Source organism: Aquirufa sp. (assembly GCF_964796385.1).
The window spans coordinates 1-42,996 of record NZ_CBAUBA010000023.1 but is presented as its reverse complement, the minus strand read 5'-3'; the positions used below and the strand labels follow the sequence as shown (position 1 = coordinate 42,996).

Genomic DNA, 42,996 nt, shown 5'->3' with positions numbered 1-42,996 from the left:
AAATTTATTAAAATAGTCATTATGCGCATTTTAACAGGGATTCAGTCCTCAGGTAAACCACATTTAGGAAATATTTTGGGCGCCATTCTGCCTGCCATAGAACTTTCTGAAAAACCGGGCAACGAATCTTTTTTGTTTATCGCTGATTTACATACCCTGACAAGTTTACGTGATGGGGAACAAATTCGATCTAATACATTGTCCATTGCGGCAGCGTGGTTGGCTTTCGGTTTTGACACCGATAAAAATTACTTCTACCGTCAATCCAAATTAGCAGCCTATCATACGGAATTAATGTGGTATTTAAACTGCATTACACCATTTCCCATGCTTGCAAACGCGCATAGCTTTAAAGATAAATCTGCCCAAATGGCGCAAGTGAATGCCGGACTTTTCACCTATCCTGTTTTGCAAGCTGCCGACATCTTATTATATGATGCCGAACTTATTCCTGTAGGAAAGGATCAACGCCAGCATATTGAAATGACGCGCGACATCGCGGGAACATTTAATCGCATGGCACAAAAAGACATCTTTGTGATTCCTGAGGCAGCTATTAATGAATCCGTCATGACAATCCCAGGGTTAGACGGCAACAAAATGAGTAAATCCCTAAATAACTACATTGATATTTTTTTACCAGAAAAAGACCTTTTAAAACAAATCAAAAAAATCGAATCCGATTCAACTCCTTTGGAAGATCCTAAAGATCCAGCTACAGACATTACGTTTAAACTGTATAGCTTATTGGCCTCACCCGAAAAAACAATTGAAATGCATGCCAACTACATCCAAGGAGGATATGGATTTGGTCATGCGAAACAAGCTTTGCACGAAATGATGTTGCGTTATTTCAAAGATGCACGTGAGAAATTTGACTTTTATATCAACAATCCAGATGTGATTGAGGAAAAACTAGCCGAAGGGGAACGTAAAGTTGAACCTATAGCTAAACAAACCTTGGGACGAGCTCGGGAACACTTTAAATTTTAAACGATGTTTCCAGCATGGGATCAAAACTTATTTAAGTTAATCAATGAATGGCATAGCAATTCAGTGGATCCAATTATGCAATTTTTGTCCGACAAATATGTCTGGATTCCACTTTATGCTTTTCTTATTTGGAAATTGTTTCAGCATAATCGGAAATCAATTAAGGCTGGCGTTTTTTATTTAGTGCTAACAATTGTTTGGGCTGACCAAATTTCTTCCTTCATTTTAAAACCACTCGTTAAACGGCTTCGACCTAGTCATGTACCGGAATTCCAATCATGGATTCATATGCCGAACGGACCAGGCGGACTTTATGGATTTTGTTCGTCTCATGCTGCAAATGCATTTGCAGTCGCCGTGGGATTCTATTTACTGACTCGAAACAAACCTTTAGGCATAGCATTGCTAATTTGGGCCAGCCTCATAGCGTATAGTCGGATCTATTTAGGTGTCCATTATCCGTTAGATGTAATCACAGGTGCAGTAATAGGCACAATCGGAGCGGTCATTCTGAAACAATTCATTTACGATAAACTAGTTAAAAACTGATACGTATTGACACCATCAGCAAAATCATCTAAAGCGGGGTTTTGCGCTTGGCCAAATGGGATGTAGTCTGAGCCTACGACGCACTGAATCTTTTCAACATTAATTGCCAACCAATCAGTAAGCTCTATTTCGCTAGTATACCGGTACACATGTAAAACGCCAACAGGGGAGACCAGGCCATCGTTTTCAGTAACTATCAGATTACCTAAATCAAAATGTGGAATTTGATTCAGCAAATATAATGTTTTGTGATACTGGTAATTATTGGAATACTTCGTATGGTCTAAAACCCAATCTTCTAATGTCAAAACATCAAACAATGGGACTAAATCAATTGAATCGGGAACAGCTAGTGTAGAAACATTCCGACAACCTAATCCATAATACATAAATATATCAGTAGCCAATTGCTTAAAATCATCAGCACTTTCATTTCCCGTAAGTACAGCTACCGAACTTCTATTTTTACGAATAAGATGAGGGATTTTGGCAAAATAATTAACAAAATATCCAGAAGAAAAATCAGATCCAGTGGCTATAACCGCATCAACGCCCGACATACGCTCTTGAATCTCCACTTTATGATCAGATTCAAATGAATTAATTAATTCAATATACATTGTCATTAAAGAACGATCTTGGGAGCTTAATTTAACGATGACCAGGTGCCCACTCGCTAGGGTCATGAGAAGATCATGCATACCAACGGCCGGCAGATTTCCAGGCAATATCAAACCCACTTTTTTCGGATTATCTTGTACAGGAACTCCATATTGTTCGAAAAAATCCTCCCAACGCGATGCTTCTAAAAATTGTTCCGTTATTGCCTCCATGGCATTACGAATAAGCAAATCCGAAAACCAAGCATTTTCATTTTTAGCTTTTTCTATAAATAATTCTATTTTTTCCTGATTAGATGAGGTAGAAAAGTATGATTTAAGAAATGAAACTAGCTTGACAAAACGTTCTTTCTTCATATTAGGAGGGCCATTTAATTAAATATGGATACACAAAGTTCATAAAAAACATGAATAGTAATTATAAAATTTTTACTATTCAAAATTACTTACGTAAATTGCGTAAAATTTTTAATACTTGTTATGGCAATTATCATTACTGACGAATGTATTAACTGTGGGGCGTGCGAACCAGAATGCCCAAATACAGCCATTTATGAAGGAGGAGTAGAGTGGACGTGGGCTGGAGGTACTTCATTAACTGAAGTTGAACTAGAAGATGGTTCATCCATGGATGCCAAATCACCTGTTGACCCTATATCAGAAGAGTTCTACTACATTGTACCAGATAAGTGCACGGAATGTACTGGTTTCCATGAGGAGCCACAATGTGCTGCAGTTTGTCCAGTGGATTGTTGCGTTCCAGATCCGGATCATGTTGAGGATAAAGAGACTTTAGAACAAAAGAAAGCTTGGTTACACGCCGAAGCATAACTAAAAATATTCATTTAGAAAAAGCCCATCATTCGATGGGTTTTTTTTTGCCCCATATCAAAATAATCTAGGCGATATATAATTTTTCAAATATTCAAATTAGTAGTTTATATTTTACTTATTTTTCTATATTTTTTGTAAATTCATTAAAATCAAGTTTAATATTTAACCTAATTTTTACCTTTTTATGTTTTTTTTACAATTATTAGTTAAATTTTGTTCGAATTTATTTGGATAATACAATTTATTGTCAAACCTTTGAATTGTAGTCAAGCATTTATAAACACTTAAACAATCCCATTCATGAAAAAATCTATCCTAACAGCACTATTTGCGGCAACAGCATTTTGTGGATTTTCCCAAGAAAAAGAAGCTGAAGCACCAAAATTTTCTTTCTCAGGTTATATCGATTCATATTACATGTTGAATTTCAATAACCCAACTTCACGAAGCAACTTAGGATCCTCTGGATACGAGCGTGCATTCGATCAGAAATCAAACCAATTCTCGCTTGGTCTTGTTCAAACCAAATTTGGTTATGCGACTAAAAACGCGGATGTCGTAGTTGACTTAACATTCGGACCTAATGCTGATTTAGGGCAATATGGAAACCTAGTTGGTCCATTAGGAAAAGGAAGTACAGCTTTGGCAATAAAGCAAGCCTATTTCAATTGGAAAGCGTCGGATAAATTAACCTTTACGATGGGGCAATTTGGAACACATATAGGATACGAAGTAATTGATGCTCCAGTTAACTATAATTATTCTCTTTCTAATTTATTCAACAACGGCCCTTTTTATCACATTGGTGCAAAAGCAAATTATTCATTCAGCGACAAATTTTCTGCCATGGTTGGATTGGTCAACAATGTGGATAATTTAAATGACAACAATGCATCCAAAGGATTCATTTATCAAGTATTTACATCTCCAGCTGCTGGTTGGAACGTCTATGTAAATGGCATTTCGTCAAATGAATCTGCTCCCCTAGCTAGCGGTAAAGATGATTCTGGTAGTTACAATTTATTGGATTTAACTACTTCATATCAAATTACACCCAAATATTTAGTTGGCCTAAACGCAGCTTACGGATCTCAAACTGGTGATTTCCAGGGAGGCGGAAACGTAGGAGATAGCAAAACATGGGGTGGTGTAGCGTTGTATTCCAACTACGCCATTACAGAAACTTTTAGCTTAGGAGGTCGCTATGAGGTATTTGACAATACAAGTGGGGCGCGTTCATTGCGTGCGGCAGACGGATCAGGGACTGATGTTAATTCATTCACATTAACAGGAACATTTACAGCTTCAGATGGACATTTATTAATTAAGCCATAGTTACGCTCAGATTCATATAAATCAGAGCAATTTATTGATGGTGATGGCAAAGGTCAAAAATCTCAAACAACATTGGGAATACACTTTATCTACAAGTTTTAATTTTTAAGTAATTTTTATTCATAACTCAAAACGTACCAACATGACAACTCAAAAACCAAATTGGATACCGCTACTTGTTTTAGTCGCCGTAGCCGTGCTTGCGCTTTTCACAACTTCGGTTCCTGGAGTTATACCTACAGAGGGATTAGATACAGGAGATACTGCTTGGATGATTGTTGCATCAGGCTTAGTATTACTAATGACACCCGGATTAGCTTACTTCTATGGTGGAATGGTAAACCACAAAAACGTTATCTCCACAATGTTACAATCGTTTATCGCCATGGGAGTTATATCCGTAATTTGGGTGGTATTTGGATTTAGCTTAGCATTTGGTGATTCACTAGGTGGCTGGATTGGCGACCCTAGAACATTTTTTATGTTCAATAATGTATTTGATCACAAATTGTCTTTAGGCTCAACTGACCAATTAAAATTCACAATTCCATTTGCATTATTTGCCTTTTTCCAAATGAAATTTGCGGTTATCACTCCAGCCCTTATTTCGGGTGCTCTAGCGGAGCGAATTAATTTCCGTGCTTTTGTGTTGTTCATGATTTTGTTCTGTGTTGTAGTTTATGCTCCTTTAGCGCATTGGACATGGCATCCAGATGGTTTCTTATTCAATTTAGGCGTCCTTGATTTCGCTGGAGGAACAGTTGTTCATATGTCGGCCGGCTGGGCTGCACTAGCGGGAGCTTTATACTTACGTCGCCGCAAGTCACACATCGAATCTAACATTTTGCCTCCAGCTAATATTCCTTACGTCTTATTGGGAACTGGTCTTTTATGGTTTGGCTGGTTTGGATTCAATGCAGGTTCTGCTGTTGGTGCTAACGGTTTAGCTGTAACAGCTTTTGCAACGACACACGTTGCAGCTGCTGCGGCCGGTTTATCTTGGATATTATTTGATGTATCACGTGGCAAGAAAGTATCTGCCCTAGGATTTTGTATCGGCGCGGTAGTTGGCCTTGTTGCCATTACACCTGCTGCAGGTTTTGTAACAGTTCCAGTTGCGATATTTATTGGTGTTGTTGCTGCTATTATTTCAAACATTGCTGCACATTGGAGAGCGAGTTCAAATTTGGATGACACATTAGATGTATTCCCTTGCCATGGCATAGGTGGTATGGTCGGCATGTTAATGACAGGTATTTTCGCAACATCTGCTGTTAACGCTGCTGTGGCTGAAAATGGCCTATTTTATGGTGAGACTACCTTATTCTTTAAACACTTATTGGCTTTAGCGATTGTTTCGGCGTTCGCATTTGGCTTGTCTTATATCTTATTGATTATAACGGATAAAATTATTCCACTACGTGTCAATGAAGAAGAAGAAAGATTAGGATTGGATATTTCGCAACACGATGAGTCGTTAGCCGAATAATCCAAACACGACAGAGCCGCAAGTAATGGTTCTTGTGGTTTTGTTTCAATTAAAAAGCCGGAGACTTTTAGTTTCTGGCTTTTTTGTTTTGAGAGGTGAGAGGTAAGAGGTGAGAGGTAAGAGGTAAGAGGTGAGAGGTACGAGGTAAGAGGTGAGAGGTAAGAGGTGAGAGGTACGAGGTAAGAGGAAACTGACGACTAGCGACTAGCGACTATTAATACTTCGCCTTGAACATGACCAGTTTCCAAAATGGATTTATATCGGACTGGTTGGATTGTATTAATTTGCAATGGATCATAAGGTACAGCGACACGAACATAATTCTCTGAAAACCCCTCCATCAAACCATTTTCGCTTGATTCCTCAAACAAAACAGAGCCTGTTAGCCTTAATTGACTCATATAAAAAACGTGACGTTTTTTCTCAGAAAGTATGTGTAACATTTTTGATCGTTCTGCCTTTTGCATCCCGTCTACCTTAGGCTGAATATCCACTGCATAGGTATTGGCACGCTCAGAGTATGGGAAAACATGTAAATACGAAATATCTAAGGAATTAAGAAATTCATAGGTTTCTAAAAATAATTTAGGCGTTTCTCCGGGATGGCCTACAATTACATCGACGCCAATACAGGCGTTTGGCATAACAGATCGAATTTGAGTAACACGGTCAATATATAACTCACGTTGATACCTTCGCTTCATTAAACGCAATATTGAATTTGAACCAGATTGCAATGGAATATGAAAATGTGGCACAAACCGAGTAGAAGAAGCTAAAAATTGAATCAGCTCGGACGTCAATAAATTAGGTTCAATACTTGAAATTCGAAATCGCTCAATGGAGGATTCTGCATCGATGGCACGTACCAAATCAAAAAATGTTTCCACGCGTTTGCCCTGTTGTATCCCAAAGTCGCCAATGTTCACTCCAGTTAACACAATTTCTTTTACGCCATTTGCTGCTACCTCCTCAATTAGCGTCAAAACTTTTGCAATGCTATCAGAGCGCGACTGTCCCCGCGCTAAAGGAATGGTACAATATGAACACGGATAATCACAGCCATCTTGAACTTTTAAAAATGTTCTCGTACGGTCATTAACGCTGTAGGAAGCATGATAATCCAAATCGTATCGAATCTCTGTGGCAATTAATTTTGGCAGATCTTTATCTTGTCGACTCAAATAAGGCGGGAGCAAGGTGGGCATTTGAAACTTTTCGTTGGCACCAAGCACAAGGTCAACTCCAGGAATCGAAGCAATTTCCTCTGGTTTTAATTGGGCATAACAACCTATAATAACGACCGTTGATGCTGGATTAATTTTTTTTGCCTCACGAACTACTTTTTTACATTTTTTGTCGGCCTGCTCCGTTACACTGCACGTATTGATTACAAATAAATCAGGAGAATCCTGAAAATCGGCGCGCATAAACCCCAAAGGCTCTAATGAACGGGCAATTGAACTTGATTCAGCAAAATTCAATTTACATCCTAATGTATAAAAGGCTACTTTCCGCATAACAAAAAATTAGGATGCAAAGGTAAAACAAAAATGGCGGGAATCCCCGCCATTTTTGATCATAAAAGTATATAAATGCAAGATAAAAAAATCTTAAACTTTTGCTGTTTTAACTGTCTTAATAATACGGGCAGCTACTTTATACGGATCAGCAGCTGAATTTGGACGACGATCCTCTAACCAGCCTTTCCATCCTTTTTCGACAACAGCAATAGGAATACGGATAGATGCTCCTCGGTCAGAAATCCCATAAGAGAAATCATGAATTGATGCAGTTTCGTGTTTTCCTGTTAAGCGCATGTGATTATCTGCGCCATAAACCTCAATATGTTCTTTCACGAATGGAGCAAATGCTTGACAAATCGTATCATATGTGCCTTTATTTCCAGCTGTACGTAAAGCGGTATTTGAGAAGTTAGCATGCATACCAGATCCATTCCAATCTAATTCCCCCCAAGGCTTGCAATGCCAATTAATCGCAACACCATATTTCTCTCCCAAACGCTCCAATATATAACGACCTAACCAAATTTCATCTCCAGCTTGTTTGGCACCTTTAGCAAACATCTGAAACTCCCATTGGCCTGCGGCAACTTCCGCATTAATTCCTTCAATATTTAAACCTGCGTCTATGCATAAATCCAAATGTTCTTCAATAATCTCACGACCATAAGCGTTTTTAGCACCTACAGAACAGTAATATGGCCCTTGAGGCTCAGGATATCCATTGGCTGGAAAACCTAATGGCTTATTCGTTTCTGGATCCCACAGGAAATATTCTTGCTCAAACCCAAACCAAAAATCATTATCATCATCTTCAATCGTAGCACGACCATTCGAAACGTGAGGTGTACCATCAGCGTTTAACACTTCACACATAACCAAAAATCCATCGCGACGCGATGGGTCAGGACAAACATACACTGGCTTTAACAAACAATCAGAAGAACCCCCTTCAGCTTGTTGGGTGGATGAACCGTCGAAAGACCACATATCTAGATCTTCCAATTTACCGCTAAAATTATTTTCAATTTTAGTCTTAGAACGTAAACTTTGAGTCGGTTGATAACCATCCAACCAAATGTACTCTAATTTTGATTTAGCCATGATTTTATACTTAAAATGATAATAAAAATACTTTTATAGGAATTATTGATACAAATTTATACCACTATTTGAAAAAAACAACAGAAAATTTGCCAAATACTAAAAAAACATAACCAACATTCTGAATATCTGCAAAAATTGAAATAAATACCTACGTAAATACAATTTTTAAATAACTCGCCTAATCATTTAAATTATCCGGACATTTTGGTTATTTTTAACTTTCAAATTTTCACGAACAAAAATGGCTATAACTCGATTTAAAGCACTTGAATTAGCTCAAATGCGGGCAGGAATCCCTGTTAAATTACCAACAGACAAAGTAAGCGATTACTATGGAAGTATGACATTCAGTGATGAGGTTATGCGCTCCTTATTATCTCCAGAAGCCTATTTGAAAATCAATACGGCCATTCAAACAGGATCGAAAATTGATCGTGATGCGGCCGATGAAGTTGCCGCAGCGATGAAATCTTGGGCAATTTCAAAAGGAGCAACGCATTACACGCACTGGTTTCAACCTCTTACAGGGACGACAGCAGAAAAGCATGACTCATTTTTTGATATCGATTTAAGCAACGGAAAGGCTGTAGAGAAATTTAAAGGTTCAGCGTTAGTCCAACAAGAACCGGATGCATCTTCGTTCCCCAATGGAGGTATTCGATCTACTTTTGAAGCGCGTGGATATACAGGTTGGGATCCTTCTTCACCTGCTTTCATTATGGAAAATGCAGCTGGATCTGCTACTTTATGTATTCCATCTGTTTTCGTATCCTACACAGGTGAAGCATTAGATTACAAAACACCACTTTTAAAGTCAATTGAATTGATTGATAAAGCATCGACAGCCGTTGTCAAGGAGTTTTTCAATCGTGATGTTAGTAAAGTCATTCCAACCTTAGGCGCTGAACAAGAATACTTTTTAGTAGATGAAGCATTATTCAATGCAAGACCCGATTTAGTCATGTCAGGTAGAACTGTATTTGGACATGCACCTGCGAAGGGACAGCAATTAGAAGATCACTATTTTGGCTCTATTCCAAATCGGGCAAATGCATTTATGGTCGACTTCGAAATCGAAGCACTGAAACTGGGCATGCCAGTCCGCACACGTCACAACGAAGTAGCACCAGCTCAATTTGAAGTGGCCCCTACATTTGAAGAGGCGAATTTGGCATGCGATCACAATGCCTTGCTTATGGACTTAATGAATAAAGTAGGTTCAAAACACAAATTGAAAGTTTTATTTCATGAAAAACCATTCGCAGGAATCAATGGATCTGGAAAACATAACAATTGGGCATTAGCAACTGATACCGGTGTTAACTTATTAGCCCCGTCTTCCAAGCCCAAAGAAAACTTGCGCTTTTTAACATTTTTTGTTAATACATTAAAAGCAGTTCACGATCGTGCAGATTTATTAAGGGCATCTATTGCATCTGCGGGTAATGAACACCGACTAGGCGCAAATGAAGCTCCTCCGGCCATCGTTTCCGTATTTTTAGGTTCTACAATGAGCCAAGTTTTAGATGATTTGGAAAACATGAGTGATATCGATGATATCACACTTGAAAAAGGTGATAATGTATACCTTAAATTGGGGATCAATAAAATCCCATCATTAATTTTAGATAATACGGATCGCAATAGAACCTCTCCATTTGCATTTACTGGAAATAAATTTGAATTCCGTGCGGTAGGTTCATCTGCTAATTCAGCTGCTCCAATGACTGTTTTAAATACAATCGTAGCAGATCAATTAATCAAATTCCGTAAGGAAGTTGAATTAATTTTAGAAAAAGGAATTAAAAAGGAACTTGCCATTATGGAAGTCTTAAAGCGGTATGTCAAAGATTCCAAAAAAATTCGCTTTGAAGGAAATGGCTATTCTGACGAATGGGTGGTTGAAGCTGAAAAACGCGGCTTATCAAACCTAAAAACGACACCTGAAGCCTTGGCTGTATATGCGCGTCCAGAATCCATTGAACTATTCACTAAACATGGTATCTATTCCAAAGAGGAAATGCATGCACGCCATGAAATAGAACTAGAAAATTACGTAAAGAAGATTCAAATCGAATCGCGCGTAATCGGCGATATGGCGATTAATCACATTGTTTCTACTTCCTTAAAGTATCAAACCCAATTGGTCGAAAATGTAAAAGGACAGAAAGAAATAGGTATCGATCCGCAATATTATGCGCCAACAATCGAAATGATTAAAAAAATATCCGAATACACGTCATCGATCGTTCGATTACAAGGCGAAATGACTGAAGCGCGTAAAGAGGCAAACAATGTTGAGGATTTAGAGGAAAGAGCAACCATCTATGGAACTAAAGTAAAAGGTTACTTTGAGGAAATCCGGTACTCTGTTGACAAACTCGAACTAATCGTAGACGACGATGAATGGCCTTTACCTAAATACCGTGAACTTTTATTAATTAAATAAATATGCCAAATACACCTAATCCAGGCTTTACTATTGAGGAAATCCAAAATTTAAAAAGTCTGTGTGCTCAGGAAAATCGCTCATTTGTCTATATTGATGATGAAAATTTACCGATTGGCAATGACAATGAAATGGTCCACATTCAGTTTTTGGGTCATTATAACAAGCAGGAAGTAATTTATGATGCGATGCTCTGCACCTTGCAATTGCACTATTCGAGTGCCATTTATGAGGCCGCTGAAAAAGAGGTAATGCATCATTTTCCTCTGTATGTACCTATAGAAAATAGAGATGAATCATACGTTGAAAATGAGGCTTTCGAAGAGGAAGTTGAAGTTATGATTCTCGAGATAATCGATGAACTTGAAGAGAACGATGAGGTCAAAGTAAGCGAATATATTGAAATCGATGAAAATTTTGATTTTGGTATAGGCTTAGATGTCGCTCTTTATGTACCAGCATTTGAAATTGATGTGATTGAAAAATTTATTTCTGATTTCAATGGAGGTACATTATCACTCGATCCATCCCGATTCTCATTCCGTTCAGAAGACCCTGAACTATAAATGAGTAAGTATATTTTTTATGCGCCCAACCCGACAAGCGAGAATCGACTCAGTGAAGAAGAGTCTTTTCATGCTAGTCGGGTTTTGCGTTTAAAATCAGGTGACCCGATTTATCTTTTAGATGGAAAAGGAGCCAAATATGCAGCTATATTAACTACTGTTGATCCTAAAAATACATCATTTGGACAGCTATCTCTTGTAGAAAAACAAGAAAAAATACCATATCAAATTCATATTTATGTAGCGCCAACCAAGCAAATGGAGCGTATGGAATGGATGGTAGAAAAATGCTGTGAATTTGGCATTCATGGCATTCATTTTTTTACCTCGCGCAATTCAGAGCGTAAAGAAATTAAACTAAATCGTTTAGAGAAAATCGCAGTTGCAGCATTAAAGCAATCAAAAAATTTATTTCTTCCAGAAATAACTCCAATATTGCCATTAAACTCATATTTAGAGACCTTAAAAGATTCACCGCTTACACAAATACTATTTGCGCACATCTCAGATCCTCCAGTTAAGACATTATCAAAACAGTTGAGGCTAAATCAGAGTTATCACATTTTAATTGGACCTGAGGGAGACTTCAGTCCTGATGAATCAGGAGAATTAATTTTACGACATTACTTACCTTTTAGTTTAGGTAAATCAATTTTGCGAACAGAAACAGCCTGCTTGGCTGCTACCTTAGGAGTTCACATTGCGCATGATTAAATATTAATCTGATAAAAATCAGAAAAATAAATAGCCTTTAAAACGTTTAAAGGAAAAATGGTGTTTAAATTTGTTATATAAAAATTAAAATTCTTTATGCAATTAGTACTTCCCGCATTTATCATTCATTGGTATATCTCGTTATTTAGTCAGACCTTTTTCCTACACCGTTATTCAGCGCACAAAATGTTCTTGATGAACAAATTTTGGGAAAAGTTCTTTTACTTTTTGACCTATCTTTCACAAGGTTCTTCATTCTTAAGTCCACGGGCTTATGCAATTCTTCACCGCATGCACCATGCTTTTTCTGACACGAAAAAAGATCCGCATTCGCCTATGTTTTCAAGTAACGTCTTTACAATGATGTGGAAAACGAAAGATATTTACAATGCAGTTCTAAACAGAAAGCAAACAGTTGAAGATCGTTTCGAACATGATTATCCAGTTTCTAAAACAATCGAGAAAATTGGCGATTCATGGTATTCTCGTGTTGGCTGGGGAGTTGCTTATGCTTCTCTTTACATTATCGCATTTGTTTATTTTGATATGCATTGGGCATTCTTCTTTTTATTGCCCGTGCATTTCTTAATGGGACCTGTTCACGGTGCCATTGTCAACTGGTCTGGTCACAAATATGGATATCAAAATTATGATAATCACGACCATTCAAAAAATTCATTGGTTTTCGATGTAATCATGATGGGTGAATTATTTCAAAATAATCACCACAAACTACCTAATCGTGTCAACTTCGCCACGAAATGGTTCGAATTTGATCCGACTTATCCAATGATCAAACTATTAACTTGGCTTCGTATCATACGTCCCAATGTTAAGGATCCAAACGCAAAGTTTTAATAACAAAAAAGGCCGTCTATCGATGGCCTTTTTTGTTATAGCTTAAATTGTGGCTCAAACTGTTCTAGATAGTCAGAAACACGTTTAAGGAATCCGCCACCAAGCGTGCCATCCACGACACGATGATCATACGAATGAGAAATAAACATCTTTTGCCTTATCGCAATTTGATCCTCGCCAGTCGGTCCAGTAATTACTGCAGGTTTCTTTTCAATAATGCCAAAAGCAAGTATCCCTACTTGCGGCTGAACAATAATGGGAGTACCCATTAAATTTCCAAAACCACCGATATTTGAAATTGTATAGGTTCCTCCTTCTAAATCAGCGGGTGTTAGTTTATTCTTGCGGGCGCGTGCCGACAAATCATTCACTTTTTGCGTAAGTTCAATTAAAGATAACTGATCAGCATTGTGTATAACAGGTACAATTAAATTACCATTTGGCAAGGCAACCGCCATTCCAATATTAATTTGACGATGCTGAACGATGTAATTACCTTCTACAGAAATATTAATTCCCGGAAAATCCTTAATCGCTTTTGCTGTGGCCATAAATAGGAGAGGCGTATAGGTAATGGGCTCCTTAAATTTATCAAGAAACTTATTTTTAATTTCTTCACGCCAAAGCACAATATTTGTTATGTCGGCCTCTAAAAACGAGGTGACATGCGGAGAAATTCGCTTTGAATCGGACATGCGTTCCGAAATCATTTTACGCATTCGATCCATTTCAATTACTTCATCGCCCGGTAAACGCAAACCTGCACCTTGACTTAAAGTACCTGATGAAATTACACGTTTAGAATTTCGAACAGCGATGTAATTTAATACATCTTTTTTAGTCACCCGTCCATCCATTCCAGACCCACGAATTCCACTCAATTCGCGTTGGGATACACTTTCTTGTTGGCATATCTGCTTAATCAAAGGAGAGACCCATGGATTTGACTTCACCTCAGCACCATCAAAATTACCTAAACTGAGGTCTAACAAAACATTTAATTCTGGTTCAGGATGAAAAACTTCATCGCTTGAAAATCCTTTTGATTCCACGGCTAAAACTTCACTCGCATCTATGACACAAATTGCTTTCCCAATGATTGCTATCTGACCCTCTTGAATTAAAATCTGTTTTAAAACTCCGGCGACAGGAGAAGGGACTTCCGTATCAATTTTATCTGTGGCAACTTCCAAGATAAATTCATCAGCTTCCACAAAATCACCAGGTTGTTTCAACCAAGTTAAAACAGTTGCCTCCATGATACTTTCGCCCATCTTAGGCATGATTATTTCTGTTAGCGCCATATCTATTCAGCCAAATCGTTTAGTAAAAATCTTCTCAATAAATTAATTGCGGTTAGAGACGTCAAATGTATATTTTGAACACGAGTTCCTCCTAAAGTTAATTTACGTGCCAAAACGCCATTTGGGTGGGCTAAAGCTATCCAAATAGTCCCCACTGGCTTATCTGGCGTACCACCTTCTGGTCCTGCAATACCGGATGTCGCTAGTGCATACGTGCATCCTGTCATTTGACGAACACCGGCTGCCATAGCAATAACACACGAATCACTTACCGCACCATCCTCATCTAGAATTTTAGAGGAAACACCCAGCTGATTCATTTTAACCTCATTTGCATAGGCGAGTACACCCCCTAAAAAATAGGCTGAGCTTCCTGCATGTTGCGTGAACTGATGTGCTAAATATCCGCCCGTGCAGCTTTCTGCTAGGGCTAATGTTGATTTTTGTTTAATCAAAAGTTTGCCAACAACATCGGCTAGCTCATCCTTTTCGTAACCAAAAACATATGATTTAATTAAGGGCATAACCTTTTCAAACTCATGCGAAATTTGGTCATGCAAACTTTTAGCTGAATCTCCGAAACTAGTTAAGCGAAGTTTCACAATACCCAAAGAAGGTAGATAAGCTAATTTAATATGACTAGGTAATTGTAATTCCCAATCTTGAATTAAATCAGATAAATATGATTCACCTATGCCTACTGTTTTCACCAACTGATGAACAATTACGGGTAATTGAAAATGTTTAACCAATCTGGGAAGCACTTCCGTCTCCATAATCGACTTCATCTCAAAAGGCACACCCGGCATGGATATCCAAATGGTATCTAATTCATTAAACCACATAGCAGGTGCTGTTCCTTGCTTATTGGGTATAAATGTGCACTTAGTTGGCAATAATGCTTGGTCACGATTTAAATCACTTAATTCACGACCACGCTTCGCAAAAAAATCTGTTACATCTTGCAATGCTTCATCATGGTAAGCTAACGAACATCCAAAAAAATCGGCAAGTATCTTTTTCGTCAAATCATCTTTAGTTGGCCCAAGACCACCCGTAATAAAAACAACATCAGCTCGCTTTTGAGCTTCATTAAAAATTTGAACAATTTCATCAATTTGATCGCCTACGGATGATTTCCGAACGGTTTTAATCCCAAGTTTATCTAGCTCCAGACTAATCCATTGGGTATTCGTATCAAGGATTTGACCATATAGAATCTCGTCGCCAATGGTAATAATTTCTGCTCGAACCATTAAGTTTTCTTACTTTTGTACGAAAATACGATTTATTTGGTTTGGAATTACATCAAACAAACGAAAAACAAACGCCTGAAATGAAACAATCTGAAATCCATTTTAATATACAACTAGACGAAAATAATATACCTGAACAAATATCATGGTCGGCAACCGACAATCCAAACGAGGGTATCGAGGAAACAAAAGCAATATTGGTTGCGACATGGGATCCGTATCACAAAGGGACATTAACTTTACCCTTATGGACTAAAGATATGGAGACACTTGATATGAAACGGTTTTTTATTGAAATCATGGGGACAGTCGGCGATGCAGCATTACAAGCTACAGGGGATACTGAATTTGCATTTGAGGTTGAGCAAGTTTGCAAAAAACTATCTCAAAATTTGAAAAAAGAAATCACGGCTGCATCGAAAGGCCAATAATCTATTTATATGCATCTGCTAAAATCACTCTTCCTTTGTATTATTTTCGCCACCAGTATACACGCGCAAAAAGGAATAAACTTTATTAAATCGGCCAACTTACAAGCGGCGATCAATGTAGCTAAGCAACAAAATAAGTTGCTTTTTGTAGAGGTATATGAGCCCACTTGCCATGTTTGTAATTCATTTAAAGGGACATTTGCTCAGCCACAAGTAGGTGCTTTGTATAATGCCAACTTCGTTAATTTTCAATTAGACGTACGTAAGCCTGAAAATCTAAAAGCATTACAGCAATTAAAAATCAACATTAACGCGACCCCTACATTTTTGTTCTTTGATCCCAAAAGCATGAAATTACTTCAAGCAAAAGCATTTGGCGAAAAGGAAAACACCATCATTAATGTGAACAGTATTGCTCAAAAAGCAGCTAATCCTGCTGAGCAAGCCACAAATTTTGCAAGTAAATACAAAGCGGGAGAACGAAGTTTTGCCTTCCTATTAAACTATGCACAAGTTGCGCGTTTGACTGCAGATACAAGCACGAACATCAAGATGGTCAATGAGTTAATTAAAGTAATGCCCACCAACCAATATGTGAGTCAAAGCGCGATAAACATCATCCAAATGGTCATGATGAATAATAACAATGCGCTTTTTGACTATTATGTCAGTCATTTAGCGCAATACAACCGGATAGCTGATCCATCATTGGTCAACTTGATTTATGAGAATATATTTCAGATTGTGATGACCAGTTCGCAAGTCAATAAGCTTTCAGCTGTAGAAATTGCGAAATTGAAAGATCAAATGTCAAAGACGGGAATCGATAAAGGTTCTATTGTGCGGCGAACATGGATGGCCGAAAGTATTCTATTATTCAAGCAAAAGAAGGCAATGGCCGCAATCAAAGTTATCGATCAATTAATCGATGCAATACCAAGTGCACCTGGTCCGAAAGAATACCAATATTTATGTGATTTTGTCAAATCAAAAACGAAAGACAAAGCGGCCCTTAAATACGCGCAGGCAAATTGGTGTAAATTTGGGTTACGTTAATTAACGTAAAAAAGCACGGTAAAGCATCACAAGGATACAAAACAAAAACATGACGATCGATATTTTGTTGATCGTATGCATCGTGCGAATGTTAAAGTTGGTGGGGGCGCCCGGTTTTGGTTTCTGAAAAACCCGAATGAATTAGGTGAAAATTTCGCCAACCTTAAATAGTTCCTTTAATCTGCTCATAATTAATTCGTTATCTGTGGATCTCTCCAATTACCATCATCTTTGATCAACTGAATCAATTCATCTACGGCAGCATCTGCTTGAACTGATTTTTTAACAACCTCTTGACCTCTATATAGAGCGATTTTGTCTTTCCCAATACCCACATAGCCATAATCAGCATCCGCCATTTCGCCTGGACCGTTGACAATACAACCCATAATACCAATTTTAATACCTTTCAAATGATCTGTTACCTGTCTAATGCGCGCAGTTGTCTCTTGAAGATCGAATAGCGTTCGGCCACATGATGGACAAGAAATATATTCTGTCTTAGAAATACGCATCCGACTGGCCTGCAAAACTCCAAAAGCGGTCGCATTCAATAATTCATATTTATCTGTAACATAAGGCATAGAAAGCATAATTCCATCACCTAATCCATCGATAAACAAACCACCCGCATCCGTGGGCGCAAATAATTGCAATTGATTTGAGTCCACATTCGAATAGGCTAATTGAATCACCACGGGAATCTGAATATTCTTTTGAACTAATTCGAAAAATGTCCGGCGCAAATCAGCCATTTGGTGTGGATTCTTACTACTTAAAATCAAAACAGCACGTTCTTTAGGTAGGCGATTTACTAACGATAAATCAGAACAGTCTAACGAAATAAAATTTAATTCCGGGTGCTTAGGAATATCTGATTCGAATGATTCAATACTAAACAAGGGGAAAACATGTACATCGCCTTTCCAATGCGCCGCATTAACAATTTGTTTTAATCCATTCGGTAACATAAAATCGATACCAATATCCCCGGTAAAAATATAATCAGCACCTAGGTCATTCATAGCCCATTTATCTGGCTCTGGTAAATAAAAATGTCCCAAAGCTTTTAAATCGTTCATACTAATCTGAGCAATCTGTGAAAAATCGGCAATCACACGTGGTACTTGATGGCCGCCAAAATTGCATACTTCACTCGTAATTCTTCGTTCGTGTGCAAACGGATTTATAGGCGAATCTATACCTGGTAAATTGGTCTGGAAGGAAGGAATCGGTGTACTAATAGATGCCCGTGATTGATATCGACGCGCAAGTTCCTGCGCAACAGGAATTTCAAATTCAGGATCCTCCGTTAATGAAACACGAATCGTGTCACCTAATCCATCCTCTAATAAGGTACCAATCCCAACAGCCGATTTAATACGGCCATCTTCCCCTTCACCAGCTTCTGTCACACCCAAATGCAATGGATAAGCCTTGAACTGACCATCAACTAATTTCTTACTTAACAGACGATACGCTTCCACCATGACTTGCGTGTTGGAGGATTTCATCGAAAGAACAACATTGAAATAATTTTCATCCTCACAAATGCGTAAGAACTCCAAAGCAGACTCGACCATACCTAATGGGGTATCACCGTACCGACTTAATATACGGTCTGATAAGGAACCATGATTTGTACCGATCCGCATAGCAGTGCCATATTCCTTGCAAATATTAACCAATGGCAAAAACTTATCCCGTATACGTTCTAATTCTGATTGATAGGAAGCATCTGTATACTCAATGGTCTCAAAGCGCTTTTTATCGGCATAATTACCTGGATTAATCCGAACTTTCTCAACAATACGCGCAGCTAACTCAGCAGCATTTGGTGTAAAATGGATATCCGCAACTAGAGGTGTATGGTATCCACGAGCACGTAAACCTTTCCGAATATTTTCTAAATTTTGAGCTTCTTTGACAGAAGGTGCTGTGATACGAACTAATTCACAACCTGCATCGATCATCCGAATGGATTGTTCGATAGAACCCTGCGTATCCATCGTATCCACAGTCGTCATGGATTGGATTCGAATCGGAAAATCCGATCCTAAATATAAATCTCCAATCTGAACAGGTATGGTTTCTCTGCGTTGATAAGAAACGAGCGAACGTGCGTACTGATTGCCATCGGCAATTAAATGAGCATTGGGAGATTGAAATATTCGAGACATAAAACAAAATTACAAAGTAAAGCCCCAGCTATCAATGGAAAGATGGGGCGTTTCTACATTATCTTTCTACTTACCAAGAACTCTTTTTATGACCAATTGTTGCATAATAAAGTATAAATAAATAGCAGGGAACCATAATTACATAAGCCAATTGCGTATCGCCTAGATTGTCGGCAATCGAACCATACACCAAAGGAATCAAGGCACCCCCAGAAATCATCATGATAATTAGGGCTGAACCAATTTTGGTAAACTTACCCAATCCTTGAATGGCTAAAGGCCATAAAGCGGGCCACATTAATGCATTCGCTAAGCCTAATAATGCGATGCATAAAACAGATAAATATCCATCTAATGCTACAGCGCCTACGGAGAAAACAATTCCTAAAATTGCTGAATAGTTTAATGCCTTGGATTGACTAAGGTATTTAGGGATAAAAAATATACCTACGATGTAACCAGCCAACATACCATATAGGGTATAGCTGGTAAAAGATTTAGCAATATCCATGCTGAAACCTTTAGAAACGCCATAATTGATAATCGTATCCCCAGCCATTACCTCGACACCTACATACAAAAAGAATGCAATGAGACCCAAAACTAAATTGGGATATTCCCAAACACTGGATTTGGTAGCGCTCTTTTCTTCTTCAGTTTCTTCCGCTTCGACTTCAGGTAGCGTAGAAAAACGCACCCATAAGGCCAAGACAACCAAAATAGCCGTCATGATACCATAAGGCATAATAACGGTTTCAAGTTTAGCCGCTCCCGCAGCAGATGATAAAAGCAATCCACCAAAAATAACTTGGCTTAAAATCCCAGCTACTTTATTACAAATTCCCATAACAGAAATTCGCTGAGCCGCACTCTCAGAAGGACCTAAAATAGTCACATAAGGATTTGAAGCAGTCTGCAATAAGGCCAAACCCGTTCCGATAACGAACAGCCCCAGTAAAAATAAACTGTAATTCTCGGCTTTGGCAGCAGGTATAAATAACAAAGTTCCAGCGGCCATGGCTAATAAACCAAATGACATTCCATTTTTAAATCCAGTTTTGGCCAAAACCCACGAGGAAGGAATAGCCATAACAAAATAGGAGATAAAGAAGGCTGAGGTAACTAACAATGATTGAAAGTTATTCAGTTGGAACGCATCCTTAAAAAATGCAATAAGTACTGAATTCACCCAAGTAACGAATCCGAATACAAAAAAGAGTATTCCGATCATGATTAAAGGGCCATTGGATTGTTTAGCGTTAGTCATAGGTTTAGTATTGTTCGTTTAAGGCAAAGATAGGTTTATTGGTTTTCCATTTTCCACGCGTAAAATCTGGAATTTGGATAGGAGCGGAGCCCTTCGCGATAGACTCCTCTGAAAGTGGTGAAATGGCCGACCAAGCTGCCGCATCATATACGTCGATAGGTGGTGCCACTTTATTTTTAATGGATTCAATAAATGCGCGAAGCACAAAATAATCGATACCACCATGGCCCGCATTTTCAGCATCTGCTGCATGTGCCTTCCAAAGAGGATGATCGTATTTTTCTTGATACGGCTTAAAATCTTCCCAACGATGTTGTTTCGGAGAAACTCCCTCCAGGTAAATAGACTTGTTATCTTCTGTCCAAATCCCTTTTGTTCCTTGAACTCGGAATCCTAAAGAATAAGGTCGTGGTAAATTTGTATCGTGCGTAATCAAAATGGTTTCCCCATTATGACATTTTATCATCGTCTGAACAACATCGCCGCATTTGAAATTAACTTTCGCGTTTGGGTGATCCTTACCTCCTTTATCTTCAATATATTGATGTAAACCCATCGCAGGCGAAGCCATAGAGGTTAAATAGGCAAATTGATTTCCTCGATTAATATTCAATATCTCTGCCACCGGACCTAATCCATGCGTAGGATAGAGGTCGCCGTTTCGATCAATCGAATGCTGCGTGCGCCATTTGGCTTCAGAAAAACCTTTGGCACCAAATTCTACTCCACCACCATACGCTTGCTTTCCATCATTAAATTTGACTTCACGTAGATCATGCTGATATCCACATTGTACATGAGCAAGCGAGCCAAACATCCCTTGACGGACCATATTGAGCGTAGCCATCACATCACGTCGGTAACATACGTTTTCCAAAATCATACAATGTGATCCAGTCTTTTCAAACATATTGACCAAATCCCAAGACTCTTGTAAAGTTACGGTAGCGGATACTTCCACTCCCGCATATTTACCTTGTTTCATAACCTCGAGTGCCATGGGAACGTGCCATTCCCAAGGTGTAGCAATAACAACACCATCGATATCTGTACGTTTAGCTAAATTTTCAAAATCATGATCACCTTTTTGATACTCAGCAGCAGGCTTGCGACCTTTATCGGTAATCAATTTCTGAGCCTGTAAAATTGCATTAGGGTCAATATCACAAATGGCCACGATTTCAACATCGTCACGATAAAGCGCCATTCCGAGGTGATCACGGCCTCGAAGGCCAACTCCGATAAAACCTAAACGCACTTTTGTTTGTTGTATTGATTGCGATTTGGCCAAGTGTGGTAAAAAAGCAGCGCCTGACGAATAGACGAGCGATTTAGCGATAAATTTTCTTCGCTTCATAATTTGTCTTACTAGGTTTAAAAAAGCTGAAATTGAAATTTAATCAAATTACTCTTGTAAATTTACACGTTATATAAAAAAATGAACGACGCACCCAAAGTAAGTATCTTCCGAAAAGAACATTTCAATGCCGCACATAGGTTGCACAATGCCGCTTGGAGTGACGAAAAAAACAAGCAAGTTTTTGGTTTGTGCAATAATGCCAATTACCACGGACATAATTATGAATTAATTATTCAAGTTACGGGAACAATTAATCCGGATACTGGTTATGTAATTGATACAAAAGTTTTATCGGATTTGGTGCAACGCGAAGTTTGTAAGAAATTCGATCACCATAACTTAAATTTAGATGTACCTGAGTTTGCAAATTTAAATCCAACGGCCGAAAATATAGCTATTGTAATTTTTGGTAAACTTAGACCACACATCGACTCAACACTAGAATTGAAAATAAAATTATATGAAACAGAAAGAAATTTCGTTGAATTCCCTGCTAATTGATACAGACCGTTTCTTGTTAAATGACGAAGAAATTGGAGATAATCACGTAGCCACCTCGATCGAAACACCGATGAGGGAGGATGCTTTTAATCTTTCTGATGCAGAAAAAATCGAGAAAATAGAATCACATTTTCGCGAAATCATGTTGACCTTAGGCTTAGATCTTACTGATGACTCTTTACGTGGCACTCCCAAAAGAGTTGCAAAAATGTACATTAAAGAGATTTTCAGTGGATTAAATCCCGCAAATGAGCCTAAAATAGCGCTCTTTGAAAATAAATTCGGATATAATGAGATGTTGATTGAGAAAAACATCAGTTTTTACTCGAATTGCGAGCATCATTTTGTACCCATCGTAGGTAGAACACATATTGCCTATATCTCGTCTGGCCAAGTAATTGGTTTATCAAAACTTAATCGTATTGTTCAGTATTTTGCCAAACGCCCACAGGTTCAGGAACGCTTAACCATGCAAATCGCCAAATACTTACAAAAAGTTTTAGAAACAGATCATGTCGCTGTATTTATTGATGCTAAACACTTGTGTGTTTCCTCGCGTGGGGTAAAAGATGATGCTACATCTACGATTACTTCATTCTACGGCGGTAAATTCCAAGAAGAAAATACAAAAAGAGAATTTTTAGACTCACTTCACAACTAATCAAATTGGGAACTTATATCATTGTAGGCGCCAGTCATGGTATTGGCGCCGCTACGGCTAATAAACTTTTAGGAGCAGGACATCGTGTCATTAACATTGCACGTTCAGCTGCTGAAAATTGTGATAATCATGTTTGGGATGCGTCTACAGATGCAGCCTTGCCAACCATCGATGGACCGATTGAGGGCATTGTTTACAATCCAGGAAGTATTGTTTTAAAGCCTTTTCACCGACTAACCCAAGCGGATTTCCAGTCGGACTTTCAAATCAATGTACTCGGCGCTGTAAAAGTGATTCAAACGTATCTTCCTAATCTAAAGCAAAACGGATCAGGCTCAATCGTACTATTTAGTACCGTAGCTGTTCAAACGGGTATGGGATTTCATGCCTCAATTGCTAGTTCCAAAGGTGCGATTGAAGGACTTACACGTTCACTTGCCGCAGAATTATCAGCTTTACAAATACGTGTAAATGCCATTGCTCCTTCATTAACAAATACGCCTTTGGCTGCAGGTTTACTCAATTCTCCAGAAAAAATTGAGGCAAGCGGTAAACGTCATCCATTAGGACGCGTGGGAGAGTCAAAAGACATGGCTAATTTGGCGTATTTCTTATTGGATCCAGAGAATTCGTGGATTACAGGTCAAATTATGGGCGTAGACGGAGGAATGGGTAAATTAAAACCAGCTTAAAGCGCGTAAAAGTGCTTTTGGTTTAATGCCATATTGGTGGCGTTCCAATTGATTTTCTTGGTAAAAGGAGCTTTCCGTATAGGACAGTCGTCCATTGCACAGTGTGAACAACAATCATCCAAACACGGATCTACGTGTACAAATATCTCAATTTCAGTAGGTAAGACTTCGCTAATTTTGACTTCAAAGTCGTGAATTTCATCATGCACGCGGTTTAAATCCCAGTAACGTGGCAAGGTCAAATGGCAATCAATGTGTAAATCTCCGCCATATTGCTGAATACGTAAATTGTGCAAATCAATCCAAACAACCCGTCTGTGCTGCGTAATCCATTCAATTACTTTATTAAAAACAATAGGATTAGTTTCATCCATCAAAGCTGCAACCGCTTGTCGAATTAGGCGAATACCTTGCCAGCACATCATCGCGGCGAATAACAAAGAAGCTAACGCATCTACCCAAAGCCATTGAGTTAAATACGTGACTGCCAAGGCGAAAACGATAAAAAAGCCATTATAAGCATCTAGTTTCAAATGTTTACCATCAGCTACTAGCGCAGGAGAATGCGAATTTTTCCCTACTTGAACGAGATAAAAACCCATGATACCATTTAGTAAAGCGGAACCCAACGAAACATACATACTGAAATCTAAACGCTGTAAACTCGGCGTTGAAATCAAATGCTGAGACGCATGTAAGAAAATATAGGCAGCCGCAAGCAAAATCAAAACACCCTCGAGTCCCGAAGCGAAAAATTCAATTTTACCATGACCGTAGGGATGGTTTAAATCGCGAGGTAAAGAAGCCAAATAGATTGAATAATAGGCAAATGCCGCAGCAACAACATTAATGATGGACTCTAACGCATCCGTTAATATGGCAGTGGAACCGCTTAGGTAATAGGCATAAAACTTTGCCGACATGATCAGCAAACTCAAGAAAAAGGAAAAAATAATTAGCCTTTGTTTCATGCGCGTAAATTGTCAACAAAGATAGTATTTTTGTTGGATGGAACAGGAATCAAACCCGTGGAAAACACTTCGTGAAGAAATCCGATACGAAAACGATTGGATTCGTATCGAACATCATGATGTCATTAAACCTAACGGAGAACCTGGGATTTACGGCAAAGTCCATTTCAAAAATACAGCGATCGCTGTACTGCCTATCGACAGTGAAGGGAACACCTATTTAGTTGGCCAATACCGCTACACCATCAATGCCTATTCATGGGAATTACCTGAGGGCGGTTGTCTACATGAATTGCCTCTTGAAGCAGCCAAACGCGAATTAAAAGAGGAAACAGGCCTAATTGCAGAAAAATGGACGTTTTTGGGGGAGCAGTACCTTTCAAATTCAGTTACGGATGAAAAATCAATGATGTATTTGGCAGAAAATTTATCCATGAAAGAGACTGATCCTGAATCTACCGAGATACTACAAATCAAAAAAATCCCCGTTCAAGAGGCCATTCAAATGGCATTAAACGGGGAAATTAAAGATGTACTATCAGCAGCGACCTTAATGACTTATGCGCTAAAGTTCCCAAGTTTGCATCTCCCGTAACTCATCATAATCAGTCAGATCGTATTTAACAGGTACAATACTCACGTAATTGGCTGCTAGAGCATCCAAATCCGTATTATTACCTTTATCGAAATGTTCGATATCTCCGTCCATCCAATAATAAGGCTGGCCATACGGATCCTTGCGCTCTGCAAAACGTTCCCGATAAACTGCATCTGCTTGTTTAACAACTTTGATTCCTTTGGGCGCTTCTGCCGACTTCTCCGGAAAATTAACATTCAACGTCAAGCCTTTCGGTAGACCATGCGTTAAGACTTGTTGGCATATTTTAATGATAAAATCATGGCAATGACTAAAATCTGCATCGACCCTAAAATCACATAAAGAGAATCCAATGGCAGGAATTCCCTCCATGGCGGCTTCGATGGCGGCCGACATAGTTCCCGAATATAAAACAGAAATCGAAGCATTTGATCCATGGTTGATACCTGAGACAACCAAATCAATATTTCGATCCTTTAAAATCAAATGTTTTCCAATTTTTACGCAATCGGCTGGAGTTCCGGAACATTTATAGGATTTGACCTGAGGACTAAAGTCAAAAGTTTCTGTCACGCGAAGAGGAGTTCCCATGGTAATCGCATGTCCCATGCCCGATTGATGCGTATCCGGTGCAATTACAACTACCTCACCCATTTCTGACATAATTTCAGTTAAAACACGAATTCCTTTGGAAGAAATAGAATCATCATTGGCAATTAAAATAAGTGGCTTCATAGATTGTATATTTGTGCGCAATTTACAAATTTGCGCGCATTAAATTAGTCTATGCAATTCCGAAAAGCACTCATTTCTGACATTCCAGTCATCCAGCAAATCGCTGAAAAAGCATGGCGGCCTACGTACAGCCATATTTTATCCGAAGAGCAAACAATTTATATGTTGGATATGATGTATGGAACGGAAGTTTTGATGAATCAATTCAATTCACAAGTTGAGTTTTTTTTGGCCATAGAAGCTGATCAGGCGATTGGTTATTTCGCGATGGAAATTACGGAACCCAGTAAAATGAAATTGCACAAAATCTATCTTGATCCAGACCAAAAATCAAAAGGCGTAGGAAGTCAAATCATTACGTTCATTAAAGAATTCGGAATCCAAGCAGGAGTTAAGCAAATTGAATTAAATGTAAATAAGTCGAATTCAGCTGTTCAATTTTACGAAAAAATGGGCTTCTTAAGAGCAAAAGAAATGGTCCTAGACATCGGTAATGGCTATGTTATGGACGATTATGTAATGCAATTGAATCTAGAGTCAGCTCAATAAGTTTTTGGATCTGACCTTCCGGATCTTGTGAAAATTCATGCGTTTGGCGATTCGCTAAAATGGCATTAAGCGATATCATTTCATGACCTAAAGATGCTGCAAAGGCATAATATGCCGCTGTTTCCATTTCAATATTAGTAATCAAATGACCATCAAATGCATTGGTTGCAACATCCTGCAAGAAATTGGGCAACATGGAATTCATCCGAACAGTTCTTCCTTGTGGCGCATAAAACCCAGGAGCTGTCAACGTGTATCCGCGTAACGGAATCATTTGAAATTGATCTACTAGTTTTGAACTAGCCCGAGCACCGTAAACAGGTAATGGATAGTGAATTGATTGACACCAATCCCGCAATAGATCACTTGAAATTAATTTATCTGATTCAAATCCATAAAATTGCGCCAAATTATCAAACCCAATGGCTGCCTCAGAAACTAAAAAAGTATCTACAGGTATATCAGATTGAATACTCCCGGAAGTACCTATGCGAATCAGATTCAAGGATTTTTTAACTGATTTTTCCAGACGTGTCTCAAAATCGATATTAACCAACGCATCCAATTCGTTCAACATGATTTCCACATTATCCGCACCAATACCACTGGAGATTACGCCCAAGCGCCGACCGCCTAGTTCCCCAAAATGGCTTACAAATTCACGTTTATGAATTTGGGTATCGATTCGATCGAAATATTGGGAAACTTTGGGAACCCGTTCAGGATCACCCACTACGATCAATTGGTCAGGCAATTGATCCGGTCGAATCGCTAAATGGTACGAACTACCGTCCGGATTAATGATTAAGTCAGTTGGTGAGAAATAGGTCATCCGCGAAATTATTGATAATTTCCGAAATCATTTCATTTATATGGTCAGCAACAAAGCAGAAATTCATGCCGTTATTCTCCAACATTTGGAGGAGCGCATGGAGCAAGGGAGAAAAGATTATTTGTTGGCCAAAGAATCCCGCGATTCCGATACAAAAAGCAGTGCCGGGGATAAATTTGAAACGGGAAGAGAAATGATGCAACGGGAAATGGATAAGATAAGTGCGAGTTTGGATATGTTAAAAGGCCAACTAGCCCAAATGAAACGCATTGATATACACGAAAATCCAACGCGCGTGGGCCTAGGCAGTTTCATCGAAACGGATGCTGAAAACTATTATTTATCTGTGGGAATAGGAAAATTAAGTTGCTCAGGAACGGTATTTTATGCCATTTCAGCAGATTCGCCCATAGGTGAATTACTTGTAGGAAAACAAACCAATGAAATCATTGAATTAAGAGGAAGAAAAATAACTATAAAATCAATCGTATGAAAAATGCGCATTATCTGTATTTGCTTTTATCCATCGTAGGCGGTGGATTTACAGCCTATTTTGTATTTGTGGGTATACAAGAAAATGGAGGGAACTTTAATGTGATTGCATTTTGCAAAAGCACCTGGACCATGGATCCTTATGCTAAAAGTTTGAGTTGTGATTTTTGGACGGGAGCCACGGCAGGAACCTTATTCATGCTATTAGAAGGAATCCGCATCAAAATCAAATACCTTTACCTCTACTTAGCAGCAACTGTTTTGATAGGCTTTGCATTTGCCTTCCCTTTATTTTTGTTTGTGAGACATCGTCAATTAGCCTAATTTATGGAAGAATATATCAATACATTTCCTGAAGCCACTCAGAAAATTTTACGTGAAGTACGTGATGCCATTCGATCCGTTGTTCCAGAAGGAACGGAAGAGATCATGGCGTATGGAATGCCAACGTTCAAATACAAGAAAAATCTAGTTCACTTTGCCGCTTGGAATAATCATTTGGGATTCTACCCAACGCCTAAACCTTTGGTTGTTTTTCAGGAGCGATTAAATGCATTTGAAGGTTCGAAAGGGGCTGTTAAATTTCCGTATCATTTACCGATGCCACTCGAATTGATTAAAGATATTACGCGTTTCCGCGTGGATGAAGTCGATAAATAAAAAATGGCTCAAGAATGAGCCATTTTTTTCTTTTCAATTTTTTCATTTCTGCCAAAGGACTTGAAGCCTAGCTCCGGCGAATAACCTACCGAATTTTTGGAATAATATCCCTTTTCATTGTAAGGACGTTTTCGCGGATGGTCTTTACATGCGGGCGAACAAGCGCCCTCCATTTCTTTTAAGCAACTCGGACAAATAGCTAAATGCTCATTGCATTCCGGATTTGCACAGTTCACCATGTGATCAGAAGCTTCCTGACAAACAAAACAAGTTGAGATAACCTCCGGATTAACTGAATTAACTTGGGTGGCCACCCGGTTATCAAACACGTAACACGAACCATCAAAGTCTTCGCCACCTTCTTCTAAACCATATTTAATTATCCCACCGTGCAGTTGGTACACATTCTCAAACCCTTTTTCCAATAAATATGCTGACGCTTTCTCACACTTAATACCACCTGTACAATACGTAATTACCTTTTTCCCCTTCAAATGTTCGATCTCTTGCACATGGTCTGGTAAATCACGTAAATTCTCCATATCAAATGTATAGGCACCTTTAAATCGACCTAATTCATGCTCGTAATTTGATCGCATATCTACCAAAACCACATCTGGATCGTTTTTCAACATCTCCTTAAATTCCTTTGGTTCTAGATGTTTACCCGTCTTAATGCGTGGATTTACTGGCAAGTCGGAATGAACAATCTCTGCTTTAACACGCACATGTAGCTTGTTAAACGTATGTTTATCGTGAGATTCTATTTTGAAATCAAAATCAGTTCCAGCAAAAATTGGGTCATTTTCTAGCCAACGCATGTAGGCATCACAATCTGTTTTTAGACCAGAAATGGTGCCATTTAATCCTTCAGCTGCGACAATGACACGGCCGAGCAGATTATTTTCAATACAAAAAAGGTGGTGTTTGATGCGATACTCCTCCGGATAAGGAATAGTAGTATAGTTATAGTAAAGTAATACACTGTAAGGCTTCATCTTCAACATGATTTACAGACTAAACAAAAAATTTCGTGACGATGGGGAGATTCGAACTCCCATACCTAAAGCGGCACTACCACCTCAAGGTAGCGTGTCTACCAATTTCACCACATCGCCAAAAACGGTTAGCAAAATTACCAAATATTTACTTACTTGCCAACAATTCAAAAATTCAAATAATTCAATTAATGGCTTTAGAACTAAGCGCAAAACTAATCAAGAAATTACCTGAGGTTACGGGAACAGGTAAAAATGGTTCAAACTGGGTCAAACAAGAGTTTGTCCTTGAAACACAAGATCAATATCCTAAAAAAGTTTGTATGTCGGTGTGGGGCGATAAAACCCAAGATTTAGCACCTCTACAAGAAGGAGAAATCGTGAAAGTTCAATTTAACGTTGAATCACGCGAATATAATGACCGCTGGTACACCGAGATTCGTGCCTATCGTTTAGACAGAATGGGGTCTAGTCCAAGCGTTCCACCCAATGTAGAAGCTAGTCCAGCAGGCGGATATCAATTCCCTCCATTGGCTGCTGAAAGTGGTGACGATTTACCATTTTAGAGTTAAGAGGTAAGAGGTGAGAGGTGAGAAGCATATTTAAATGTGCTTCTTACCTCTTTTTTTTAACTCAATTCTCCAAATTTTCCCTCTTCGAAATCTTGAAACGCCTGCATAATTTCTTGTCGGCTGTTCATGACAAAAGGACCGTGTGAAGCAATCGGTTCGTTGATCGGTTCGCCGCTCAGGACTAAGACTACCGATTCTTCAGTTGCATCAATCTCAAATTGGGTCCCATCCGTATCGAATAACACGAAATGATTTTCTGGGGCTACCTCAACTCCATTAACTTGAATTTTACCTTCTATAACCAGTAACGCCGTATTGTAATTGGCAGGAAAATCAAAACTTGCTTTTCCTTCTGGACTCAATTTGGCATTCAACAAATTAACTGGCGTGAAGGTACATGCTGCTCCTGGCGTAGTTTGATAAGAACCTGCAATCACTTCCACCTCGCCTAAATGTACTGGAACGCGTGGAATCTGTTTGTTTTGGATGGCTTGGTATTTAGGTGCCGACATTTTATCTTTTGCTGGCAAGTTAACCCAGAGCTGCACCATCTGAAAATCACCACCTGATTTACTAAATTCTTCTTCGTGATATTCTTTGTGTAAAACTCCTGAAGCAGCAGTCATCCATTGTACATCGCCTTCCCCAATTATTCCACCGCCACCAGCACTGTCATGGTGTGCAACACGTCCTTTATAGGCAATCGTCACTGTTTCAAAACCACGATGTGGAAGAACGCCTACACCACGCGGAGTTTCCGAAGGTGAAAAATAAAATTTAGCACCATAATCCATCATGATAAATGGACTCATGCGCTCCATGTCCAAGCCATGCCTGCTGGGTATAAAATTATGAACTCTAAATCCGTCACCTACAAAATGAGGAGGACCCGGAGGGTAAATAGCTTGAATAGATTTCGTTGACATGGGCTAAATTAAAGATGCAATGACATGGCTTGGTGAACAATATCGGCTTCAATAAAGGTTCCACCAAATGCAGAAAATCCGACAGACGCATATAAAGGCATAACGGATTGTTGGGCATGTAAATAAAAATAATTCACTTCAGGATAAGCAATTTGTGCCTCCTGAATCAAAAAACGCACCATTTCGGAAGCATACCCCTGTCCACGGTATTCGGCTAAAGTCGCAATACGTTCAATTTTTATTCCTTTATCGGTTTTACGATAGCGACCCGTAGCTACTGGAATGCCATTAACCCAGTACAGATAGTGAATGGCAACTGCATCTAATTCATCGAATTCTTCAACAGGAAGACATTTTTGTTCCACAACAAAAACCTCGGTCCGAATTTCAAAAACAAGATCAATATCAGCAGGGGATACCGCCTGCGTAATTTTATTTGTCTTGCTTTCCATAGGCTTCGATAATCTTACGAACCAATCGGTGACGAACCACATCCGAACCGTCTAATTCAACGAATGATATTCCCTGAATACCAGATAAAATCCGTTCAGCTTCACCCAAGCCAGAAATTTGATTTTTAGGCAAATCAACCTGCGACTTATCACCCGTAATTATGGTTTTTGATTGAATACCCATACGTGTCAAAAACATCTTCATTTGCATCGAAGTGGTATTTTGAGCCTCATCAAGCAATATAAAGGCTTTATTTAATGTGCGACCACGCATGTAGGCTAGAGGTGCAATTTCAATGGTTCGATTTTCAAGGTAGAACTTTAATTTTTCGGGCGGAATCATATCGTCGAGTGCGTCGTAAATTGGTCGTAAATAAGGATCAATTTTTTCCTTTAAATCTCCAGGCAAAAATCCTAAATTCTCACCGGCTTCCACAGCGGGACGCGTGATAATGATCTTTTTAACTTCTTTATTTTTCAGTGCTTTGACAGCTAAAGCTACCGCGGTATAGGTTTTGCCTGTACCCGCTGGTCCAATAGCAAAAACAATATCGTTTTCATTAGCTGCGTCTACAAGTTTACGTTGGTTAGGCGTCTTCGCTTTGATTACAATTCCTTTGTTGCCAAAAAGCAAAACATCTTTATCCTCCACCCACGGGGTAACCGTTTCTTCACCCGTCGGATTTAACACCGAATCGATGTAGGCCTTCATGTGAATAGCTGTAAATGTGCTATGTTTATTTAAATGCTGAATGCACTGATTAACAATCGCTTCTACTAATGCAATTTGATCATCTGAACCTCGAATGGTTAACTGATCACCACGGCAGATGATTTTCGTTTGTGTAAAGGCGTCCACGAGCAATTGAAAATGTGCATTGGAAACTCCAAGAAACTCAATTAAGGAGATTTCGGACAAGGATATATTTTTCTCGATCAACTAGTTATGATTATGGCATGAATGAAAGTACTAAAATAGGGAAATCTTGAAATTTTATCCGCTGATTTACATGTTAATTTTATATAAAATTTGTAAAATTGTAGTCTATGGATTCGAATACACCCGCACAAATTTTCAATAAGGGACGACAAGGCTCAGGCAATGTTCGTTCAAATGCTCCGCAACGCTTAAGCGACCTGGGATTAGGGAAATTACCTCCCCAAGCTATTGATCTTGAGGAAGCATTGTTGGGTGCATTAATGTTGGAAAAAGAACCTTTAGCCAATGTTATTGAATTATTAAAACCAGAAACTTTTTACAAAGATTCCAATCAAAAGATTTTTGGGGCGATTCAAGCCCTATTTACGGCTTCACAGCCTGTTGATTTATTAACGGTCAACAACCAATTAAAAAGTACAGGGGATTTAGAAAAAGCGGGTGGAACAAGTTATTTGGCCCAATTAACATCTCGTGTTAGTTCTACGTCTAATGTGGAGTTTCATGCGCGTATTATCATTGAGCAATATATTAAGCGTCAGTTAATTCAAATCTCTTCAGAAATCCAGCGACTATCGTATGAGGATACGACGGATGTTTTCCACATTTTGGATAAGATGGAACAGGAACTTTTCACGATTGCAGAATCAAACATTCGTAAGAATTACGAAAGTATGTCGGATATCTTGAAAAAGGCTGTTGAAGAATTAGAGATGAAACAATTACAAAAAAGTGGTTTAACGGGGGTTCCTTCCGGATTCACCGATTTGGATCGATTAACCTCGGGCTGGCAAAAACAAGAATTAATTATTATTGCCGCACGTCCAGGTATGGGTAAAACGGCATTTGTCGTTTCGGCTTGTCGGAATGCTGCCGTGGACCATGGACAGGCCGTCGCTTTATTCTCACTTGAAATGAGTGCGGTCCAACTAGTCAATCGTATTATTTCTGCTGAAGCGGAAATTGAGGCCGATAAAATTCGTCGGGGAAAATTAGAACCGCATGAATGGCAGCAACTTCACACGAAGATCAAAGGACTTTTTGAAGCCCCAATATACGTTGACGATACACCTGCCTTATCTATTTTAGAATTGCGTGCCAAATGCAGACGTTTAAAAGCCCAAAAAGACATTCAATTAATTGTCATCGATTACTTGCAGTTGATGACCGGCGATTCTTCCGGAAAAGGAGCAACTGGAAACCGCGAACAAGAAATCGCTCAGATTTCACGTGCGCTGAAGCAATTAGCCAAAGAACTTGACGTGCCAGTCATTGCATTATCGCAATTAAATCGTTCCACAGAAACACGTGGTGGAAATAAAAAACCCCAACTATCAGACCTTCGTGAATCTGGAGCTATTGAGCAAGATGCTGATCAGGTAATGTTTATTTATCGTCCCGAATATTACGGCATCACTGCAGATGATCAAGGAAATTCATTAGCTGGCATGGGGGAGATTATCATGGCCAAAAACCGTTCCGGTTCACTAGACAGTGTTTGGTTAAAATTCATTGGTAAGTTCACCAAATATTGTGATTTAGACTTCCAGCCTTTTGGCGGCGGTGATGGCGGCGAAAACTTTAAATTAAGTGTTCTTGGTGATCAGACATCAACATTCGAACAAGGAAATTCTGATTCTGTGTTTAAGGGAAGCAAAATGAACTTGCCGCCAGAAGAGGATTTTGATCCGTTAAATAGCCCGTTTTAATTAGACGCTAGACGTTAGACGCTAGACGATATAAATTCAAATCAGGATTCGCATCATTGGTTTCAATTATTATTTTCTAACGTCTAGCGTCCAACGTCTAACGTCTTTTTTAACTTTAGTCTCACAATATTTTCCACATGATGCGTCTGGGGGAACATATCCACCGGATGAACGACATCCACCTCATAGGCTACATCCAATAAAGCCAAATCACGCGCCTGCGTAGCCGGATTACAACTTACGTAAACAATCGTGTGAGGCTGTACTTCTAAGATCTGATTAACCACCTCTAAATCCATACCCGCACGCGGTGGATCTGTGATGATGACATCTGGATTCCCGTGAATCGCAATGAATTCGCGCGTTAACACCCTTTTCATGTCACCCGCGAAGAAAGTAGCATTCGTGATTCCATTCAATGAAGCATTGATTTTCGCGTCTTCAACGGCCATGTCAACATATTCTAGGCCAACAATCTTAGCGGCGTGTTTGGCAAGAAATAAGCCAATCGTTCCGGTTCCCGTGTATAAATCATAAACAACTTCATTACCCGTTAAGCCTGCATACTCGCGGACCAATTGGTATAAATGAAGCGCTTGTTTGGCATTTGTTTGGAAGAAAGACTTAGGACCGATTTGAAATTTCAAATCCTCCATCACTTCGACCATAAATGGTTTTCCATCGAAACAAACTACGTCTAAATCGTGGAACGTGTCATTTCCTTTCTGATTGATGACATAATTTAATGACGTGATCATAGGGAATGCCAACTTCAAATAGTTCATTACTAAATGAATCTCATCTTCAGTGGCATAAGCAAATTGCACCGTCACCATTAATTCGTCCGTCAGCGTATTGCGAATAATCAGGTTACGTAATGCTCCTTCCTTTTGCATCTTCAACTCATAGAAAGAAATTCCATTCGCTTGAGCAAAATCACGCACACCATTCCGAATGGCATTCGAAGGATCAGGTTGTAGATAACAATGATCCACAGGTAAAATTTTATCGAAACGACCTGGAACGTGAAATCCTAAGGCATTCATTGATCCCAAATCTTCTTTTCCGATTTCATCTTCGGTTAACCACCGTGCTGAAGAAAAGGTAAACTCTAACTTATTTCGGTAATAATATTCCTCCGAACTACCCAAAATAGGCTGAAATTCAGGCAATTTAACTTTAGCTATACGTGTTAAATTATCACGTACTTGACGTTCTTTATAAGCAATTTGAGACGCATAGGAAACGTGTTGCCATTTACAACCTCCGCAAATACCAAAATGTGCACAGGCAATATCTGTCCGATGTACAGATAAAGGCTGAATATTAATGGCTTGCGCTTGCTTAAAACTCTTTTTTGATTTCAAAATGCGAAGATCCGCAATGTCACCAGGAGCTACAGGGCCCTGAACAAAAATGACTTCATCGTTAACTTTGGCAATGCATTTAGCTTCTGCGGCGAAATCTAAAATGGTTATTTGCTCCAACACCACCGGCACTTTCTTTTCCTTCTTCTTACTCATCTATTTGTAAATATGTGCAAAAATAAGGCTTTAAATGGTCAAGCCAACCAATTCCAGATAAAACCTTAACTTCGCATAGAAATAATCAGGTATGAAAAATAAGGTTGTCATCATCACAGGTGCTTCATCAGGAATTGGAAAAGCATTGGCTTTTGAATTTGGAAACCAGGGAGCCAAAATCGTTATCACAGGTAGAAATAAAGAGAATTTGCAAACCGCAAAAGAAGAATTAATCAAAGCTGAGATTGATGTAACGGCAATCATTTGCGATAGCAGCTCAGATGAGCAGACAAAGTCGATGATTAATAAGACCATAGAAACCTACGGCCAGATCGATTTGCTGATCAATAACGCAGGTATATCGATGCGGTCGATGTTTGAAACGGTCAATTTGAACGTCTTGAAACAAGTGATGGACATTAATTTTTGGGGCACTGTGTATGCGTGTCACGCTGCTTTACCTTATTTAAAACAAACCAAGGGTGGAATCATTGGAATTTCATCCATTGCGGGATACCGAGGTTTACCGGTGAGAACTGGTTATTCGGCCTCAAAATTTGCTATGAATGGCTTTCTAGAAGCCTTACGAACTGAATTATTAGACACGGGTATACACGTATTAACTGCCTGCCCCGGATTTACGGCATCCAACATCCGAAGCGCATCTTTAGTTGGCGATGGTTCCCTAGCCGGCAGTTCCATGCGCGAAGAAGGCAAAATGATGTCGGCAGAAGAAGTAGCACATGAAATCCGAAAGGCCTATGAAGCCAGAAAAAAAACATTGGTGTTAACTTTCCAAGGTAAGCTAACGGTATTCTTAAATAAATGGATGAACGGCTGGCTGGACCGAATGGTCTACAATACTTTAAAAAAGGAGCAGAATAGCCCCCTTAAATAACTAAAAAAACATTTTACATTTACTTAATATCCCAAAAGGTTACGAAATTTAAACCTTCACTTACTAAAATTTATAGTTAGTTAAAGTAAAAAAGGATTAATTAGTTAGCGTTGATTAGAATTGGCAATAAGTTATTATACTTTAAATACGAGTTTGATAATTAAATAATTTATTGTTCTACTATCCATTAAAAAAGATTAGTTTAAATTGATAACAATTTTAGTTTAAATCTAAACGTAACTCAAAATGAGAAAAAACATTGGTAAGATGGATCAATTAGTTAGATTTTCAAATGCGATTGTACTCTAAATATTAGCGTATGCTAAAATAATTCCACAGCAAATAGATATAGCAGTATATGTAGTATCATTCATTATTGCAATAACGGGTTTTGTACGCGTATGCCCCATTTACAAAGTACTTCATAAAAGCACATTAAGAGAAGAGCCCCCAAAGTTTTAAAATCGCCCAAGTATATTAGCGTTGAAAACTAATTTTGCTTATAAAGTAGAACATAGTCGAATTAAAGACTTCAAATCATAATGGCAACAACAAAGCTAATTCTTAAAAAGAATTAGCTTTGTAAAATCCTAGTTCTAAAAATAACGTTAAAATCTAAAGATCTTTAATCAATGTAATGGTTGTTGGCTTTCCATTTTGCGTTATGTGCAAAATATATTGACCTGTCCGGAGGTAACCTATGTTGTTAACTTCAACCTCTTTAACAAGATTTGGAAATACTTTTTCAAAAACTGAATTACCGGCCATGTCATACAGTGACAACTGTGTCGGAACGTCAACAACATCGGAAAATGACACCGTAAATCGATGCATAAATGGATTAGGGAATACGGTGAATGTGATATTAATTTCTGAATCTTTGATAATGTTAGTTGATGAGGCAATAGGCTGTGTTCTAAAGCTAAAACTCATTCCAGGCTGCTTGAAGCCTTGTCGGACCGTCAGCGAACCATTTTTAAAAGTTCCTGCGACACTCATTTGGCCTACTACCTGTGAAATGTAGCGTCCGTTGACTTGCTTAGTGGATCCGCCGCCGCTTAAAGTTGAGTTCATCAACTTTTGAGCGTGTGAGGTAAAACAAGCTAATAAACAAAAAATGAAAAGTGCGCATATATTATTCATAGTCGAGTATTAATAATAATAGTTGAATTCAACGTTTCCTGGACTAGCATTTGATGAGAAAGTAACAGTAACTGAGGTTCCCGATACAGTTACTTTTGAGGATGGAATTTTAGCTCCTGAACTATCATAAACCTTAATTAAGGTTCCTGATAGGGGAGTATTGGATAAGGTAAATACAGCTGTAATACTTTTTGCTGAGCTAGAAGTAAGTGATTCGACAATTTCTGTTGCCCAAACTGAACCTGAAGCAGTTTTAATCAAGATATTTCCGGTCGCACCTGATGCAGTCGGTAGCGATGAAAGTGAAGAAACAGCACGATCTACATATGCGGTTGTCGCTAGTTTGGTTGAATTGTCATTCGAATTTTGTGTCACACCAATAGATCCTGTCGGCAACGTAGGCGATCCCGTAAATGTTGGCGAGTTTAAAGGAGATTTCAAAGCATCTGCATTATCGACATAAGCCGTAGTTGCTAATTTAGTTGAATTGTCATTCGCTGTTAAGGTAATTCCTGTGGCGCCACTAATTACTGAATTGACGGTAGATTTCACAAAGGCGGTGGTAGCAATTTGCGTGTTATTCGTCCCCAATGTGGCAGTTGGCGCCAAAGGTTCACCTGTAAATGTTGGAGAAGCTTTAGGTGCTCTGAGAGCATCTGCATTGTCTACATAAGCCGTAGTTGCCAACTTAGTTGAATTGTCATTCGCTGTTAAGGTAATTCCTGTGGCGCTACTAATTACTGAATTGACGGTAGATTTCACAAAGGCGGTGGTAGCGATTTGCGTGTTATTCGTTTCCAATGTGGCAGTTGGCGCCAAAGGTACACCCGTAAATGTAGGTGACACTAAAGGTGCTTTTGCATTTAATAAGTTGTCAACGTACGATTTATTTACTTTGTTAGACAAACCTCTTGCTACAAATAAGGTATTCGCAATTTTTAGAGTCGAATCGCTAACCGCTTGGGTAGTTGATTCAATCGCTGTTGCAGCGGATCCAGTTGTATTTTGATTTAGGATAGGGAAGTCCGCAGCTACTGCAATCGAAGGCAAACCTGAACCCGTTGTATTTTTCAAGATACCAGTGCTCAAATCTGCCAAAGAAACTCCATTGATTTTCTTAACAACCGTTGAAGTTTGAATTCCGGTTACATCTCCAGATAAATTACCTGTGAAACCAGCTGAATTACCCAAGCTATAATTTGGAATAGTAAAAACTCCTGTAGCTTCAGAGAAAGTTGCTGCTCCAGAAAAACCAGTGGTTGACAAACTTACTGTTTTCTGTTTATTATTAAATGTATTCCAATCTGCTGCAGAAAGTAGACCGGCAGTTGACGTACTTGCTGTTCCTAATTTTAAACTTAAATCAGCTGGTAAATTAGCTAAAGGAAGAATACCTGAAACCTTAGACGTTAAATCGATACCTCCAGCTAACATATTATTGGTAACTTTTGCATTTCCAATTGTTGCAACACCGGTCACATTACCAGAACCGTCAAATTCAGCACTAGTCCAAGTAACATCTCCTGTCATACCGATGGTTTTTGGAACTGTAATTTTCGTAGCTGTGCTCGCATTACCTAGTAGGGTACCAGTAAAATTTGTTGCAGAAATAGCTAATAATCCAGCTAAAGACGAAGTATTTCCTCCTAAATCAATTTGAGTTGTACCAATTGAGATTGATTTATGTAAGAGATCTTCATTCGTAATCGTGCCATTCATAATTTCAGTTGACCCAATTGCATTCGCATTAATTGTTGTTAAACCAATATTACTAATGGATACATCACCAGTTACCGCAACGGCAGATGCGATATCGTTAGCATCACCTATGATGATATTACCTTGAGTTAAAGTTGAACCTACTGTAGTAACCCCTGAGGTAACAGTTGTTTGCAATTGGGTAAGACTTGCATCAATTTTCTTAGATAGGGCTAGACGAGCTGCTGATTCTTTGGCAATTTCAGATTCTCTTGTATTTGCTTCAGCGAGAATTGCATTCGCATTTACGCTAATGGAAGCTCCTTGGGATAATAAACTTGCATCAATTACTGAATTCTTAGAATCTTGTAAGGATTTATTTTCTGCAATAGTAGTTCCTTGAGCGGCAATAGTAGTTGCCTGGGTTGTGAACTTACCTTCGAAAACTAAATTCTTAGCTTCTTGTGCAGATTTGTTGTCTGAAATAGCAGTTTCCTGAGTCGTAAACTTGCCCTCGTAAACTGAATTCTTAGAATCTTGTGCAGATTTGTTGGCTGCAATAGTAGTTCCTTGGGTAGCAATGGCAGTTCCATTGGCCGAAATAGCAGTTTCCTGGGTTGCAAACTTACCCTCGTAAACTGAATTCTTGGAATCTTGTGCAGATTTGTTGGCTGTAATAGCAGTTCCATTGGCTGAAATAGCAGTTTCCTGGGTTGAAAACTTGCCCTCGTAAACTGAATTCTTAGAATCTTGAGCAGATTTGTTGGCTGCAATAGCAGATCCCTGCGTTGTAAACTTACCATCTATTTCAGTGTTCTTAGAATCTTGTGCAGATTTGTTGGCTGATATAGTAGTTCCATTGGCAGCAATAGCTGTTTCTTGAGTCGTAAACTTGCCCTCGTAAACTGAATTCTTAGAATCTTGTGCAGCTTTGTTGCTATTGATTAAAGTTGCGTTAGCTGCAATCGCAGATCCCTGCGTTGTAAACTGGCGATCGATTTCTGTGTTCTTGGAATCTTGTGCAGATTTGTTGGTTGTAATAGCAGTTCCATTGGCTGAAATAGCAGTTTCTTGAGTCGTAAACTTGCCCTCGTAAACTGAATTCTTGGAATCTTGTGCAGATTTGTTGGTTGTAATAGCAGTTTCCTGGGTTGTAAGCTTACCCTCGTAAACTGAATTCTTGGAATCTTGTGCAGATTTATTAGCTGCAATAGCAGTTCCATTGGCAGCTACAGCCGTTTCCTGTGTTGTAAACTTGCCTTCGTAAACTGAATTCTTAGAATCTTGTGCAGATTTATTTGCTGAAATAGCGGTTTCATTAGCAGCTATAGCAGATCCCTGCGTTGTAAACTTGCCGTCGATTTCTGTGTTCTTAGAATCTTGAGCAGATTTATTAGCTGCAATAGCAGTTCCATTGGCAGCTATAGCAGTTTCCTGGGTTGAAAACTTGCCCTCGTAAACTGAATTCTTAGAATCTTGAGCAGATTTATTAGCTGCAATAGCAGTTCCATTGGCTGCAATAGCAGATCCATTAGCTGCAATCGCAGTTCCTTGCGTTGTAAACTTGCCATCGATTTCTGTGTTCTTGAAATCTTGAGCAGATTTGTTGCTATTTATCAATGTTGCGTTAGCTGCAATCGCAGAACCCTGCGTTGTAAACTTGCCATCGATTTCTGTGTTCTTAGAATCCTGAGCAGATTTGTTGGCTGCAATAGTAGTTCCCTGCGTTGTAAACTTGCCGTCGATTTCTGTGTTCTTAGAATCTTGAGCAGATTTGTTGGCTGCAATAGCTGATCCCTGCGTTGTAAACTTGCCATCGATTTCTGTGTTCTTTGAATCCTGAGCAGATTTGTTGCTATTTATCAATGTTGCGTTAGCTGCAATCGCAGAACCCTGCGTTGTAAACTTGCCATCAATTTCTGTGTTCTTAGAATCTTGAGCAGATTTGTTGGCTGCAATAGCAGATCCATTGACTGCAATAGCAGATCCATTAGCTGCAATCGCAGTTCCCTGCGTTGTAAACTTACCATCGAATTCTGTGTTTTTTGATTCCTGGCTAGTCTTATTGCTATTGATAAGCGTTACATTACTCGCAATTTTGGAATCTAGATCAGTATTCTTAGCGTCTTGAGTAGCCTTATTAGCTAACATTGCTGCTTCACGTTCTGCTTTTTCTGTTGCTAGGGCAGCCGTACGAGCTGAAGTTTCTGCTGTAATTGCAGCTGCCTGAGTCGTAAACTTACCATCGAATTCTGTGTTTTTTGAATCCTGGCTAGTCTTATTGCTATTGATTAGCGTTACATTACTCGCAATTTTAGAATCTAATTCAGTATTCTTAGCGTCTTGAGTAGCCTTATTAGCTAACATTGCTGCTTCACGTTCTGCTTTTTCTGTTGCTAGGGCAGCTACACGAGCAAGGCGCTCAGTCTCAATAGCGGTTTTAACATCTCCATTTGCAAGAGATAAACTCGATATTGCATCTTCACGATCCTTTTTCTCAGTATCTAATCCAGCAACTCGAGCAACTCGCTCAGCAATAACAGCTGCTTCGCGATCTGCTTTCTCTGTTGCTAAGGCAGTTGCCTGAGTTGTAAACTTACCATCGAATTCTGTGTTTTTTGAGTCCTGGCTAGTCTTATTACTATTGATTAGCGTTACATTACTCGCAATTTTGGAATCTAGATCAGAATTTCTTAATTCTTGTGCCGATTTGTTATCATAGATAGCTTTGTCTAACGCATCTTCTTTATCATCACTTAATTTCTTATTATCAGCAATTGACTTATCTAACGATTGATTTTTTGTATCCTGAGCCGACTTATTATCATTGATCGCTTTATCTAGCGCTGCATCTTTGACATCAGCCAATGATTTATTATCTGCAATAGACTTATCTATGGATGCATTTTTTGTATCCTGGGCTGATTTATTATCATTGATTGCTTTGTCTAGCGCTACATCTTTGGCATCAGCCAATGATTTATTGTCAGTAATTGATTTATCTAAAGCCGTATTTTTCGTATCCTGTGCAGACTTATTGTCATTAATTGATTTATCTAGCGCTACATCTTTGGCATCAGCCAATGATTTATTATCTGCAATAGACTTATCTAAAGCCGTATTTTTTGTATCCTGAGCAGACTTATTATCAGCAATTGATTTATCTAACGATTGATTTTTTGTATCCTGAGCCGACTTATTGTCAGTAATTGATTTATCTAGGACTGCATCCTTGGTATCAGCCAATGATTTATTATCTGCAATTGACTTATCTAAAGCTGCATTTTTCGTATCCTGTGCAGACTTATTATCAGCAATAGACTTATCTAAAGCCGCATTTTTAGTGTCCTGAGCCGACTTATTGTCATTAATTGATTTATCTAGCGCTACATCTTTAGCATCAGCCAATGATTTATTATCAGCAATTGACTTATCTAACGATTGATTTTTTGTATCCTGAGCCGACTTATTGTCATTAATTGATTTGTCTAGCGCTACATCTTTGGCATCAGCCAATGATTTATTGTCAGTAATTGATTTATCTAAAGCCGTATTTTT

General features: G+C 38.8%; 42 protein-coding genes and 1 tRNA gene. 23 read left to right on the top strand and 20 right to left on the bottom strand.

The genetic code is table 11. From position 1 onward, the window contains the following. Window positions 1–18: 18 nt before the first annotated feature. Together trpS and AC1W6K_RS08230 are read left to right on the top strand one after the other, a co-directional pair. Window positions 19–993 (top strand): tryptophan--tRNA ligase, encoded by a 975-nt coding sequence (trpS, locus tag AC1W6K_RS08235; protein ID WP_481947127.1) that lies wholly within the window; start codon window positions 19–21, stop codon window positions 991–993. Window positions 994–996: 3 nt separating this feature from the next. After that, window positions 997–1,542, top strand: coding sequence for a phosphatase PAP2 family protein (locus AC1W6K_RS08230; protein ID WP_481947124.1), 546 nt, complete (start codon window positions 997–999; stop codon window positions 1,540–1,542). On the opposite strand, the gene AC1W6K_RS08225 is transcribed toward AC1W6K_RS08230, so the two are convergent. Continuing rightward, on the bottom strand, window positions 1,518–2,519 hold the full coding sequence (locus tag AC1W6K_RS08225) for an aldehyde dehydrogenase family protein (protein ID WP_481947123.1): 1,002 nt from the start codon (window positions 2,517–2,519) through the stop codon (window positions 1,518–1,520). The two genes, AC1W6K_RS08230 and AC1W6K_RS08225, sit on opposite strands and share 25 nt — an antisense overlap. A 123-nt stretch (window positions 2,520–2,642) precedes the next feature. Between AC1W6K_RS08225 and AC1W6K_RS08220 the strand changes: the two genes are divergently transcribed. The 3 genes from AC1W6K_RS08220 to AC1W6K_RS08210 all read left to right on the top strand — a co-directional run bounded on the left by AC1W6K_RS08220 (window position 2,643) and on the right by AC1W6K_RS08210 (window position 5,820). Beyond that, on the top strand, window positions 2,643–2,993 hold the full coding sequence (locus tag AC1W6K_RS08220; RefSeq protein ID WP_395783595.1) for a 4Fe-4S dicluster domain-containing protein: 351 nt from the start codon (window positions 2,643–2,645) through the stop codon (window positions 2,991–2,993). A gap of 303 nt (window positions 2,994–3,296) precedes the next feature. Continuing rightward, on the top strand, window positions 3,297–4,331 hold the full coding sequence (locus tag AC1W6K_RS08215) for an outer membrane beta-barrel protein (protein WP_481947122.1): 1,035 nt from the start codon (window positions 3,297–3,299) through the stop codon (window positions 4,329–4,331). A gap of 142 nt (window positions 4,332–4,473) precedes the next feature. Continuing rightward, on the top strand, window positions 4,474–5,820 hold the full coding sequence (locus AC1W6K_RS08210; protein WP_395783591.1) for an ammonium transporter: 1,347 nt from the start codon (window positions 4,474–4,476) through the stop codon (window positions 5,818–5,820). 197 nt (window positions 5,821–6,017) lie between these two features. On the opposite strand, the gene mtaB is transcribed toward AC1W6K_RS08210, so the two are convergent. Both mtaB and AC1W6K_RS08200 read right to left on the bottom strand, forming a co-directional pair. Further along, window positions 6,018–7,340 (bottom strand): tRNA (N(6)-L-threonylcarbamoyladenosine(37)-C(2))-methylthiotransferase MtaB, encoded by a 1,323-nt coding sequence (gene mtaB, locus AC1W6K_RS08205; RefSeq protein ID WP_481947121.1) that lies wholly within the window; start codon window positions 7,338–7,340, stop codon window positions 6,018–6,020. Between the two features lie 93 nt (window positions 7,341–7,433). Beyond that, complete coding sequence (locus tag AC1W6K_RS08200; RefSeq protein ID WP_481947120.1) at window positions 7,434–8,447, bottom strand: glutamine synthetase beta-grasp domain-containing protein; 1,014 nt, start codon at window positions 8,445–8,447, stop codon at window positions 7,434–7,436. Between the two features lie 244 nt (window positions 8,448–8,691). On the opposite strand from AC1W6K_RS08200, the gene AC1W6K_RS08195 reads away from it, so the two are divergent. From AC1W6K_RS08195 to AC1W6K_RS08180, 4 genes are all read left to right on the top strand, one after another. Then, window positions 8,692–10,899, top strand: coding sequence for a glutamine synthetase III family protein (locus AC1W6K_RS08195; RefSeq protein ID WP_481719304.1), 2,208 nt, complete (start codon window positions 8,692–8,694; stop codon window positions 10,897–10,899). 2 nt (window positions 10,900–10,901) lie between these two features. Further along, the gene (locus AC1W6K_RS08190) at window positions 10,902–11,465 is read left to right on the top strand and encodes a hypothetical protein (protein WP_481947119.1); all 564 of its coding nucleotides are present in this window, start codon (window positions 10,902–10,904) and stop codon (window positions 11,463–11,465) included. Beyond that, entirely contained in the window at window positions 11,466–12,179 is a 714-nt protein-coding gene (locus AC1W6K_RS08185; protein ID WP_481947118.1) for an RsmE family RNA methyltransferase, read from the top strand. 96 nt (window positions 12,180–12,275) lie between these two features. Further along, window positions 12,276–13,037 (top strand): acyl-CoA desaturase, encoded by a 762-nt coding sequence (locus tag AC1W6K_RS08180; RefSeq protein ID WP_481947117.1) that lies wholly within the window; start codon window positions 12,276–12,278, stop codon window positions 13,035–13,037. Between the two features lie 35 nt (window positions 13,038–13,072). Here the strand turns inward: AC1W6K_RS08180 and AC1W6K_RS08175 are convergent, their stop codons facing one another. Together AC1W6K_RS08175 and AC1W6K_RS08170 are read right to left on the bottom strand one after the other, a co-directional pair. Then, window positions 13,073–14,341, bottom strand: coding sequence for a dihydrolipoamide acetyltransferase family protein (locus AC1W6K_RS08175; RefSeq protein WP_481947116.1), 1,269 nt, complete (start codon window positions 14,339–14,341; stop codon window positions 13,073–13,075). Window positions 14,342–14,343: 2 nt separating this feature from the next. Next, window positions 14,344–15,597 carry a competence/damage-inducible protein A gene (locus tag AC1W6K_RS08170; protein WP_481947115.1) on the bottom strand — a complete coding sequence of 418 codons (1,254 nt, stop codon included), beginning with the start codon at window positions 15,595–15,597 and terminating at the stop codon, window positions 14,344–14,346. Window positions 15,598–15,677: 80 nt separating this feature from the next. Between AC1W6K_RS08170 and gldC the strand changes: the two genes are divergently transcribed. Further along, window positions 15,678–16,028 (top strand): gliding motility protein GldC, encoded by a 351-nt coding sequence (gldC, locus tag AC1W6K_RS08165; RefSeq protein WP_481721746.1) that lies wholly within the window; start codon window positions 15,678–15,680, stop codon window positions 16,026–16,028. Between the two features lie 9 nt (window positions 16,029–16,037). Beyond that, window positions 16,038–17,084, top strand: coding sequence for a thioredoxin family protein (locus AC1W6K_RS08160; protein ID WP_481947114.1), 1,047 nt, complete (start codon window positions 16,038–16,040; stop codon window positions 17,082–17,084). Here the strand turns inward: AC1W6K_RS08160 and AC1W6K_RS08155 are convergent, their stop codons facing one another. From AC1W6K_RS08155 to AC1W6K_RS08140, 4 genes are all read right to left on the bottom strand, one after another. Further along, window positions 17,085–17,222, bottom strand: coding sequence for a DUF6728 family protein (locus AC1W6K_RS08155; protein WP_481947126.1), 138 nt, complete (start codon window positions 17,220–17,222; stop codon window positions 17,085–17,087). 53 nt (window positions 17,223–17,275) lie between these two features. Further along, window positions 17,276–19,264 (bottom strand): (E)-4-hydroxy-3-methylbut-2-enyl-diphosphate synthase, encoded by a 1,989-nt coding sequence (gene ispG / locus AC1W6K_RS08150; RefSeq protein WP_481947113.1) that lies wholly within the window; start codon window positions 19,262–19,264, stop codon window positions 17,276–17,278. A 70-nt stretch (window positions 19,265–19,334) separates the two neighbouring features. Beyond that, window positions 19,335–20,531, bottom strand: coding sequence for a sugar MFS transporter (locus AC1W6K_RS08145; protein ID WP_395783565.1), 1,197 nt, complete (start codon window positions 20,529–20,531; stop codon window positions 19,335–19,337). A gap of 4 nt (window positions 20,532–20,535) precedes the next feature. Further along, on the bottom strand, window positions 20,536–21,888 hold the full coding sequence (locus AC1W6K_RS08140; RefSeq protein WP_481947112.1) for a Gfo/Idh/MocA family protein: 1,353 nt from the start codon (window positions 21,886–21,888) through the stop codon (window positions 20,536–20,538). A gap of 81 nt (window positions 21,889–21,969) precedes the next feature. Here AC1W6K_RS08140 and AC1W6K_RS08135 point away from each other — a divergent pair, with 81 nt between their 5' ends. From AC1W6K_RS08135 to AC1W6K_RS08125, 3 genes are read left to right on the top strand one after another with little or no spacing between them, the layout of a single operon-like run. Further along, window positions 21,970–22,392: a 6-pyruvoyl trahydropterin synthase family protein gene (locus AC1W6K_RS08135; protein ID WP_481721738.1), complete on the top strand. Its 423-nt coding sequence runs from the start codon at window positions 21,970–21,972 to the stop codon at window positions 22,390–22,392. Next, complete coding sequence (gene folE / locus AC1W6K_RS08130; RefSeq protein ID WP_481721737.1) at window positions 22,352–23,053, top strand: GTP cyclohydrolase I FolE; 702 nt, start codon at window positions 22,352–22,354, stop codon at window positions 23,051–23,053. Before AC1W6K_RS08135 ends, folE begins: the two co-directional genes overlap by 41 nt. Window positions 23,054–23,058: 5 nt before the next feature. Then, on the top strand, window positions 23,059–23,745 hold the full coding sequence (locus tag AC1W6K_RS08125) for an SDR family NAD(P)-dependent oxidoreductase (RefSeq protein ID WP_481721735.1): 687 nt from the start codon (window positions 23,059–23,061) through the stop codon (window positions 23,743–23,745). Here AC1W6K_RS08125 and AC1W6K_RS08120 read toward each other — a convergent pair. Next, window positions 23,742–24,716, bottom strand: a complete 975-nt coding sequence (locus AC1W6K_RS08120) for a cation diffusion facilitator family transporter (RefSeq protein ID WP_481947111.1) — start codon at window positions 24,714–24,716, stop codon at window positions 23,742–23,744. The genes AC1W6K_RS08125 and AC1W6K_RS08120 overlap by 4 nt on opposite strands. 37 nt (window positions 24,717–24,753) lie before the next feature. On the opposite strand from AC1W6K_RS08120, the gene AC1W6K_RS08115 reads away from it, so the two are divergent. Continuing rightward, window positions 24,754–25,311 (top strand): NUDIX domain-containing protein, encoded by a 558-nt coding sequence (locus AC1W6K_RS08115; RefSeq protein WP_481721731.1) that lies wholly within the window; start codon window positions 24,754–24,756, stop codon window positions 25,309–25,311. On the opposite strand, the gene surE is transcribed toward AC1W6K_RS08115, so the two are convergent. Then, on the bottom strand, window positions 25,282–26,049 hold the full coding sequence (surE, locus tag AC1W6K_RS08110) for a 5'/3'-nucleotidase SurE (RefSeq protein WP_481947110.1): 768 nt from the start codon (window positions 26,047–26,049) through the stop codon (window positions 25,282–25,284). The two genes, AC1W6K_RS08115 and surE, sit on opposite strands and share 30 nt — an antisense overlap. A 51-nt stretch (window positions 26,050–26,100) precedes the next feature. On the opposite strand from surE, the gene AC1W6K_RS08105 reads away from it, so the two are divergent. Further along, the gene (locus tag AC1W6K_RS08105; protein WP_481947109.1) at window positions 26,101–26,598 is read left to right on the top strand and encodes a GNAT family N-acetyltransferase; all 498 of its coding nucleotides are present in this window, start codon (window positions 26,101–26,103) and stop codon (window positions 26,596–26,598) included. Here the strand turns inward: AC1W6K_RS08105 and AC1W6K_RS08100 are convergent. Next, window positions 26,552–27,430, bottom strand: a complete 879-nt coding sequence (locus AC1W6K_RS08100) for a nucleoside phosphorylase (RefSeq protein WP_481947108.1) — start codon at window positions 27,428–27,430, stop codon at window positions 26,552–26,554. The two genes, AC1W6K_RS08105 and AC1W6K_RS08100, sit on opposite strands and share 47 nt — an antisense overlap. Window positions 27,431–27,470: 40 nt before the next feature. On the opposite strand from AC1W6K_RS08100, the gene AC1W6K_RS08095 reads away from it, so the two are divergent. Genes AC1W6K_RS08095 through AC1W6K_RS08085 form a run of 3 tightly spaced genes read left to right on the top strand, consistent with a single transcriptional unit; the run spans window position 27,471 to window position 28,582 of the window. Then, entirely contained in the window at window positions 27,471–27,923 is a 453-nt protein-coding gene (locus AC1W6K_RS08095; protein WP_481721723.1) for a hypothetical protein, read from the top strand. Next, window positions 27,920–28,246, top strand: coding sequence for a DUF2834 domain-containing protein (locus AC1W6K_RS08090; RefSeq protein WP_481721721.1), 327 nt, complete (start codon window positions 27,920–27,922; stop codon window positions 28,244–28,246). Before AC1W6K_RS08095 ends, AC1W6K_RS08090 begins: the two co-directional genes overlap by 4 nt. A gap of 3 nt (window positions 28,247–28,249) precedes the next feature. After that, on the top strand, window positions 28,250–28,582 hold the full coding sequence (locus tag AC1W6K_RS08085; protein ID WP_481721719.1) for an iron chaperone: 333 nt from the start codon (window positions 28,250–28,252) through the stop codon (window positions 28,580–28,582). Window positions 28,583–28,590: 8 nt separating this feature from the next. Here the strand turns inward: AC1W6K_RS08085 and trhO are convergent, their stop codons facing one another. Both trhO and AC1W6K_RS08075 read right to left on the bottom strand, forming a co-directional pair. Beyond that, on the bottom strand, window positions 28,591–29,580 hold the full coding sequence (gene trhO / locus AC1W6K_RS08080) for an oxygen-dependent tRNA uridine(34) hydroxylase TrhO (RefSeq protein WP_481721750.1): 990 nt from the start codon (window positions 29,578–29,580) through the stop codon (window positions 28,591–28,593). 36 nt (window positions 29,581–29,616) lie between these two features. Then, a tRNA-Leu gene (locus tag AC1W6K_RS08075) sits at window positions 29,617–29,700 on the bottom strand. Window positions 29,701–29,771: 71 nt separating this feature from the next. Between AC1W6K_RS08075 and AC1W6K_RS08070 the strand changes: the two genes are divergently transcribed. Then, the gene (locus tag AC1W6K_RS08070) at window positions 29,772–30,146 is read left to right on the top strand and encodes a DUF3127 domain-containing protein (RefSeq protein WP_481721717.1); all 375 of its coding nucleotides are present in this window, start codon (window positions 29,772–29,774) and stop codon (window positions 30,144–30,146) included. A gap of 62 nt (window positions 30,147–30,208) precedes the next feature. Here the strand turns inward: AC1W6K_RS08070 and AC1W6K_RS08065 are convergent, their stop codons facing one another. From AC1W6K_RS08065 to AC1W6K_RS08055, 3 genes are read right to left on the bottom strand one after another with little or no spacing between them, the layout of a single operon-like run. Next, the gene (locus tag AC1W6K_RS08065; RefSeq protein WP_481947107.1) at window positions 30,209–31,078 is read right to left on the bottom strand and encodes a pirin family protein; all 870 of its coding nucleotides are present in this window, start codon (window positions 31,076–31,078) and stop codon (window positions 30,209–30,211) included. A gap of 8 nt (window positions 31,079–31,086) precedes the next feature. Beyond that, window positions 31,087–31,530, bottom strand: a complete 444-nt coding sequence (locus tag AC1W6K_RS08060; protein ID WP_481721713.1) for a GNAT family N-acetyltransferase — start codon at window positions 31,528–31,530, stop codon at window positions 31,087–31,089. Beyond that, a complete protein-coding gene (locus AC1W6K_RS08055; RefSeq protein ID WP_481947106.1) occupies window positions 31,511–32,449 on the bottom strand; it encodes a PhoH family protein in 939 nt (312 codons plus the stop codon). Before AC1W6K_RS08055 ends, AC1W6K_RS08060 begins: the two co-directional genes overlap by 20 nt. Before the next feature lie 128 nt (window positions 32,450–32,577). Between AC1W6K_RS08055 and dnaB the strand changes: the two genes are divergently transcribed. Continuing rightward, window positions 32,578–34,176, top strand: coding sequence for a replicative DNA helicase (gene dnaB / locus AC1W6K_RS08050; protein WP_481947105.1), 1,599 nt, complete (start codon window positions 32,578–32,580; stop codon window positions 34,174–34,176). Window positions 34,177–34,259: 83 nt separating this feature from the next. Here dnaB and rlmD read toward each other — a convergent pair whose 3' ends face one another. Continuing rightward, window positions 34,260–35,699 (bottom strand): 23S rRNA (uracil(1939)-C(5))-methyltransferase RlmD, encoded by a 1,440-nt coding sequence (rlmD, locus tag AC1W6K_RS08045; protein ID WP_481947104.1) that lies wholly within the window; start codon window positions 35,697–35,699, stop codon window positions 34,260–34,262. Between the two features lie 91 nt (window positions 35,700–35,790). Between rlmD and AC1W6K_RS08040 the strand changes: the two genes are divergently transcribed. Beyond that, window positions 35,791–36,597: an SDR family oxidoreductase gene (locus AC1W6K_RS08040; protein WP_481947103.1), complete on the top strand. Its 807-nt coding sequence runs from the start codon at window positions 35,791–35,793 to the stop codon at window positions 36,595–36,597. Between the two features lie 309 nt (window positions 36,598–36,906). Next, the gene (locus AC1W6K_RS08035) at window positions 36,907–37,059 is read left to right on the top strand and encodes a YgaP family membrane protein (protein ID WP_481947125.1); all 153 of its coding nucleotides are present in this window, start codon (window positions 36,907–36,909) and stop codon (window positions 37,057–37,059) included. Window positions 37,060–37,212: 153 nt separating this feature from the next. On the opposite strand, the gene AC1W6K_RS08030 is transcribed toward AC1W6K_RS08035, so the two are convergent. Continuing rightward, window positions 37,213–37,740, bottom strand: a complete 528-nt coding sequence (locus tag AC1W6K_RS08030) for a T9SS type A sorting domain-containing protein (RefSeq protein WP_481947102.1) — start codon at window positions 37,738–37,740, stop codon at window positions 37,213–37,215. A gap of 9 nt (window positions 37,741–37,749) precedes the next feature. Next, the coding region (locus AC1W6K_RS08025; protein ID WP_481947101.1) for a beta strand repeat-containing protein at window positions 37,750–42,996 on the bottom strand (5,247 nt) is incomplete at its 5' end.

Excerpts from the sequence above, each read along its gene's own strand:
- AC1W6K_RS08230 (WP_481947124.1), top strand. The coding sequence starts at position 997 with ATGTTTCCAGCATGGGATCAAAACTTATTTAAGTTAATCAATGAATGG.
- AC1W6K_RS08225 (WP_481947123.1), bottom strand. The coding sequence starts at position 2,519 with ATGAAGAAAGAACGTTTTGTCAAGCTAGTTTCATTTCTTAAATCATAC.
- AC1W6K_RS08220 (WP_395783595.1), top strand. The coding sequence starts at position 2,643 with ATGGCAATTATCATTACTGACGAATGTATTAACTGTGGGGCGTGCGAA.
- AC1W6K_RS08215 (WP_481947122.1), top strand. The coding sequence starts at position 3,297 with ATGAAAAAATCTATCCTAACAGCACTATTTGCGGCAACAGCATTTTGT.
- AC1W6K_RS08210 (WP_395783591.1), top strand. The coding sequence starts at position 4,474 with ATGACAACTCAAAAACCAAATTGGATACCGCTACTTGTTTTAGTCGCC.
- mtaB (WP_481947121.1), bottom strand. The coding sequence starts at position 7,340 with ATGCGGAAAGTAGCCTTTTATACATTAGGATGTAAATTGAATTTTGCT.
- AC1W6K_RS08200 (WP_481947120.1), bottom strand. The coding sequence starts at position 8,447 with ATGGCTAAATCAAAATTAGAGTACATTTGGTTGGATGGTTATCAACCG.
- AC1W6K_RS08195 (WP_481719304.1), top strand. The coding sequence starts at position 8,692 with ATGGCTATAACTCGATTTAAAGCACTTGAATTAGCTCAAATGCGGGCA.
- AC1W6K_RS08190 (WP_481947119.1), top strand. The coding sequence starts at position 10,902 with ATGCCAAATACACCTAATCCAGGCTTTACTATTGAGGAAATCCAAAAT.
- AC1W6K_RS08185 (WP_481947118.1), top strand. The coding sequence starts at position 11,466 with ATGAGTAAGTATATTTTTTATGCGCCCAACCCGACAAGCGAGAATCGA.
- AC1W6K_RS08180 (WP_481947117.1), top strand. The coding sequence starts at position 12,276 with ATGCAATTAGTACTTCCCGCATTTATCATTCATTGGTATATCTCGTTA.
- AC1W6K_RS08175 (WP_481947116.1), bottom strand. The coding sequence starts at position 14,341 with ATGGCGCTAACAGAAATAATCATGCCTAAGATGGGCGAAAGTATCATG.
- AC1W6K_RS08170 (WP_481947115.1), bottom strand. The coding sequence starts at position 15,597 with ATGGTTCGAGCAGAAATTATTACCATTGGCGACGAGATTCTATATGGT.
- gldC (WP_481721746.1), top strand. The coding sequence starts at position 15,678 with ATGAAACAATCTGAAATCCATTTTAATATACAACTAGACGAAAATAAT.
- AC1W6K_RS08160 (WP_481947114.1), top strand. The coding sequence starts at position 16,038 with ATGCATCTGCTAAAATCACTCTTCCTTTGTATTATTTTCGCCACCAGT.
- ispG (WP_481947113.1), bottom strand. The coding sequence starts at position 19,264 with ATGTCTCGAATATTTCAATCTCCCAATGCTCATTTAATTGCCGATGGC.
- AC1W6K_RS08145 (WP_395783565.1), bottom strand. The coding sequence starts at position 20,531 with ATGACTAACGCTAAACAATCCAATGGCCCTTTAATCATGATCGGAATA.
- AC1W6K_RS08140 (WP_481947112.1), bottom strand. The coding sequence starts at position 21,888 with ATGAAGCGAAGAAAATTTATCGCTAAATCGCTCGTCTATTCGTCAGGC.
- AC1W6K_RS08135 (WP_481721738.1), top strand. The coding sequence starts at position 21,970 with ATGAACGACGCACCCAAAGTAAGTATCTTCCGAAAAGAACATTTCAAT.
- folE (WP_481721737.1), top strand. The coding sequence starts at position 22,352 with ATGAAACAGAAAGAAATTTCGTTGAATTCCCTGCTAATTGATACAGAC.
- AC1W6K_RS08120 (WP_481947111.1), bottom strand. The coding sequence starts at position 24,716 with ATGAAACAAAGGCTAATTATTTTTTCCTTTTTCTTGAGTTTGCTGATC.
- AC1W6K_RS08115 (WP_481721731.1), top strand. The coding sequence starts at position 24,754 with ATGGAACAGGAATCAAACCCGTGGAAAACACTTCGTGAAGAAATCCGA.
- surE (WP_481947110.1), bottom strand. The coding sequence starts at position 26,049 with ATGAAGCCACTTATTTTAATTGCCAATGATGATTCTATTTCTTCCAAA.
- AC1W6K_RS08105 (WP_481947109.1), top strand. The coding sequence starts at position 26,101 with ATGCAATTCCGAAAAGCACTCATTTCTGACATTCCAGTCATCCAGCAA.
- AC1W6K_RS08100 (WP_481947108.1), bottom strand. The coding sequence starts at position 27,430 with ATGACCTATTTCTCACCAACTGACTTAATCATTAATCCGGACGGTAGT.
- AC1W6K_RS08095 (WP_481721723.1), top strand. The coding sequence starts at position 27,471 with ATGGTCAGCAACAAAGCAGAAATTCATGCCGTTATTCTCCAACATTTG.
- AC1W6K_RS08090 (WP_481721721.1), top strand. The coding sequence starts at position 27,920 with ATGAAAAATGCGCATTATCTGTATTTGCTTTTATCCATCGTAGGCGGT.
- AC1W6K_RS08085 (WP_481721719.1), top strand. The coding sequence starts at position 28,250 with ATGGAAGAATATATCAATACATTTCCTGAAGCCACTCAGAAAATTTTA.
- trhO (WP_481721750.1), bottom strand. The coding sequence starts at position 29,580 with ATGAAGCCTTACAGTGTATTACTTTACTATAACTATACTACTATTCCT.
- AC1W6K_RS08070 (WP_481721717.1), top strand. The coding sequence starts at position 29,772 with ATGGCTTTAGAACTAAGCGCAAAACTAATCAAGAAATTACCTGAGGTT.
- AC1W6K_RS08065 (WP_481947107.1), bottom strand. The coding sequence starts at position 31,078 with ATGTCAACGAAATCTATTCAAGCTATTTACCCTCCGGGTCCTCCTCAT.
- AC1W6K_RS08060 (WP_481721713.1), bottom strand. The coding sequence starts at position 31,530 with ATGGAAAGCAAGACAAATAAAATTACGCAGGCGGTATCCCCTGCTGAT.
- dnaB (WP_481947105.1), top strand. The coding sequence starts at position 32,578 with ATGGATTCGAATACACCCGCACAAATTTTCAATAAGGGACGACAAGGC.
- rlmD (WP_481947104.1), bottom strand. The coding sequence starts at position 35,699 with ATGAGTAAGAAGAAGGAAAAGAAAGTGCCGGTGGTGTTGGAGCAAATA.
- AC1W6K_RS08040 (WP_481947103.1), top strand. The coding sequence starts at position 35,791 with ATGAAAAATAAGGTTGTCATCATCACAGGTGCTTCATCAGGAATTGGA.
- AC1W6K_RS08030 (WP_481947102.1), bottom strand. The coding sequence starts at position 37,740 with ATGAATAATATATGCGCACTTTTCATTTTTTGTTTATTAGCTTGTTTT.